The organism is Martinezella paranaensis (genome assembly GCF_014200235.1).
GTDB lineage: Bacteria > Pseudomonadota > Alphaproteobacteria > Rhizobiales > Rhizobiaceae > Rhizobium > Rhizobium paranaense.
The window spans coordinates 282554-338889 of the sequence record NZ_JACHBI010000007.1; the positions used below are offsets into that span (position 1 = coordinate 282554).

Sequence of the window (56336 nt, forward strand, 5' to 3'; positions counted from 1 at the left end):
GTCGATTTTGGCAGCCAGGTGACCCAGCTCATCGCACGGCGTGTGCGCGAAGCGGGCGTCTATTGCGAGATCGTCCCCTTCCAATCCGCCGAAGCCGGCTTCAAGCGGCTGCAGCCGAAAGCCGTGATCCTGTCCGGCAGCCCGGCCTCGACCGTGGATGAAGGCTCACCGCGGGCACCGCAGATCATCTTCGACAGCGGCATCCCGGTCTTCGGTATCTGCTACGGCCAGCAGACCATGTGCATGCAGCTCGGCGGCAAGGTGGAAAGCGGCCATCACCGCGAATTCGGCCGCGCCTTCCTGGAAGTCAACAAGGATTGCGCCCTCTTCGAAGGCCTGTGGTCGAATGGTTCGCGCCATCAGGTGTGGATGAGCCACGGCGATCGCGTCACCGCGCTGCCGGAAGGCTTCGAAGTCGTCGCCACCTCCTCGAACGCGCCCTATGCCTTCATCGCCAACGAGAAGCGCAAATATTACGGCGTGCAGTTCCATCCGGAAGTGGTGCATACACCTGACGGCGCCAAGCTGATCAGCAACTTCATCCACAATATTGCAGGGATCAAGGGCGACTGGTCGATGTCGGCCTATCGCGCCAAGGCGGTGCAAGCGATCCGTGAACAGGTCGGCGACAAGCGCGTCATCTGCGCGCTCTCCGGCGGCGTCGATTCCTCCGTCGCGGCACTGCTGATCCACGAGGCGGTCGGCGACCAGCTCACCTGCATCCTCGTTGACCACGGTTTGATGCGCAAGGATGAGGCCGCGAACGTCGTTGCGATGTTCCGCGAGCACTACAATCTGCATCTGTTGCATGTGGACGCTTCCGACCGTTTCATCGGCGAGCTCGAGGGCGTCAGCGACCCAGAAACCAAGCGCAAGATCATCGGCCGCCTCTTCATCGAAACCTTCGAGGAAGAAGCCAAGAAGCTCGGCGGCGCCGATTTCCTCGGCCAGGGCACGCTCTATCCCGATGTCATCGAGAGCGTTTCCTTCACCGGCGGCCCCTCGGTCACCATCAAGTCGCACCACAATGTCGGCGGCTTGCCGGAGCGCATGAAGATGCAGCTCGTCGAGCCGCTGCGCGAACTCTTCAAGGATGAAGTGCGCGTGCTCGGCAAGGAGCTCGGCCTGCCCGACAGCTTCATCGGCCGCCACCCCTTCCCCGGCCCCGGCCTCGCCATCCGCTGCCCCGGCGGCATCACCCGCGAGAAGCTGGAGATCCTGCGCGAAGCCGATGCCATCTATCTCGATGAAATCCGCAAGGCTGGCCTCTATGACGCCATCTGGCAGGCCTTCGCCGTGCTTCTGCCGGTTCAGACTGTCGGCGTCATGGGCGACGGCCGCACCTACGAATTCGTCTGCGCGCTCCGCGCAGTCACCTCCGTCGATGGCATGACCGCGGATTTCTATCACTACGACATGGAATTCCTCGGCCGCGCCGCAACCCGCATCATCAACGAAGTCCGCGGCATCAACCGCGTGGTCTACGACGTCACGTCGAAGCCGCCCGGCACGATCGAGTGGGAGTGAGGGGGAACGGCGGTGATCGCGCAGTCTAAGCGCCAATTTTCGCTGCCGTCCCTGTTTCATCCATTTGGGCGGCGCTTGAATGGTGCCTCCCAAAAAAGCGGGTATTATTGGTTGCTCACCGCCCTCCTTCGCGGCCTCGTCTAGGCTATCCGCCCGCGTGGTCGTTGCCACCGTGCGCGGCAATGAACATGGCGACGGCCGACCGGCAATAGGATTCGATCTCATTATCATCCTCCGCTCTCGCCTCATCGAAGCGTGCGATAATCAGGAGATCGGAGCCTTTGAAAAGCGCGGCAAACAAGCGGGCGGACCGGAGAGGATCGGGCACGTTCAGAGCCCCCTTCGCGTGCAATTGACGCAACAGGGCCTCGATTTGGGCGATGATATGGGCGGGGCCGGCTTCGTAATGGAGCTTGCTCAACGACTTTTGACTCGCGACGTCGGCCATGACCATGGCTTCGACACTGCGCACGTCCGGGCGCAACAGCGTGCGAAGCAGCGATGATCCCACCGCCATGAGCTGATCTTCGGCCGAACCGGCGACGCCTTCAAAAAGGGCCTGTGGTATTAACTGCTGGCAGCGGGCCGCAAACGCCGCGCCAAACAGCGCCTCCTTGTTCTCGAAGTGCCTGTAAATGCTGAGCTTGGATATCTTCGCTCGCTGGGCGACCTTGTCCAAGGTCGTCGCTTGAAAACCCAATTCCGCAAAGAGTTCGCCCGCGGCGTCGACGATCGTTTGGCCAAGCGCCTCGTTGGCGGGCCGGCCGCGCCGGCCCTGGCTATTTTCGGTCACGTACAATTCCAGTCCTTGACAGTATCCTAATTCCTGAATTATGATACCATATAGTATCCAAAATGTGCAAGCCATTGGGTAGGTTTCAATCATGTCCTCCAAATCCGGGCCGCCCGGCGATATTGAATGCGGCATCATCCGGTCGGTCAACACAGTGATGGGCGACTTTCTCGCCGATGCCGAAGCCCTGCTCGCTGCCCGTCTGGAGCGCGTATCGCTGGACGATATTGCGCGCCAGGTCCAACCCAACCACCTCCATCTACAACACGGAGCCCATGACCATGGATGACGTCATCATCATCGGCGGCAGCTTTGCCGGTCTCGCCGCCGCCCTGCAGCTCGGCCGTGCCCGCCGCAAGGTCACCGTTCTCGATACCGGCCTGCCGCGCAATCGTTTCGCCGGCCACTCGCATGGTCTGCTCGGCCACGATCACAAGCCGCCGCTGGACATCCTGGCCGAGGCGCGGCAGCAACTGGCGCGTTATCCCACGGTCAATTTGGTCAATGCCCGGGCCGACAGCGTGTCCGGCGGCATCGACGATTTCTCCGTCCTCATTGGCAATGGCGAAAGCCTTGGGGCGCGTCGCCTGATCCTGAGCTATGGCATCGTCGACCAGATGCCTGATGTGCCGGGCTTTGCCGAAGGCTGGGGCACGTCCATCGTGCCCTGTCCCTATTGCGACGGCTTTGAAGTCGCCGGCCAGCATTGGGGCCTCGTCTGGTCCGGCCGGCAGTCGCACAATCAGGCCAGACTGTTCCACGACTGGACCGACAGGTTGACGCTCTTTGCCGATGGTCACGACATCCCGCCCGATATCCGGGCCGATCTGGCGCGCCGCAACATACCTGTCGTCGATGGCCGGATCGCCGGGATCGCCCATCACGGGGGCCATAACGCCACCGTCAAGCTCGATACCGGCCCCGATGTCGCGGTCGACATCCTGTTTGCGCATCCGCGCAACAAGCCGTCCGCAAGCCTGCATGAATCACTGGGCCTCGCCACGGTCGATACGCCCCTCGGCATCGTCCTCAAGGTCGACGAGCGCCGCGAAACCAGCATGCCCGGCATCTACGCCGCCGGCGACCTCGCCAACCCCGGCATGCCCTCGGTCACCACGGCATCATGGCAAGGCGCGATGGCGGGCATCTCCGCCCAGCAGTCGATGCTGGTTTAAGAGCAGGGCTTCCCTTTTCCGGTTGCCGCAGGCGCGGTTGTCCTTCCAAGTCCGGCGCTAGGCGGCACCGGCGCCTTATCGCTGGCGGGCGCAGGATCGCTGGAGACGATGCCCGCTTTGGCATCGGATAGCTTAGAGCGCATCAGAACAAGGATATGTCATGGCACAGTACAATGCCGATCAGGTCGCCGATTGGAATGACCAAAACGGGGAGCGCTGGGTCGCGCACCAGGCCCGGCTCGACGCCATGCTGGCGGTGTTCGGCCAGGCCGCAATCGAAGCCGCCGCGCCCGCGGCGGGCGAGCGCGCGCTGGACGTCGGCTGCGGCGCGGGCGCGTCTAGTCTGGCACTGGCCGCCCGCGTCGGCCCGGGGGGCCAAGTGCTGGGTGTGGACATATCCGAACCGCTGATCGGCCGGGCACGCGCGCTTGCGCCACAGGATACGCCGGCCCTGTTCCAGGTGGCCGACACCGGCAGCGCCGAGCTGCCCGAAGGCACGTTCGACATCCTGTTCTCGCGTTTCGGGGTGATGTTCTTCGACGATCCGATAGGGGCGTTCGCGCATATGCGCCGCGCTCTCCAGCCGGGCGGGAGGGTCGCTTTCGTCTGCTGGCGCGGCGCGGCCGAGAACGATTGGATGCGCCTGCCGATGGGCGCGATCAAGGGCATCGTCCCGCCGACGGCGGCGCCCGATCCCGAAGCACCCGGCCCGTTCTCGTTCGGCGACCGGGGGCGGGTGGCGCGCATCCTGACGGCGGCCGGCTTCACCGATATCGCTATCGCGCCCTTCGATGCTTCCGTCCCGTTTGGCGAGGGCGCGACGCGGGACGCGGCGATCGACGACGCGGTGGAGATGACGCTCGAGGTCGGCCGCTGTCGCGCGCGCTCGCTAATCAGCCCGACGACATCCGCGCCCGCGTCTCGGCCGCGGTTCGTGCCGCCTTCGCGGACCTCCCCGGCGAGCGGTCGGTGATGATCGACGGCGCGGCATGGATCGTCACCGCGCGCAATCCCACAAGCTGACAGGGACTACCAGCGGAGACGCCCCGCTCGGTGGATGGGGCGTCTTTGGCTGGTCAGCCGTCTCGAAGGGGCAGTTGAGCAAAACGATTCCTAGGCTCAGGCCGGTTCGCAAAGGAGGTGACGGTACTTTCTTCGTTCGCTGTAAAACCCACGTGAGTTGCCCAAAATGGGTCCGGAAAGGCGATCGACTTCGATAGATACCGAAACCGCACAAAAAATTTCGGGCTATTTTTCCCTTTAAAATCAAGACCGTAATGTTTTGACGGCCTATGGGGCGGCTTCTTGCGCGGCAACGAATTAAAAACCTAGCTATATCAATGATCTAACTAGATTTAGAGCAATCGAGTGGGAGTGAGGGGTGTGGGCAGCGACGCGAAGAACTCGGCGGCGTAGCGAAGTGCGTCCTTGCGAACTTGATGGCGGTGCTCATCGTCGACCTCCGCCAGGGCATGGCCATGTTTCGTCAAGGACTTCGAGGCCATTATCGCTACCACCGAGACTTTCCTCCGCGCCGCCTCCGTCATCCTCCTCCCAAGGCGACCGACTCGGTCATGAGTTTTAAGTCGGACTCCGAGCTGTCTCCAATGACCCACGGGCAGGCATAATAGTCTTCGATGCGGTCGATAACACCGTCGGCGACATGGACACGAACCGGCCACGCGACCTGCCACTGGACGCCTCGCTGGAAGAGCACGAGTAGGATGGGCTCCCCGTCGATCTCCCCGAACTCCATGGTCCACGTTTCTGGATTTCGCTCGTATTCGAAGAAATAGGGAGAGCTTCTGAGCAGGCCGTCAAAGCAGTCGGCGACCCGCAACCGAGCATCGGCGCTGGTAAGGCCCCGCACGCCATCCCAGTCATGGCGGTTGAAGAGGTCAACATAGCGCTGCAAGAGTCGCGCGGTGTCGGGATCAAGCGGAGGACGGCTCGGTTCGCCGATAGGTCCAGCGGGCAAGTCGGCGAGCTTCGCCCGTCCACGGGAGAGCGCGGATTTAACGCCGCCAACCGTCGAGTCCACGAGTTCTGCGGTCTCTTCCAGCGAATAGTCGAATACATCCTTTAGGAGGACGCAGGCGCGCTCCTTGGGAGGCAGGCTGCCAACCAGCCGTTCGATGGCGCGACGTGCATCGGTCGTCGCCGGCTCCGCAGTGACGACCCCGATGTCGTCCGAATAGGCGCCCTCCGCGTGCTCGCGCGCTTCGCGGCGCCTTAGAAAATCTATGCAGCGATTGTGAGCGATGCGAAATAGCCAGGGTTTCAGCCTGTGGGCGTCATCGAGGGTCTCGATCTTCGTGTAGGCCTCGAATAGCACCTCCTGCATGAGATCCTCACCGTCGAGCCGTGAGCCGGTCATGCGGGCGCAGTAGCGATGCAGTTGGGCTCGGACGTCTGACACCGTCTGGAGGAAGGCTCGATACCGCGCGTCGAATAGGCCAGTCGGTCGCTCAGTCATGTTCTTCACCTGCCACATCTTGCATCATTAAGGACATGGGTGCCCGTCATGCGACTACCTGACTTTCACCGCGGGTTGACGCGGTTCCGGTCAGGCCGAGCTTCGGCCGGACCCACTGCGCAAACCGCTCGATCGCCTCATCGGCTTCAGGCGCACGACCAGCCATCATCTGGAACGAATGCAGCATCCCCGGAAACACGTCCAGGCGCACCTCGACGCCGGCGGCCTTCGCGCGGTCGGCGAGCACCCGGCTGTCGTCGAGCAGCGTTTCGTCTCCGCCCACTTGCAGATTGATCGGCGGCAGGCCCGTGAGATCGGCGAAGATCGGGCTCGCGAATGGATTTCGGGCATCGGCCTCTCCGAGAACCAGCGACGCCAGCATATCTACCGACGCCTTCTGGAAGAAGGCATCCTTCGCGCGGTTAGTTTCGTAGGAAGCCCCACTCGCCGATAGATCATGCCATCCGGAAATACTGAGGAGCGCAGCTGGCAGCGGACGTCCCGCATCGCGGAGTTTGATCGCCGCTGCAACGATCAGACCCGCGCCAGCAGAGTCGCCCGCGCCAATTGTATGATCCGTCGCGATGCCCTGCTCGGCCAGCCACTCGAACGCGTTCACGGCCTGCTCGATCTGGCGCGGGAACTTGCTCTGAAACGCGTAGTCGTAAGTGGCGAGCAGAGCGTAACAGCCAATCGCCTTGGTAAGGTGTCCGACCATCTTGCGATGGGTCCAGATCGATCCGCCAACATAGCCACCGCCGTGCAGGTAAAGCATGACCCGATCTTTGGCCGCCAGTTTTGGCTGAACCCACAGCGCGGTCTTATCGCCGAGGTTCGTCTCGACGTAATCGACGCCGCCCGGTTCTGTCGTCAAAACAGACCACTCGGAGGCGTCCTGCGGCGATTCTCGACCGCTACGCCAAGCCTCCGCGAGCGTTTCGTAGTGTATCTTGTTTGCCAAGCTCTGCTTGCTATTCATTGTCACGCTCCAATTCGTCAGGAGGGCGATGTTGCCCGTCAACAGCTAAGACGAACGATCGCGCCGAAAGGATACGTCGCCTATGCTTCCGCCGGAACTGCCGCAAATGAGTTTCATCTCGCCTGCCTAATGCAACGAGAGGATGACGAGTACGCAATTGTGCGGTATTGTGCGGCGCACAACCACGGCGGTGGCAAAGGCCGATGCCGGCAAAGGGGAGACAATGCAGCGAGACCCACTGCACATCGATCTTGCCCTTCAGGGTGGCGGTGCCCATGGGGCTTTTTCCTGGGGCGTTCTCGATCGGCTTCTGGAAGAGCCACGGCTGCGAATCGAGGGAATTTCCGGCACTTCGGCCGGAGCGATGAACGCGGCCGTCTTGGCGCACGGCTATACCGTCAATGGCGTGGCAGGCGCCCGCGAGGCCCTAACGGAATTCTGGCGCAAGGTATCGGGGGCGGCGCGCTTCAGTCCCTTCCAGCGCGGTCCCCTCGATGTCCTGCTGGGCCGCTGGTCGCTCGATCACTCGCCGATGTTCGTGGCGATGGACATGATGGCGCGTCTGTTCTCGCCCTACGACCTCAACCCTGCCAGTGCCAACCCGCTCTCCGCGATATTGGCGGAAAGCGTCGATTTCGACCGGCTCTCGGCCAGCCCGATCAAGTTGTTCGTCACGGCGACGAATGTCCGCACCGGCCGCGGTCGGGTCTTCCGTAACAGCGAATTGACACCGGACGTCCTGCTTGCCTCCGCATGCCTGCCGACGCTGTTTCAAGCGGTCGAGATCGATGGCGAAGCCTATTGGGACGGTGGCTACGCCGGCAATCCGACGATCACGCCGCTGGTTCGCGAATGCACGTCTCAAGATACGATCCTCGTGCAGATCAACCCGGTTGAAAGGCCGGGCACGCCCCGCTCCGCGCGCGAGATCCTCAATCGTATCAACGAAGTCTCCTTCAATGCGGTCCTCCTGAAGGAACTGAAAATGATCGCACTGCTTCGGAAGGTGGCTCAGGTGGGGGATGACGAGGGCGAGCGCTGGGCGTCGATGCGCATTCACCGGGTCGTCAGCGACATGATGTCCGGCCTCGGTTCTTCCTCGAAGCTCAATGCGGAATGGGAGTTCCTGACCATGCTGCATGACTGGGGACGCAAGTCCGCCGACGCCTTCCTCGATGCCCATGGCGACGATCTCGGCCGCCGCTCCTCGCTCGATCTCGATATCCTGCTGGAAGAGGGCTGACGGATGGGGCTGTTCGGCATTCTGATCGGCCTCGGGCTGCTGGTCTGGCTTGCCTTCCGGGGCTGGAGCGTGCTGCTGCTGGCGCCGCTCGGCGCCATCGTTGCAGCGCTCTTTGCCGGGGAACCGGTGCTGGCGCACTGGACGCAGACCTTCATGAGCAGCGCTGCGAGTTTCCTCGCCCAGTTCTTTCCGTTGTTCCTGCTTGGCGCACTTTTCGGCAAGTTGATGGAGGACAGCGGTTCGATAGCGGCAATCGCCGATTTTATGATGCGGCGACTGGGAAAGGGTCATGCCATCCTCGCCGTCGTCATTGCCGGAGCGCTGATCACCTATGGCGGGGTCAGCCTCTTCGTCGCCTTCTTCGTGCTGGCGCCGATGGCGCAGGAGTTGTTCCGGTCATCAGGCATTCCCAGGCGGCTGATGCCGGCTGCGATCGTGCTCGGAACGTCCACCTTCACTATGTCGGCTTTGCCGGGAACGCCATCGATTCAAAATGCCATCCCTATGCCGTTCTTCGGGACGACGCCGTTTGCAGCGCCCGGACTGGGCATCATTGCTTCTGCCATCATGCTTGCCTTTGGTCTATGGTGGCTGCGTCGCGCCGAGGCGGCCGCGCGAAGATCCGGCGAAGAGTTCGGCGAGGGCATGCCGGCGACATCAGACCATCTCACTTCCGACGACCGGCTGCGCGAACGCGCCACGGCCGGCAGGGAATTCGATCCGGCCGAGATCGCGCATGGCCGCCATGCCGAGACGACGCCGCCAATCTGGGTTGCGGCGCTGCCGCTTGTTATAGTTGTCCTTGTGAATCTCAGCATGACGCTGCTGATCCTGCCGGCGCTTGATCTCGGCTTCCTTTCGGAGGATCGATGGGGCGGGATCTCCCGCTCCTCGGTCAGCGGCGTATGGGCCGTTGTCACGGCGCTGGCCGCCGCGGTCGCAACTGTCGTCGCGCTGAATTTCCGGAGATTGCCGACCTTGCGCGAGACGATGGACGCGGGCGCCAACGCGTCCGTCCTTCCGGCGGTCGCCGTCGCCAGCCTGGTTGGCTTTGGAGCGGTCGTCGCGGCGATGCACGCCTTCGGGATCGTGCGCGACTGGGTGCTCGGCATCGGCGGGGGACCGCTCGTTTCGATCGCGGTGGCCACAAATATCCTGGCAGCGCTCACGGGTTCTGCTTCCGGCGGTCTCACGATCGCCCTCGATGCGCTTGGCAGCACCTACCTGATGCGAGCGCAGGAAACAGGCCTCGACCCGGCACTTTTGCACCGCGTCGCGGTCATCGGGGCTGGAACGCTGGATAGCCTGCCGCACAATGGCGCGGTCGTCACCCTGCTTGCCGTCTGCGGGTCAACCCACGGAGAAAGCTACCGCGACATCGTCATGGTCGGCATCATCGGCGCGATCCTGGCGCTCATTGCCGTCATCATGCTGGGGAGCATTCTCGGCTCGTTCTGACATATTCACGCGTTGGAGCGCGGCGCGTCTAACCTATGAACAATCGAATGGAATAGAGGGCGAACGGCAATCCCCGGGGTCGTTTTCCCGGAGAGGCCCGATCGCTGAACTAGCAAATCGGACCCTCCAAGGTAATGCCCTTACCTCATCGAGATGCTCATGCCGCTGATATCGGCGTTGACTTGCAAGCCGACCTGCCGGCCTGTGAGTTCGAGCTGGGCGCCCTTGTCATTGGTCATGACGATTATCTGGGCGCCTTTGCCGACCGCACCGCCACCGCCCGCTGCACCATACACTCCGGCCACATCATGGGCGCGGCGAATGTGGCGCACGGTACCACTGAAATAGGTCTTGGAAGCCCCGAAGGCGAGGCCGCCCGAGATGCCGCCGATCGAGATCGGATAGTGGCGACCGTGGAAGGTCAGCGTACCCTCGCCTCCGGAGCCACCGACGAAGAAGGCCGCCTTGTAAACGGCGAAGCGGATCGTCCCGCTGTCGGCATGGGCGGCGCTGGCAAAGCTAATTCCCGCGGCGGCGATGGCTGCAACCGCGACTGAACGAAAACCGGACGAAATCTTCATCATGATGAGATGTTCCTCAAGAGCGCCGCTTACCCAGCCGGCCGGGCACGACGTTAGCGTCGTATCAAAGTGACAAATAAACAGTCTTGCACGACATTTGTTCCAAAGCACGATAAAAACAATGCGTTAGAGCAGATCCAAATGATCGAGTGGGAATGAGGCACAACGGCCAAACCTTCCATCCGGGAAGGGATAATGGCCTGTCCAACCGCAACGCCGAGCCTAGCGCGGCGGCACCAAGCTTTCCCTCCGCCGCCTTTGCAAAAAGCGGCGAACGGCAGGGTCTATTTCCAGGGCAATCGCTTGGTCATAGGCTTCGCGAGCCGCCGCCATTTCTCCCATTCTCGTATGAAGTTCGGCGCGCGCCGCCCAATAGGGTTGATACTCGATAAGCCGGCTACCGGGCGCCAGCACCGGCAGCGCCGCGAGCCCTGCGGCAGGCCCGCGCGTCTGTGCCACGGCAATCGCGCGATTGATTGCCGCCACCGGCGAGCCGGTGATTGCGCAAAGGCCATCATAGAGACGCTCGATCGCCACCCAATCCGTCGCGCCTGTACGGCGTCGCACGACATGGGCCGATTGGATGGCCGCTTCCAATTGATAGCGGTCGAAAGCATCAAACGCGCTGGCGCGAATAAGCAGATCCTCGGCCTCGTCGATCAGGCCTTCGTCCCATAGGGCAGGATCTTGATCGGCCAACGGCACGAATTCGCCGGCCGCACTCCGCCGTGCGCCACGCCGCGCGTGGGAATAGAGCATCAACGCAAGCAGACCGAGCGCTTCGGCCTGCTCTGGCAAAAGTGCGACGATCAGCCGGCCCAGGCAAATGGCCTCCTCAGCCAGGTTGCGCAGGCTCGCATCGGCGCCGGCCGGATCGCTCCAGCCTTCCGCATAGGCTGCATAGACTGCCTCCAGAATCGCCCCCAGGCGGGCGCGCATGTCCGCCCTCTCGGGCACGCACAAGGGAATTTTGGCGCGTCGAATCTTGTTCTTCGCCCGCGCCAGCCGTTGGCCCATCGCCGCCGGCGAGACCAGGAAGGCGGAGCCGATTGTCTGGGCATCAAACCCCAAGATCGTCTGCAGGATCAGCGGCGCTCTGATGCCGGGCTCTACCGCCGGATGCGCGCAAGCGAACATCAAAGCCAGGCGCTCGTCTGGAATTTCCGGCGCAAGGCTCGCCGCTGCCTCCAACTCCTCCGCCATGAGCTTCAGATGCCCGGAGGCGACAGCGCTTACCCGTCTGCGCCTGATGGCGTCGATCATCTTGCGGCGGGCAACGGCAAGCAGCCAAGCTTCGGGGTTTAGCGGCGCGCCCTTGACCGGCCAATCGGCCAGAGCAGAAGCAAAGGCCTCCGACAGGGCGTCTTCGGCGCCGGCCACATCGCGTGTGCGCGCCGCGAGAATAGCGACCAGTTTGCCATAGCTTCGGCGCGCCACCGCTTCGGCGGCTTTGACGGCAGACTGGTCGTCTCCTTGCGACATGGCAGATCAATAGACCATCAGAGGGCGAACCTCCACGGTATCACGCCGAGCACCGGGACAACGCGCCGCCCAGGCGATGGCGCTATCGAGATCTGCCGCCTCGATGATGTAGTAGCCGCCCAACTGCTCCTTGCTTTCGATATAGGGGCCGTTGAGAACGGTGGGCTTGTCATCCGTTGCGCGCACCACGGTTGCCGCCGAGGAATCCTGCAATCCACTGCCCGCCACGAAGGCTCCGGCCTTTTTCAACACTTCTGTGTAAGCCGCATAGGCCGCGAATGTCTCGGCTTTCTGCTCCTTGCTTGCATTCTTATGTTCGGCTTCGTTCCAATACACCAACAGCATATATTGCATGACGCATTCCTTTCACTCGATACGCGCAGCCTTATGGCTCGCTGCGACAACGACGTTTGAACCGGGGAGATTTTGACAGGGTGCAGGAAGAAATTTTGGGCATCGGCGGCCTTACAACCTCGATATCGCTTTTGGCGGCAAAGGTGACATGTCTGCTTGTGGAGAGAAAGGCCTCTGTTCGCGCCGGAATTCCGATCATTTGAGCCGGATGTAAGCGCAGAGACATACGTTCGGTGTCAAAAAATTTGCAGGACAATGTCGGCTTCCGAAAACCCCATTCGTCGTTCCACTATCAGGCCGATGAGGCCGGCTCGAACAAGGAGACAGACAATGCGTGTGATGGTGCTCGTGAAGGCTACCGAGGAGAGTGAAAAGGGGTTTCTCCATACGGCATGGGAGACGGAGATGATGGAGGCGATGGGCAGATTCAATGACGAACTGCGCGATGCCGGCATCCTGCTAACGGCAGATGGCCTCAAACCCTCCTCTGACGGCAAGCGGGTTGCATTCGATGGTGCCGGCCGTACGGTCATCGACGGGCCTTTCGCCGAACCCCGCGAACTGGTCGCCGGCTTCTGGATCTGGGAGGTCAAGGACATGGACGAGGCCGTCGCCTGGGTAAAGCGCTGCCCCAATCCCATGTCGGGACCGAGCGAGATTGAAATCCGGCCGTTTTACGAGATGGCTGATTTGCAAAGATAATCCACCGCCAGAGGTGACTTGCGGAGCTTGACCTATTTTGATCGCATGCCCGATGCTTTTTGCTGAATAACCGCATAAGATGTGGCGGCTTACCTCACTGCAATTGTCACGGATGCCTGTCAACGGACTAGGAGGGCTGATACATGGCGAAGAAGCACACGGGTCAGTGCGCATGCGGCGCCGTCAAATTCCAGTTCAATACCGATCCTACCTTCGTCGCCGTCTGTCACTGCCTTGACTGCAAGAAGGCATCAGGCGGCGAGGCGGCCGCTTTCTTCGGCGTGCCTGAAGATGATTTTACGCTGATCAGCGGCGAGCCGAAGGCGTTTCACTACATCGCGCAGTCAGGAAAGGGCCTGGATCGCAACTTTTGCCCCGATTGCGGCGCCAGGGTATTCAGCAGCAAGCTGGAGAGCTTCCCGGGAATGATCTTCGCGACGATCGGCTGCCTGGATAGTTCCGAGGGCATTGAGCCGATGCTCGAGATGTTCACCAAGCGCCGCCTCGAATGGGTGAAGCCACTCGACCTTCCGCAGTTCGAGACTATGCCTGGCTGAGTCCAAGCGGCGATCAGGCTTAGATCGCCTTTCCGAACCGAGCGTCGGTACTCCGGTATCTGACATGCTCGATGAAGGCTCGGAGTTTGGGCAGGACCTGACGCCTACCCGGATGGTACAGAAAAACCCCCGGCGTCGTGACGGCGAAGGGGGTGAGCAGCGCTTGCAACCGGCCATCGGCAACAGCCGCTTCGGCGAGCGGACCGGGCACCTGCGCAAGTCCCGCACCCTGGATGGCAGCCCCCAGAACCGTGGGATAGTCATGCGCGATCAGCGGCCCCGAGACGATCGCCTCGACCGCCTTGCCACTATCGACAAAGGACCAGGGCGCGACCGATCCGTTCGAGCGGCGCATGCGCAGGCAGGCGTGGTCGCGCAGATCGTCGATGCGCTCCGGCCGCTTGCGCCGAGATAGGTAATCCGGGCTGCCAACGACTACAAACGGGAACGGCGGCGTCAGCCGCACCGCAACCATGTCGGCGGCGATGAACTCGCCCATCCGCACACCGGCATCAAACCCTTCGGCAGCCAGATCGACCAGCTTCTCGCTTACGGCGATTTCCACCTCGACTGCAGGATAGGCCTCGCAGAAGGAGGCGATCAGCGGCTCCAGCAGGATCGGCACGACCGAGCGCGGCACGGCAAGGCGCAATAATCCGGCCGGCCGCTCTCCAAGCTGACCGGCGACCTCGCTTGCGGCGACGAGCTCTTCGAAGGCAGGCTTTGCACGCGACAGGAACCGTTCGCCTGCCTCGGTGAGGCCGACACTGCGCGTGGTGCGCAGGAAGAGCGCTGCGCCGACGCGCGTCTCAAGTGCACGCACCACTTGGCTGATCGCTGAAGGAGTCACCCCCAGTTCTGCGGCGGCTCTGCGAAAACTGCGGTGCTCGGCGACGCTCAGGAACGCCTCCACACCATCGAGCGCACCTCGTCTCACTGTGAAATTCTGCTTCATGGCCCGTCAACATTATAGCGAATAGTCGCCAGGCGAAAGCGGTCGTACATCTGGCTTGCAAAGCGCCCGCGGCGTTCGAGGCCGCATGAATTAGAACCTCATAGGAGGCCCCATGTCGCCCGCATTCATCTTCCAGCTCCATCTTGTTCTGGGCTACGTTCCGTGGCTGCTGTGCTTCGGGGCGTATGTCTGGCCGAGGCTCAAAGCGATGAATCCGGTCGAAGCGCAGCGCGCCATCGCCACGCTGCACAGTTTCCGCTTCTTCGGGCTCGTCTTCATTGTTCCCGGCGTCGTCGGCCCCAATCTGCCCGCCGGCTTCGCCACACCGGCCGCTTATGGTGACTTCGCAACCGGCTTGCTCGCCATCCTGGCGCTCCTGACGGTAAGGACGCGCCCGCTCTTTTGGCTGTTCATCATCGCCTTCAACGTTGCGGGGGCAAGCGACATCATCATCGACTATTATCACGGCAGCCAGCTCGACCTTCCGGCATTGGCCGGGCAGCTTGGCGCCACCTACGCGATCCCGATCATCTACGTGCCGCTATTGATGATCACGCACGTCGCCGCGTTCTATTTGCTGCTGCGCCCTCAATCTCAGAGGATTCGGACTCTCGCCGTAGATGCAGCCGCATCTACGGACGCGTAATTCATCCGATCGACGATCAGAAGCCCAGGGATTGCTGCACAGGCTTCGGCGGCGCGAGCTGGACACCTTCCAGCTCCAGCATGCGAGCCTTGGCGGTCGAGCCGCCGGGCGCGGAGAAGCCGCCAATCTTGCCGCCGGCGGCCAGGACGCGGTGGCAGGGGATGATCAGCGCCACGGGGTTCTTGGCCATAGCCTGGCCGACGTCGCGCGCAGCTTCCGGACCGGCGCCGAGCTGTTTGGCGAGCGCGCCATAAGTGGTGGTGTGCCCCCAACCGACCTGCCGCGCGGCCGCGTAGATCTGCTTGAAGAAATCATCCTGCTCGGTGAGATCCAGTTTGACGGTAGAGAAATCGATCTCCTCCCCAGCGAAATAGCGCTTAACGGCGGCAACTACTTCGGCCACATCTGATGTCGGTGCGCCGGGCCTTGCATTTGGCAGACGGCGAAGCATAAGGCGCTCGGTCGCATCAGCGCTTTTCGTTGGGAGCTGGAAGCGCGTTATGCCGATATCGTTCCACGCAATCCCACAGAAACCGCCTGCGTTTTCGAAGATCAGATAGTGTTGCATCGTCTCGCTCATGGCAGAGTCTCCGTGTTTCCACTTGCCATGAAAATCGTGCTTCAGGCCCCCGAATTCAACCCGATTCTTGCGCAGGCTGAGCGTTGCCAACATTTCCCGGTTGAGGGAAGCGGTGCCGATGCTGCTATGGCAACATCAACCGCACCGCTTCCCATCCGGCTTGGGAGCTTATCAATATCCGCCGCCGGCCGGAGCGGAATTCTGTGTCATGCCGCCTCCCCCGGAATTGCCCGTGGTGGAGCAAGCGGAGAGGCCGAGGCCGATGAGGGTGATAAGTGCGGCTGAGACGATGGCTTTTATCAACATGTGAGGTCATTCCCTTGTTGAGAGCGGGCGCAAGGTGCCCTGACCTGCCGTGAACAATCGAGGGGCAGTTTTATTCGGTACACTTCGTAAATCGGGGATGCGCTGGATTATCTCGATCTTCCCAGCCAATTGCCGCCACTTAATTTTGTTCTCTATTTGTTCTTGATTTTGAGGCTATGCGGCCGTAGGATATCTGCGATCGGCAAGAACAGGACGAGGCAAAGCGACTTGGCTTTGAAGCGATCTCATGAAGAACAATGGACAGCTTTCGCTCAATCTTGGCGGGGGATCACGGGTCAGGAAATCCGAAGCCGACCCGATGCATTCCGATGCGCTATATTTCGCTATCCTGCCTGATCGGGAGGTTGCTTCTTCAAGCGCTGAACTGGCAGGCCATCTCCGTCGGCAATATGGCTTTTCGACAAAGCCGAGACGGTCGGATTTGTTTCATATCACGCTCTATCCGCTGGGATCCTACAACGGCAGGCCAGAGCCGCCGCACGAGGTTGCGTTTGCGGCGATGCAAGCGGCATCGACAGTCAGCAAAACATCATTCCAGGTCGTCTTCGATCGAGCCGTCAGCTTTGGCAACGGTGATAACCGGCCGCTTGTTTTGTGGCGCAAGGAGGGAAATGCGGAGCTGAAGGCGCTGTATCGGGAACTGGATGACGCAATGCGGCACATCGGATTTGCAAGTGATGGCAGAGAGAAATTTGAGCCGCATATGACATTGCTATATCGGGGCCATTTGATTCCCGAAGTCATATTGGACGAACCCGTCACCTGGACCGTTCGAGATTTTGTCCTGGTCCATAGCCTGCAGGGCGAAGGCGAGCACAAGCATCTCTGCTATTGGCCGCTGAACTAGCCCGGTTACCCAGGCATTCGGCTGACATCAGGCGCTTTGTGCCACCGGGCTGACAACAGTCGCCGCATCGTCGACACTGAAACTGCAGCGCTTGTCGAGATCGATCATTCCGGCCGCCGCCATGAGGTCACGAGCCTGATCATGGGCACGCGCGAATTGCACGCGGATGCCGGCGGTGCGCATGGCACTATCGAATTCCATCAAGGCGTCGAGTGCGGAACTGTCGAGATCGAAGCTTTCTTCCAGACTGAGCACCACGGCCTTCAACCCCGCTTCCGCGCGGCTGCGGGCTAGAATTTCGCCAAGGATCATATCGGCATTGCCGAAAAACAACGGCTCGCCGGGGCGCCAGATGGCAATGCCGGGTGTCTCAATCGCCTCCGGATGGCGGCTGAGATCGACAAAATTGTGGCTGCTCCCCAATCGCCCGAGGCGGGCGACATAGGGAGAGGCCAAGCGATGCATCATCGCGACGAGCGAGAGCACGATCGCCAGCAGCATGCCGTTGAGGACACCGAAGAGCAGCACGCCGCCTGCCGCACCCAGCGCGACATAGAAATCGCGATGCAGCCGTCGCAGGCGAAGGATCGGACCGGGATCGAGCGCATGCGTGAGGGCCGCAATCACCACGGCGGCAAGCACCGGCTCCGGCAGCCGCGCCACCAGCGACCCGGCACAGGCAATCAGAATGGCAAGGCCGATGGCGGCAAAGACAGCAGTGGCGCGCGTCTTCGCACCCGCTGCCTCGCTGGCGAAACCCGCGGAAAAACCGGCGCCGACGGGCATGCCCTGGACGATGGCGCTGGCGATATTGGCGAAACCCAGCGCACCCAGCTCGCGATTGACCTCCAGAGGATCGCCATAGCGCAGCGCCAAGGCACGCATCGTACCCCAGGATTCGGCGAAGAGAATGAGCACGAGAGGCACGGTGAACTGCACCAGCCGCGAATAAGCGGTCCAGCCGGCATCGGGCAGCGAAGGCCATTGCGGCAGGACCTCGATCGTCCCGACCAGTTCGACACCATGGCCGCTAAGATCAAAGACAGAGGAGGCGAGGATGCCGGCGGCAAGCACGAGGAAGGCGCCGGGAACGCCCGGGAGCCGCTTCAGCAATAGCAGCGCGGCCAATGCCACGATGCCGACGGCGACGCTTGCGAGGTTCCATCGCGGGATCGCCGCCAACAGCGCGCCGGCATAGTTGAAGATATTGGAGCCTTGTACGGGGACGCCGACGAGAATCGGTAGCTGATGCAGGATGATGGTAACCGCCAGTCCCAGGGCAAAGCCCCGCAACACCGGGCGCGAGATGAAGCCGGTGATGCCGCCGAGGCGGAAGGCGGCTGCGATGACAAAGAGAATGCCGGCCAGCGCGACGGCGATGGTGGCGAGGCCTGCCTTGACGGTGGCATCGCCGGGAACAACCGCCAGCGTCGCGGCAAGGATCGCGGCGGATGAGGATGTCGGCGAGACGATGGCAAAGCGGCTGCGTCCGAAAATGGCGTAGACCAGGCAACCGGCGATGCCGGCGAGGATCGCCCTATGCGGCGGCAGACCGGCGATACCGGCATAGGCGACCGCTTCCGGCAGCATCAGGCCTGCAATCGATATGCCCGCGATCACGTCGGCTTTGTTTATCGCGGGCCAGCCGCTCAGTTTCATCATCGATCACCGACCACAGGAATCGCCAATCTGACTAGGTGTAGAGTTTCGCTGGCAGGCTGCAACAGGAAAGTAAGCATGACGAACCGTTGGCTCATGCGGCCCCGTCAGCCTCTCTCAACGGACACGTTCTGCCGATCGTCTCGCTGACAAAATCCATCACCGCGCGGATGGCCGGCGAGCGGCGCAGATCGGGATAGGTAACAAGCCAGAGGTCGCGCGTGGGTGACGGGATCTCCGTCGGCAGCCGCGTGAGGGCGGCTTCGCTATCACCGAGGAAGGCAGGGAGTGCTACGACGCCGAGACCGGCGAGCGCGGCTTGCATCTGACCGAAGACGTCGCCGGCGCGGAAAACGATGGGGCGGCCCGCAAGCAGGCTACGAAGCCAGGTCTGCTGCGTCAAATGATCGAGCGCCGCGTCATAGCCGATGAAAACCCAGCTATCCCTAGGCGTCGCCGCGACTTCGGGGATAGCATAGAGCCCGAAGCGCATGACGCCGATGCGCCGCACGAGAAGATCGCTTTCCTCGGGGCGTGACATGCGCACGGCAATATCGGCCTCTCCATAATTAAGGGCGGAGCGGCGGGTGACGCCGGCGATCGTCAGCGTGATATCGGGATGTTCGGCGCGAAAGGCGACCGCTTTCGGCGCGATGAGGTGCGCGGCGATGGAGGGCGGCGCGCTGATCATGACGGCGGCGGAAAGCCCCGCAACCGCACTTTTCGAATAGCGCCTGATCGCCTCGACATTGTCCTCCATGCCGGCCACCAGCTCGGCAATCGCCCGGCCATCAGCCGTCAGCGGCGAGGTGCGCGGCCGACGGTCGATGAGCCGCAGATCAAGCGTGCGTTCCAGCGCGGCAATTCGCCGGCCGACCGTGGCGTGGTCGACGCCAAGCTCGCGCGCAGCCGCCGAAAGCGAGCCGGTGCGTGCCAGAGCGGCGAAGTGAAGAAGGTCCTGCCAGTCGATCATCTGTGCATTATTGCACAGATGCAGTGAGTTCATACCGAATTTATTCAGACGCGGCTTTGTGATCAAAAATGCGTCTGAAAGGAGACTGTTCTATGCCTCTAGCCATCGCGATAACCAGCCCCGGCAGCCCTGAGACCATGAAACTCGTTGATCTTGCCATCACCGAGCCAGGACCCGGCCAGGCCCGCATCCGCCAAAGCATCTCTGGCGTCAATTTCGTCGATATCTATATTCGGTCCGGGCTTTATCCCCGGCCGCCCGGCCAGACTGTTCTCGGCTTCGAGGGTGCCGGCGTCGTGGAAGCGATCGGCTCCGGTGTCGAGGGCCTGTCGGTTGGCGATCGCGTCGCCTATGTCGGCCATCCGCTCGGAAGTTATGCCGAAGTGCGCACTTTGCCGGCCTCCCGGCTGGTGCGTCTGCCCGACGATGTCAGCGAACGGCTCGCCGGCAGCACGATGTTGCGGGGGCTCACGGCCCATATGCTGCTCCATAAGGTCCACCCACTGCAGCCGGGCGAATGGGTTCTGGTGCATGCGGCAGCCGGCGGTGTCGGGCAGATCGTAGCGCGCTGGGCCAAGCGGCTCGGCGCTAACGTCATCGCCACCGTCGGTTCGGAAGCCAAGGCCGAATTTGCCTATGAAGCCGGCGCCGACGCCGTTCTTCTGCATACGTCCGAGGATTGGGTGGAAGAGACGCGCCGCATCGCCGATCGCCGGGGCGTGCATCTCGCCGTCGACGGCATCGGCGGCGCGATGCTGTCGCAGACACTCGCCACTGTCCGCCCCTTTGGCATGGTCGCCAGCCTCGGCCAGGCTGGCGGCCCGATTCCTCCGATCCAGATCGAGGAACTGACCGCGCCCCGCGCCATCGGTCTCGCTCGCCCGAGCGTGCTGACCTATGCCAACGATCCCGATCTCTACCGGCAGGGCGCCGAGGCGCTCATGGCGGAATTGCAGGCCGGCCTGATCAATCCGATCGGCGCGGAATATGCGCTGAAGGATGCCGCCAGGGCGCATGCCGACCTCGAAGCAGGGCGAACGACGGCAAGCGTGGTGTTGACGATGTGAAGCCAGGGCAAGGTGGCGCAATCGTCACCTTGCCTCCCTTCCCATGGCAAAAACGCTGACCAGAAGTGGTGCGATCCCCTCGTCCGCTAGGACGCCGAACACAATTGCTTGAACGGGTCATCATTTTTTGCTGCAGAGCAGCAATTTCATTGACCCGACCTCTCCTCGCCTGTTACCAAACTGATCGCGACGTCGCACGGTCGTTCGGCCGCTGCCGCCGCTCCTATCCGGTACGAACCCCGATCCGTATGGCAAACAGTAAGGACACCGCACGCCGGTGCCCGCAGGCGATATCTCGTGAACACTGCCTCCCAAACCATCCAGTCCTCCTCGACCTTATCCCTCCTTTCCATCGTTGCGCTGACCTTCTTCGGCTATGTCGCCATCGGGCTGCCGCTCGCCGTGTTGCCGACCTATGTTGATAGCGGCCTCGGATTCGGTGTCGTCTGGGCCGGCATCACCATCAGCGCGCAGTATGTGGCTACCATCATCAGCCGCGCGCAGGTCGGCCGGCTGTGCGACCGGTATGGGCCACGCCGTTCGGTTTTCCTCGGCTTCTTCGCCTACGGATTTTCCGGCGCCCTGACATTGGCATCGGCACTGGTGGCGGGTACTCCCGCTCTGAGCCTGGCGCTACTGCTGCTCGGCCGATTGGCGCTCGGCGTCGGTGAAAGCTTGGTCAGCACAGCGGCGATCACCTGGGCGATCGGGCTGATGGGATCGCGCGAAACCGTGCGCATCATCTCCTGGAACGGCATCGCCACCTATGGCGGCATCGCGCTTGCGGCCCCCTTTGGCGCTTGGCTGGAGGGGCAATACGGCTTCTTCGCCACGGGCGCCGTGACGATCGGCCTGGCAATTGCGGGCCTGATGCTGGCGCAGACGCGGCCAGCGGTGCCCGGCGTCAAGGAGAAGGGCATCGGCACCGGCCAGGTCTTCAGCCGTATCGCGCCTTTTGGCGTGGCGCTGGCGCTTGCCTCCAGCGGCTTCGGCGTCGTGATGGCCTTCGTCGCCTTGTTTTTCCATAGCCGCGATTGGGACGGGGCTTCGCTGGCGTTGAGCGCTTTCGGCCTGGCCTTCATCGGCGTTCGCCTGGGGTTGGCGCAAGCCGTCGCCCGCTTCGGCGGCTTGCCGCTGGCGCGAGTCTCGCTGGTGCTGGAGATCCTGGGACTCATGGCGCTCGCCTTTGCTCCCTCGCCCACCATTGCCATCATCGGTGCGGCGCTCGCCGGAGCTGGCTTTGCACCGATCTTTCCGGCGCTCGGCAATGAGGCGATGGCGCATGTCCCACCACAAAATCGTGGCGTGGCGCTGGGCCTCTATTCGGTTTTCCTGGATCTGGCGCTTGGGAGCACCGGCCCGATCGCCGGCCTGCTCGCCAATCGGTTCGGCTATACCGCACCCTTTCTCCTCGGTGCCGGCGCCGTTCTGCTCAGCCTTGCGCTGATCATGAGCCTGCGTAAAAACGGCGGCCTATAATACGGAAGCAACGACAAAGGCTCAGCAACCGGAGCCCTTGTCTTTCGGGAGGCGGTGGAACAAGTTCTGATCCACCCGCGCGCCATCTTCCCATAATTATTGCGCGTGGCGGCCGCGACTTGGTATCAGCCATCGCAAGCAGGAGAAAAACACATGGACATCACGCATATCACCATCGACGGCGATACGCCTGGGATCGCGTGGCGGTTGCCTGTGTTGCATTTTGCCGGCAGCAAACCGGATGCGCCGAAGATCTACATCCAGGCGGCGCTGCATGCCGGCGAACTGCCGGGCACGGCGCTGACCCATTTCCTCTGCGAGCGGCTCAGGCAGGCGGAGACGGAAGGCGCGGTTCTGAGCGATATCATCGTCGTGCCGCACGCCAATCCGATCGGCGCGGCGCAATCGCATTTCGGCGAAATGCAAGGTCGCTTCGATTTGGGCACGCGCACCAATTTCAACCGTGACTTTCCGCTGATCTCGGCGCGCGACCGTCACCTGCTGATCGAGAATCTGGAACGCTACCCCGCCGCCGACCGGCTGAAGCGGCAGCTCATCCACATGGCGCTGGGGGCCGATCTGGTCATCGATCTGCATTGCGATGATGAATCCCTGCAATATGCTTATATCGACGAAGCCTTCTGGCCGGAGGCAGCCGATCTGGCGGCGGCGCTGAACATGGACGCCGTACTGCTGTCGGATGGCGAAAGCTCTGCCTTCGAGGAAGCCGTGAGCTTCGCCTGGAAATACGAAGTGCCCGGCGAGAAGAAGGCGCACCTGCCGGGAAAATTGTCGGTGACCGTCGAATTGCGCGGCACCCGCGATGTTTATCCGGAGATGGCGAAAAGGGATGCCGAAGGGCTCTGGCGTTTCCTCGCTGCCCGTGGCGCCGTCCGTGATGATGGCGTGAACCTGTCCAGCTTTAGCGGACCGGCCGTGCCGCTCGACAATGTCGAGATCATCCGTGCGCCGCAGGCCGGCACCGTGCTTTTCCATCGCAATATCGGCGAACGTGTCGGTGAAGGAGACCTGCTGGCGACGATCCTTACCGCGCCCGGCATGCCCGATGGCACGATCGATGTCCACGCCCCGCAAGCCGGCCTCATCGTCACCCGGGTGTCCGACCGGCTCGTCCGCCGCCGCGGCGACCTGATGAAAATCGGCTGCGACAAGCCGAGCGAAGCTACCCGCAAGCCGGGAGCGCTGGAAGACTGAGGCATCTCAGAGGAATCGTCGAACCTTCGCCCCGACTTTCGCTCGTCTCCGCTTGCGTGTTATGCGATGGCACACAGCAAGGAACGGATTCGGCATGACGATCACCATTTACGGCATCAAGAATTGCGACACGATGAAGAAGGCGCGGACCTGGCTGGAAGGCCACGGCATCGCCTATGATTTCCACGACTACAAGGCTGTCGGCATCGACCGCGACCATCTGGAACGCTGGACCGCGCAGGCCGGTTGGGAAACCGTGCTCAACCGCGCCGGCACCACCTTCAAGGCGCTCCCCGAAGGAGACCGCACCGATCTCACCAAGGACAAAGCCATCGCTCTGATGCTGGCCCAGCCGTCGATGATCAAGCGCCCGGTGTTGGAAGCCGACGGCAAATTGCTGATCGGCTTCAAGCCGGAGATCTATGCGGGTGCCTTCGAGGTGGATGCATAAGGGCTGCGCCATGTCCAAAACCACCCGTGCCACGCAGATGCTGACTCAGGCCAAGGTTGCCTTCACCGTCCATACTTATGAGTACGATCCGAATGCCGAGCGTGTCGGCATGCAGGCGGCGGAAGCGTTGGGCGAGGAGCCGCGTCGGGTCTTGAAGACATTGATGGCCGAAGTGGACGGCAAGCCGGTTTGCGTGGTCGTTCCATCAGACCATGAGGTCAGCATGAAAAAGCTCGCGGCCGCCTTCGGCGGCAAATCGGCGGCCATGATGAAGCCCGCCGATGCCGAGCGACTGACGGGGTATCATGTCGGCGGCATTAGCCCTTTCGGCCAGAAGAAGACCGTGCCGACGGCGATCGAGGCACAGGCGATGACGGAAGCCTATGTCTACATCAACGGCGGTCAACGCGGCCTGCAAGTGCGCCTTAACCCGCAGGATGCGCTGAAGCTTTTGAAGGCGAAGGCCGCGCCGCTGATCGCTTGATCGCACCAAAGCGCATCGCGATCTCTGAGAGTCGCTCCGTGCGCTTAGGTATTTGATTTTGCGCATGTCGTGATCGCAAAACCGCTACGCACTTTTGCGCGACAGGCTTTAAAAAACAAAACAGCCTTCATTTCCGGCGCAAACGGGTCTAAGTCTGGGACCGTTGTTCCGATCCTCAGCACGCAGGTTTTGCCATGACGTTCGCCTCCCCCAACCATCATCCCGTCGATCCCGCCAAGCTGGAAAAGCTTGCCGAAGTGGCCGTGAAGGTCGGGCTGCAACTGCAGAAAAACCAGGATCTGGTCATCACCGCCCCGGTCGTGTCGATGCCGCTGGTGCGGCTGATCACCCGCGAGGCTTACAAGGCCGGCGCCGGTCTGGTCACCACGTTCTATTCCGACGAGGAGACCACACTCGCCCGCTACGAATACGGCCATGACGGCAGCTTCGACCGCGCTTCTAACTGGCTCTATGAAGGCATGGCCAAGGCCTATGCCAACAATGCCGCGCGGCTCGCGATCTCTGGCGACAATCCGATGCTGCTCTCCGGCCAGGAGCCGGCCAAGGTCGCGCGCGCCAACCGCGCCAACTCTGCCGCCTACAAGCCGGCGCTGGAAAAGATCTCCAATTTCGACATCAACTGGAACATCGTTTCCTATCCGAATCCCTCCTGGGCGAAGCTGGTCTTCCCGGACGATCCGGAAGCGATCGCCGTTGCCAAGCTCGCCAAGGCGATCTTCGCCGCCTCGCGCGTCGACGTGCCGGATCCGATCGGCGCCTGGGCCGAGCACAATGCCAATCTACATAAGCGTTCGACCTGGATGAACGGTCAGCGCTTCGCCGCCCTGCACTTCCAGGGTCCGGGCACCGATGTGAAGATCGGCCTTGCCGACGGCCACGAATGGCATGGCGGCGCCTCGGTCGCCAAGAACGGCGTCACCTGCAACCCGAACATCCCGACCGAGGAGGTATTCACCACGCCGCATGCGCTGCGTGTCGAAGGCTATGTCTCCTCGACCAAACCGCTTTCGCATCAGGGCACCTTGATCGACAACATCCGGGTTCGCTTCGAAGGCGGCCGTATTGTCGAGGCGAAAGCGTCGCGAGGCGAAGAAGTGCTGAACAAGGTGCTGGATACCGACGAAGGCGCACGGCGCCTCGGCGAAGTGGCATTGGTGCCGCATTCCTCGCCGATCTCGGCCAGCGGCATCCTGTTCTACAACACGCTGTTCGACGAAAACGCGTCCTGCCACATCGCGCTCGGCCAATGCTATTCCAAATGCTTCATCGACGGCGCGACCTTGAGCCAGGAGCAGATCAAGGCCCAGGGCGGCAATTCCAGCCTGATTCACATCGACTGGATGATCGGCTCCGACAAGGTCGATATCGACGGCATCAAGCTTGACGGCTCACGCATGCCGGTCATGCGCGGAGGCGAATGGGCTTAGGGTCATAGATACCCCCGTTTCGATGGAGCGGGGATCAAATATCCAGATCCACCCACACGGCGGCGTGGTCCGATGCGCCCTGCTTCTCCGCCGTCAGCTCCGGATAGACGTCCCAGCGCTTCGGGCGTGAGCCCGGCCACAGGCCCCTGCGGAAAACACCGCCACCTTGAACCCTGTCGAAGAGCGTCGGCGACAGGAAAAGATAGTCGATCTTGCTGGTGGTGTTGCAGAGGCCATAGGTGCCGGGATAACCACCATCATCGAAGTCCGGATGGGTGAAGGCATCCTTCAGGGTGCTCGTCGTCAACGGCTTCAGCGGCTGGCTGTCGGGAAAGTCGTTGAGGTCGCCGATCAAGGCAACATAGTTGACACCTTCCGTCAGCAGCGCCTCGTAGATTTCCCGTGCCCGTTTCGCCTGAGTCCTTCGGCGGGCATCCGACGCTTGCACGCCACCATAGCCTTTGCTTTTGAAATGATTGACCAGAACGACGAGCGTCGCGCCGGCGGGCGTCGTGACGCGATATTCGGCGCAATCCCGTGAGAAGACCAGCGATCCATCCGGCATGCGATCATCGACATGGCTGCGCATGAACCCGATCGGGAAATCTTTCCGCGTCATAAGACCGACATCGATACCGCGCTCGTCATTGCCATCGATCACCATGACATGCGCGAAAGGATCGCCGCCGACCGCCGGCACGATCAATGAATTGAAAGAGGACAGAGCCGGCCGGCTTTCGACTTCGACAATACCCAGCACATCGGCATTGACATCGTTCATGACGCGGGCCGTGTTGCGCATCGCCTCTTCATCCACCGGCTCTTCGCGCAACTCCAGCGAGCCGACCCAATCGGCGCGACCGTCGGCGGTCACGACGACGCCGCCGGTTTTCGGCCGCGTCAACAGCGCACCGCGATTGCGCCGCAGAAGAACGAAGGGACCGATATCGCTTTTCTCCAGGCCAAGTGCGACGATCAATTCCGTCATTCTGCGCCGATCGGCGTCGCTGTAGCTCACCTGGCCGAGTAGGCCCTCAAGTGCGGCGAACTTCTCAAGGATCGGACGGCCTTCCTCCCAGCTATCGAGATTCATCGCCTTGGCGCGATCGAACAGGTTTTCGACGTTGTAAGAGGCCAGCCTCATCGTATGGCCCTCCCAAAAAAACATGGTGTTAGAATAACATACCGTCGCCAAAACCGCATATCAGCCGAATTGATTGCGAATTAGGTACTGGGGATTAGTTAGCTCAAAGCGACAGTGCGGCCAGCGCATTCCTGATGCGAGCGAGATGAGCAAGACGCTTGTCTTCACCGATCCGATCCATGTCGTGCAGGGTCAACATGCGGAAATCGAGCCGCTTTGAGCAGAAGGCGGCGATGCCACGTTTCAAGAGGCGACGCACCGGATTGCCCATATAGAGGTGCACGACCCACCAGGGAGAACCGGTCGTCGTCAGCGCCCAGAACAGGCGGATATTGCTCAACTGCGGCACGATACGACCGCCGGCCGGATCGTGGCGGAAAGCGATGCCGGGCGCGAAGACCCGATCGAAGAAGCCCTTGAGGATGGCCGGAAAATTGAACCACCACTGGGGAAAGACCAGTATCAGCCCATCGGCGGCCCGTAGCCGGGCAATGATAGTCTCGACTGCCGACGTATCATAGGGTTGATCGAAATAGCCGCGCCGCTCGGTTTCGGACAGGCGCGGGTCGAAATCCTCGCGATAGAGATCGAGCAGATCCACCTGATGCCCACCGGCGACAAGCGCCTCCTCCGCCGTTTTCGCCACCGCGGCCGCAAAGCTATCCTCCAGCGGATGGGCAAGCACGAGGAGGATGCGCATCAGAACAGGCTTCCCTGCTTCGGCGGATCGGCAGGATCGGCCGGTTTCGCAACCCGCTTCTTCTGCGGCGGCGTATCTGCCGGCGGCACCGTCGGCGAAGGAGCGGCAGGGCCGTCTCCGGTGACGGCACCGACGCGGCCATCGGCGAATTCGATGGAGATTGCGGCGCCTGTGGTGAGTGCTGCGGCCAGCGAAACGGGCCGGTCGGCTTCGTCGCGCACGACGGCATAGCCGCGCTTCAACACATTTTTGTAGGATAGCGATTGCAGAATCCGCTCCTGGGCCACCAACTCGCCACGCGCCCGCACGAGCTGATGACGTATCGCGGTGTCGGCATGGCGGGAAAGATTGCCGAGATGATCGCGCGCACGACCAGTCTGCGTCGCCAACCGCGATGGCAGCGTGGCGAAAACGGCATCGGCTCGGCCGATACGGGCGCGGGCGCGGTCGATCATCCGCTCGACGGTGCGTTCGGCGCGGCTCATCCGCTCGCCCAGCATCTGCCGGCGCTCGACAATACGGTTCGACAGCACGTCGGGCCGCAGATGCGAGGCGGTGCGTTCGAAGGCACGGCGCTTGTTGAGCGTGTTCAGCTCAAGCCCGCGGCCCAGGCCGGCGGCGGCCTCATCGAAGCGGCGGCGCGGCAGGGCCAGAAGCTGGTCGAGCGAGGGTAGCGCCCGAAGCAGCGCGCGCACCGACTGCCGGCGTTGATCCATTTGCCGGCCGACACCACCCTGCAGGCGGGCGGCCAGGCTTGCGAGCTGCGCCTCGAGTTCAGCCTTGACCGGCACGGCCATTTCCGCAGCCCCTGTCGGCGTCGGAGCACGGATATCGGCGGCATAGTCGATCAGCGTCCAGTCGGTCTCGTGGCCGACAGCGGAGATCAACGGGATCTCGCTCGCCGCGGCTGCGCGGACGACCGCTTCGTCGTTGAAACTCCAGAGATCCTCCAGGCTGCCGCCGCCACGGGCGACGATCAGCACGTCGGGACGGGGAACGGGGCCTCCGGGCATAAATTCGTTGAAGCCGCGGATAGCATTCGCCACCTCATCGCCCGAGCCCTCCCCCTGCACCTTCACCGGCCAGACCAGCACATGCACGGGAAAGCGATCGGAGATGCGGTGCAGGATGTCGCGGATGACCGCGCCCGTCGGGGAAGTGACGACACCGATAACCTTGGGCAAAAAAGGAAGCCGGCGCTTGCGGTCGGCATCGAACAGACCCTCAGCGCTGAGCTTGCGCTTGCGCTCCTCCAACAGGGCCATCAGCGCACCGGCGCCCGCCGGCTCCAGCGTTTCGATGACGATCTGGTATTTCGAGGAGCCCGGGAAGGTCGTGACTTTGCCGGTGGCGATGACTTCCATTCCCTCCTCGGGGCGGAATTTCAGCTTGGAGAATGTGCCTTTCCAGATCACAGCGTCGATGCGAGCCCGGTCATCCTTCAGCGAAAAATAGGCATGACCGGAGGAATGCGGCCCGCGGTAGCCGGATATTTCGCCGCGCACCCGTACCTGATCGAAGGCGCTCTCGACCGTACGCTTAATCGATCCGGATAATTCCGAGACCGAATATTCCGCGAGATTGGTCGGCGAATCACTCTCAAAGAAGCTGCTCATACGGTCTTTTTATCCGAAGTCGCCGCAAATGCGGAGCCATATACCCCTTAAATCGGAATCGATTTGAGGAAAGGATTATGCGCAGATCTAAAGCGCTGATGCGTCTTTGCCCGTCCCAACAGGACGCATGGCACAATGAGCTTCATCATGCGTTAACCTTGTCCACAAAGCCTTTCTTAGCCATCCGCGTGCAATTCTGTGCAAACTTGTTTTTGGTAAAGAGGAGGTGGAGCGATGATATTCGTAACCGCCATGATCATCGGAATTGCGGCCGGCCTGCAGCGTTCGGCGATCGGCTCGATCCTGGGCGCGGCCCTGGTCAGCATCGCCTTCATGGCAGCCGTTGCCGCCTCCGCGGTTCCGCCGCCTCTGATGACCTTGTTCGTTGCGCTCGGCGGCTATAACCTCGGCTTCATCGGTTATCTCGTCACGCTTGACAGGCTTGAGCAGCGCCGGGCCTGATCCGGGCGTTCGTGGCACAAAGCTTTGGCTACAGCCCCCACTTCGGGCCATCTTCGGACAATGTAATCTCAACGGGGTCACCGTTCACCTCGACGGACGGACCGCCGAACGCGTTCCAGCGAAACAGATTGAGATGCCATCCACCGGGGATCAGCCTTGACCGATCGATGATGCCGTCGGCACCGGCTGCTCTCGCAGCATCGGCCGTGCGCCATGAGGGCGGCTCCTCGCCGGCAGCCAATGCAGGGCGCCAGGGTAGATTGGAGGCATTCCGATCGATGCCGAGCCGTTCACATGCCCGCTGATCATGCTGATCGAGCACGAACGCGTTGCTCACCATCAGCGGCACAACAACACGTCGCCGACCGTCTTCGCGCATATAACCTGAAATCGCCATGATCGCCCATTCCGGCGAAGCGCTCATATAGAGGGCTGGCTGACCGAGCCGGTGATACCGGCCTGCACTCGTCTGGTCCGGAGGATCGAGGACATGATCGAGGCGTTCGACAAGCACGGAACGGAAGAAGCACCCGCTCACCTCGCGAAAAATGCTCGACGATCCACTTGCTGGCGGCTGCTCTTCCATAAGGCCTCGTTGATCAGACAGCTAAAAAACACAGGCTATCGGGGCACCGTCAATCCGTCGGTGCGAACCGGAAGAACTGCACATCCGACTTCGCCGCCACTGGGATCGGCTGAAGATAGGCTGGCACATGCCCCTGGCTGAGTTGAGCATAGAGCCCATCCGGCTTCAGCTTGGAAACTTCTTCAACCTGCGGGTCGCTGGGGCAAAAGGCAAGCAAGGTTACATGGGCGCCGCGCAGGAAAGCTTCCGCCTCCTTCGGTTCCGCCAGGCCGATGTGCAACTCGGTCAGCATGCCACCCTGATCGCGATGATAGGGACCGGACAGCACGCGATGTGGCGTGAAGCGCAGGATGGGCGAACCCATGTTGGACGGCGCGGAAACGACACCTGGAGCGAGACCGGCGAGCGGCGCCAGCGCGTCTTTTGTGATGCATACCCCCGTCTCTTCCGCCTTGGCGACCGGCGCGGAGAAACTGTTTGCGATGCCGTTGTTGGCAAGTGCGCCGCCGACGGCCCAGACGGCGGGTGCCGAGAGCAGCGTGGCGGCGACATAAAAGAAGGCTGCGCCCATATCTTCCGTATCGGCGACGGAGATGCGGCGAAGTTCGGCAAGCAGTAGTGCGAGCGGCGGAATGGCGAGCAAATTGGAAAACTCGGCACCGCGCACCTGCACCAGCGCAATGATCCAATTGACGCCCACCAGAGCCAGAAGAACGAAATGCAACCGGGCGCGCTCGCCGCGCATCATGCGGAAGAGGCAGACGACGATCGCCATGAAGCCAGTGGCATAGAAGGCACCAAGCGTTTCCGGCTGATTACGGGACAAGGACAGGATCGACTGCGCCTCGGAGACGCTGTTCAACCATAGCTGAACCAGCAACGGGTCGAGATCGGCGAGCGGATTGCGCAGGCATTGCGGCGCGATCGCCAGTGTCGTGGCGAAGACGACAGCGCCATTGGCCGCCAGCATCGCCAGACGCCAGGGCCGCGACAGACGGCTGGCGAACAGTGTTGATAGCAGCAGGCCGGCGCCGCCGATGCTGATGATGCTGTAGAAGCCCAGCGAGAGATTGTCGCAGGTGACTGCGGAATAGAGATGCGGCGGCACCAGCGCCAAGAATGCAGCACTGACGGCGATCGTCAGCGTCAAGGCGAAGGCGCGGGCAGCGGGCGCGAAAATCTCGCCGTCCCAGGCCCAGAGCCCGGCGACCGCTACGCAGGCGACGGCGACGAACGGCGTCGTCTCCGCTCCGATGCCGAGGGCGATGGCAAGCGCGATGGCCGCGATGACGAAATTACGCGGCCTATAGGTCTCGTCGGCCAGCATGGCGACGGTGAGCGCGACCAGCCCGAGCTGCACATTGTCATGATCGATGGAACCCGGCTTGAAACGGCTCGACACCAAAATGAAGAGCGCCGTCAGACCGAGCGAGAAATGCATGCCTTCCGTGCCGGCGATGCGGCGCCCGGCGAGGCCCATGGAGAACATCAGCGGCAGCACGAGCATGAGCGGCCAAACTGTAAGCGCCGCTGCTTCCGCGCCTTCCGGTGTAAGAAACAGCCGAAAGAAGGCAATCAGGCCGGCGATCGGCAAATCGATGAAACGCGACCAGTGCATCAGCGTGCCGCCATCGAGGCCGAGGCGGTATTGCACCATGTCGAACCAGCCCTGGCCTCCCAGGAAATCGCGCACTTCGACGAGACGCATCATGTCGTCATTGTCGGGCCCGACATAGTCCGTGGCGTGACGATTGAGGATCAGCAGGGCGGCGATGATGATCAGGCTGTAGATCAGCGCGACGAGCCATAGCCGCGACCAGCGCGAAGGCGCCGTCTGCGTGGCCGCCAATGCCGATCCGCGCGATATTCCCACCGCCTGCACCATTTCGATGAAACCCCGTGTTTGAAGGACATGCAAGGGCGCCACGCTAACGGCTGCCAATCAAGAAAGGGTAAAGCCAGGCCGCGCTGCAGCCGATATCACGATAATGTTCCCGCGGAGATCACAACCTGCCATTTTTCACCCGCAGCCATAGGGTCTTATTAACGCGCAGCGGGATAAGTTCTCATCCAAATTATCCGTCGAGGCCTCAAGTGAACGTCATGCGTAAGAATTGGCCAGAAACCATGTGGAGTGAGAACCTGAACATCGCCGTTCTCCTGCCCTGCTACAATGAGGCCGCAACGATCGGCCAAGTCGTGCGCGGCTTTCGCGAGGCGCTGCCAAAGGCTCGCATCTACGTTTATGACAACAACTCCACCGACGGGACGGCGCTGCAAGCCATGCTTGCCGGCGCGACCGTCGTGCGCGAGCGCCGCCAGGGCAAGGGACATGTGGTGCGCCGCATGTTTGCCGATATCGACGCAGACATCTACCTCATGGCCGACGGTGACGGCACCTATGCGCCCGAGGATGCGGAGGAATTGATCCGCACGCTGCTGACCGAAGGTTCCGACATGGTGGTGGGCACGCGCCGTGGTGTGCACGACGATGCCGGCCGGCAGGGTCATGCCTTCGGCAACCGGATCTTCAACTGGCTTTACCGGACGATCTTCGGCACCGACTTCACCGATATTTTCTCCGGCTATCGCGCTTTCTCCCGGCGCTTCGTCAAGAGTTTCCCGGCCGTATCCGGCGGTTTCGAGATCGAAACGGAAATGTCGGTGCATGCCTCGCGGCTGAAGCTGCCCGTCAGCGAATTGGAACTCGATTACGGTCGCCGGCCTGAGGGTTCGCACTCCAAGCTTTCGACCTTCCGCGACGGCTGGAAGATCCTCTGGATGTTCGCGATGCTGATGAAGGAAACGCGACCCTTCGCCTTCTTCGGCATTTTGAGCGCCATTTTCATGGAGGCGAGCATCGGCTTCATGATCCCCGTCTTTGTCGAATATTTCGAAACCGGCCTGGTCGCCCGCATGCCCACCTGGGTGCTGTCCATGGCATTGATGATGATTTCCATCATGATGTTCACAGCCGGGCTGATCCTCGATTCCGTCGCCCGCGCCCGCGCCGAACAGCTTCGCATCCACTATATGAGCTTGGCCAAACCGGTATCCCGGCAGATTGGCGACGAGCAAACGGTCTATATCGCCGAACATGAAAAGCCGGCGAGCCGGCGGAAAAAGGCCAAGGCTGCATGAAGAAGCTTCTGCGCTTCCTGATCGCCGGCGGCGTTGGCTTCGTGGTCGATGCGGGCGTGCTGCATTTGCTGCTTTGGTTCACGCCCTTCGGCCCATTCGTCGGCCGCGCCCTTTCCATACCGAGTGCGCTGCTCGCGACCTGGTTTCTCAACCGCAATTTCACCTTCGGCCGTTCCAATCGCTCGCTTGCGGCTGAAGGCTTCCGCTATGGTTCGGTCGGTCTGACCTCGGCACTGCTGAACTACGCCCTGTTCAGCTCGCTGCTCGTCTCCATGCCGACGCTCCGGCCGATCATCGCGCTGATCCTGGCGTCGGCGGCCGCGACTGCGTTCAGCTTCTTCGGCTATTCACGCTTCGTCTTCCGCCACCGACAAAATCCTTGAGGAACCAACTCACACCGGTTCCCAGCCATCCTTCTCGCTGGCGCGATAGATGGCATCGATGACCTTCTGATTGAGCTTCGAACTTTCGAGCGTCACGACTTCCGCATCCTTACCCAATGCCGCCGAGGCAAAAGCTTCCGCCTCACGCTTGTACTGACGGCTGTCGGGGAAACGGAAGATCTGTGATTCCGAATGGTTGCGATTGGTCAGCTCCAGCTCTTCGGCGCCGTAGCGATCGGCATTGAAGGGGGATTTCACCTCGATGAAACCGTCCGTACCGTGGAAAACCATGACCTGGCGGGCAGCCATCTGCGTCGAGATATAGAAGGTCATTTCGAAATCGCCGAAATCAGCCTTGACGCTGGAGTAGATATCCGTGCTGAATTCCGGATCGCGCTCTGTGACCGCCTGGATGCGCAGGGGCTCGCGACCAGTGACGAAGCGGGTGCTGATCATCGGATAGACGCCGATATCGGGCAGGCCGCCGCCGCCGAGTTCCGGGATGTTGCGCATGTTGCCGGCATCGCGGTTGAAATAGGTGAAGGCGCCCTGAATATGACGCAACCGGCCGATGGCGCCGGCTGCCAGCAGCGAGCGCACTTTCTGCCAGACCGGCGTATAGGTGACCATATAGGCTTCCGTCACCAGCACCTTGTTGCGGTCGCGGGCAGCGATCAGGCTGTCGATCTCATCGGCCTTCAGCGCAATCGGCTTTTCGCAGAGGACATGCTTGCCGGCATCGGCCGCCTTGATCGTCCATTCGACATGCTGCGAGGTCGGCAGCGGAATATAGACGGCGTCGATCTTATCCGAGGCGAGCATTTCCTCGTAGGAGCCAAAAGCATGCGGCACGGAGAAGCGGTCCGCCATTTCGCGAGCGCGTGCAAGGTCACGGCTGGCGATCGCCGTCACCACGCAATTTTCCGCATCCTGAATGGCCGGCACGACCAGTTCGCGGCCGATCTTTGCGGTCGATAAGATTCCGAAACGCAGCATGACTTTTCCTCCTGGAGCACGATCCCGAAGCAAACAACCGCAGGGCAGAAAGCGCAGAGCGGCTTTCGGATAGGACCTTGTGAAAGTGATGGATGGAACGAAACGATGGGTCATCTCGCTCGCGATAGAACCGGAGGCAACTGTATTCGGCCCTTATCCAAGGTGCAATGCCATCGAGCAACCCCAAGCCAGAAACTCGCCATCGTTCTGAGAATTTCGATGGCCGGATTTGTCCTCATTTTGTCCGGCATGTGGCTTTTGTGGCTAGCGCTATGGATCTAGCTTCGGCTATCCTTCAATCACAGGAGATACGAAAATGTCCTATGCCGACACTGCTTTGCTGGTTATCGATGTTCAGGAATCCTTTCGCCAGCGCCCTTACTGGCAAGCGGACGACCTGCCGGATTTCGTAGACCGGCTGCAGGCTTTGATCGACGGCGCCAAGGCCCGTGGCATTCCGGTGGTCCAGATTTTTCATGTCGACGGCGACGATCATTTCAGCCTGGCAAGCGGCTATGTCCGCAAGCTCGAGGAGATTACGCTCGAGGCTGACGCGGTATTCCACAAATCCCGCCATTCCGCGCTCGTGGGGTCCGGTCTCGATGTCTGGCTGGTGGAAAACGGCATCCGCAAGCTCATCGTTTCCGGCATCCGCACCGAGCAATGCTGCGAAACGACGACGCGCCACGCCTCCGACCTCGGCTACGATGTCGACTACGTCACCGAGGCGACGCTGACCTTCCCGATGACGCATGCGTCGGGTACGGTGTTCAGCGCCGACGATATCAAGAAGCGCACCGAGCTGGTGCTATCGGGCCGTTTCGCCCGCATCGCCACCGTGGAAGATGCGCTTGCATCCGTGGCGATCAGGAGTGCTGCATGAACCAAGGCGACAGATACCTCCGGGTCATTCCCGTCTATGTCCTCCTGCCGCCCTACACGCTGCTGATGGATGTCGCGGGGCCGGTGGAGGTTCTGCGCCGCGCCAATATCGAACAGGAGGATATCCTGTTCGATTACCGCTTCATTGCCGCCCGCCCGACGCAGACGACCTCGATCGGCCTGACGGTCGCCGATCTCCTGCCGGTGCCCGATTGCATTCCCGAGGGCGCCCTGGTCGTCGTCTCCGGCAGCGTCACACCGCCATCCGACGCTGGCGACATAGAAGAGGAGAACGGGCTGCTCGCCACCTGGCTGAGGACATCGATCCGCCCGGGCGTCACCCTCATCACCATCTGCTCAGGCGCTGTGCTTGCCGCCCGCGCTGGCCTGCTCGAAGGATACGCCTGCACGACGCACGCAGCCTGTATCGAGGAGGTCCAGCACTATGCTCCCACTGCGCGGGTTCTCGACAACCGGCTCTATGTCGAGGACCGCGAGCGCTATTCCAGCGCCGGCATCTCAACCGGCACGGACCTGATGCTGCACATCGTCTCCAAGCTCACCTCGCCGGTGACGGCGCTGACGATCGCCCGCCACATGGTCGTCTACATGCGCCGCACGGGCGCTGACCCGCAGCTTTCGCCCTGGCTCAGCGGCCGCAATCATGTGCATCCCGCCATTCACCGCGTTCAGGATGCGATCATGGCCGATCCCGCCCATGGTTGGTCGCTCGCGGAGCTTGCCGGCATCGGTGCGATGAGCGCGCGGCATATTTCCCGGCTGTTTCAGGAGCATGCCGGGCTTTCGGTGACCGCCTATGTCAATCTGATGCGCGTCACGCTCGCCCGCGATGTGCTTGCCAATTCGCGGCTGGACATGGAGCGCGTGGCGGAAAAATCCGGTTTCGCCTCGCCGCGGCACATGCGGCGCGTCTGGTCGAAATATAATGAGCTGTCGCCCAGCCATTACCGACGGTCGGCGGCCGAATAAAATAATCGTTAGTGGCATTTCCAATGGTAGGACGATAACTTGCATCGACGTCCCCTCCCTTTCCGGCCTTTTCGATGCCGGTTTTTGCTCAGATAATTTGGAGAGCCACCATGGAAATGCGCAAGCTTGGACGAACCGATCTTTTCACCGCGCCGATCGTCTTCGGCGGCAATGTCTTCGGCTGGACGGCCGATGAGAAGACTTCCTACGCTCTGCTCGACGCCTTCTTCGGTGCCGGCTTCAACACGATCGATACAGCCGACGTCTATTCAAGCTGGGTTCCCGGCAACAAGGGCGGCGATTCCGAGGAAATCATCGGCAAGTGGCTGAAGCGGGGCCGCATCGCCCGCGACAAGGCCATCATCATCACCAAGGTCGGTTCGGAAATGGGTCCCGGCAAGAAGGGGCTGAAGGCGAATTACATCCTGCGGGCGGTCGAGGATTCGCTGAAGCGGCTGCAGACCGACTATATCGATCTCTATCTCTCGCACTGGCCGGACCCGGAAACGCCGCATGAGGAGACGCTCAGCGCCTATGCCAAGCTGAAAGAACAGGGCAAGATCCGCCATGCCGGCTGCTCCAACCTCAATGCGGAGCAGTTGCAAGCCTCGTTCGACGCCGCCGCCAAGGCCGGCCTGCCGCGTTACGACGTGCTGCAGCCGGAATATAATCTCTATGCGCGCGAAAGCTTTGAAGGCCCGCTTGCCGATCTCTGCGTGAAAGAGGAGATCGGCGTCATCACCTATTTCAGCCTCGCGGCCGGCTTCCTCACCGGCAAATACCGCAGCAAGGCCGATACCGAAGGCCGGGCGCGCGAAAACCGCGTCGCGTCTTACCTCAACGACAAGGGCTTCCGCGTTCTCGCCGCGCTCGATACAGTTGCCGCGGAAACCAAGTCGACGCCAGCCGATGTCGCACTTGCCTGGCTGCTGCGCAAACGCGGCGTCACAGCGCCGATCGCCAGCGCCACCAGCCTCAGCCAGCTCGACGCGCTGATCAATTCGGCGAAGCTTTCGCTTTCCGACGAAGCCATGAGCCTGCTCGACAAAGCCGGCGCATAAAACAGACGGGAATGAACCGATGACCGTGGTGATCCGCGATGCCAAGCCCGAAGACGAAATCCGCTGGCGCGAGCTCTGGGCCGACTATCTCGCCTTCTACCGTGTCGGCATCGCGCCTGATATCACCGACAAGACATGGCGCCGGGTCTTCGATCCGGCGTCCGCCATCTTCATGCGCATCGCCGAAGTCGATGGGGAGGTCAAGGGTTTCACGCTCTGCCTGACCCATGAAGGCACCTGGGTGCGTACGCCGGATTGCTATCTGGAAGATCTGTTCGTCGATCAAAGTACGCGCGGTCGTGGCGTCGGCCGGGCGCTGATGGACGATCTCGTCGCTCTCTGCAAAAAGAACGCCTGGGCGCGGCTCTATTGGCATACGGAAGAGAGCAACGCCACGGCCCGTAAGCTCTATGACAGCTACGTCGAGAGCGACGGGCACATTCGTTACCGCATCAGCTTTTAAGGCATGATCTCGAAAAGTGTGACGCGATTTTTGGATAAGATCATGCCCAGTCAAATAACTGGCTTCGGAAGCCCTTCGTAGAGGGCCGAATGATCGCCCTGCCAATTTGCCATGCCGCGCTTGGTCAGCATGCCGCGAGGCTGGGCAAAGCTCTGGATCGTCCGTTGCGGCCGCTCGTGCCATTGGATGTTGACGGCCCATAATTTCGGGAAGAAGCAGAGCGAGGCGTAGGGCAAGTGATCGTGGATCCACCAGGCAAGCTTCCGCCAATCGCCCTCTTCGCGACAATTATCGATCAGCCATGGCACGACGATGCAGACTGCCGCGCCCATGCAGCCATCGAGATCGCGCATATCCCAGATATGATGCGCGGCGGTGTGGGCATTCGTCGAGCAATTCAAGCCGTTCCTGTTGCCGAAGGCATTAACGGCAGGCGCGCGGTAGCCTGAGCGGATATGCAGCCGGCCGAAGGTCGCCTCCAGCGGTTCCAGCAACTCCTCGCAAAGCCGGCTGCCGGATTCGATCGCTAGCTCCGGGTCGTCGGGGATATTCGGAATGCGATAGAAATCGGCGATTTCCGAATGCAGGAAATCGCGGAAGAAGAAGTTCTTCGATAGCCTGACGCGGCCGAGCTCCTCCAGCCCCTTCATCGATCCCGGCTTCTTCATCGTCTCGTCCCTGTTCGTGCGGCTGGTGCTGACATTCTATCTCACACCACGAATCCGAATTCCGTCAGCAGCGGCAGACGGCCTCACTGCTCTCCTATGGCCCGGTATATTTGAAGAAATCGATGAAAGCCCTGAGTGCCGGGCGCATCTGACGACGACTGGAATAATAGATGCAGAAGCCAGGATAGGGTGCACACCAGTCCTCCAGCACGCGGATGAGCTTGCCCTCATCCAGTTCCTGTTGCACGCGGATATCGAACAGATAGGCGAGGCCGGCGCCATTGACTGCCGCCAGAACCGCGAGCCGATCCTCAATCACAATCAAGGGGCCATCGACGGCTACGATCAGCTCACGGCCGTCCTTCTCGAATTCCCAGCGATAGAGAGAGCCATCGGTAAATCGTCGCTTGATGCAGCGGTGATGGACGAGATCGCGCGGATGCAAAGGCTTCGGATTCTTCTCGAAATAGGCCGGAGAGCCGGCGATGACGGTGCGGATATCCGGCGAGACCTTCACCGCGATCATATCCCCCTCGATGCTCTCCTCCAGCCGAATGCCGGCGTCGAAGCCTTCCTTGACGATATCGCTGAAGCCGTCTTCGTTGGCGATCTCCAGCGTGATGTCGGGATAGGTATTCAGGAAATCGCCAAGCCGCGGGGCAAGCAGCAGGTCGGTCGCAAAACGCGGCGCGGTGATGCGAAGGTTGCCGGCCGGACGCCCACGGGCGGCAAGCGTGTCCTCCAATGCAATATCGATCTCCTCTAGTGCCGGCGCCAGACGCTCCAACAGCAGCTTGCCCTCCTCGGTCGGCGCCACGCTTCGGGTGGTGCGGGCAAGCAGCCGCACGCCAAGGCTTTCCTCCAGGCTCGAGACCGCATGGCTCACTGCGGAAGGTGCGATCGACAATTCCTTGCCAGCGGCACGGAAGCTTCGATGGGCGGCAACGGCGGCAAAGACCGCCAATTGGGAGAGCTGAGTTCTGTTCATTGATCTAATCAATAGAACAGCCCATTTGAGTTTGCATGCATTTTCATTCGTTATCGGCAGACATAATTTCTCTCTCGTCACGCGACCGACGAGAATGGTCGTCGCGGACCAGAATTAAGCTCAAAAGGATACGACTATGAAAACCCGTAAACTTGGCAAGGAACTTTCCGTCTCCGCTGTCGGCCTCGGCTGCATGGGCATGAGCTTCGCCTATGGCGCAACCGACGACAACGAATCCATCAAAACGCTGCATCGGGCCGTCGATCTCGGCGTCACCTTTTTCGATACCGCCGAAACATACGGACCCTTCACCAACGAGGTTCTGGTCGGCCGTGCGCTGAAGCCCGTCCGCGATCGCGTCGTCATCGCGACGAAGTTCGGCTTCAAGCTCGATCCGGAAAAATCCGGCCCGGCGGCGATGATCGGCGTCGACAGCCGGCCGGAGCATGTGAAAGAAGTGGCGGAAGCCTCGCTGAAGCGTCTCGGCACTGATGTTATCGACCTCTTCTACCAGCATCGCGTCGATCCGAACGTTCCGATCGAGGATACCGTCGGTGCCATGGCCGAGCTGGTGAAGGAGGGCAAGGTGCGTGCGCTCGGGCTTTCGGAAGCCGGTGCCGCCACCATCCGCCGCGCCCATGCCGTGCATCCGATTGCCGCCGTGCAGAGCGAGTACTCGCTGTGGAGCCGCGATCCGGAGGAAGAGGTGCTTGCCGCCTGCCGTGAACTCGGCATCGGCTTCGTGCCCTATAGCCCGCTCGGCCGTGGCTTCCTGACCGGTGCGATCCGCAATGTGAGCGATCTCGCAGCCGACGATTTCCGCCGCGCCGTGCCGCGTTTCCAGGGTGAGAACTTCGATGCCAACGCAGCCCTCGTCGCCAAGCTCGAAGCCCTCGCCAAGGACAAGAACGTCACGGCGGCGCAGCTCGCACTTGCCTGGGTGCTGCACCAGGGCGACGACATCGTACCGATCCCCGGCGCCCGCAAGCTGCACCATCTGGAGCAGAATGCCGCCGCTGCCGACATCACGCTCTCGGCTGGCGAACTTCAGGAATTGAGCAACGTCATCCCGCTCGATCTGGTGGCCGGCAAGCGCTATTCGGATACCTCGCTGGCAATGACGAACCTGTAGGAGCGTCAGCCACTCTCGCGCAACATCGACACCGGCGCCCGCCGGTGTCGATGAACACGTAACACATCTATTCGATGACAAACTGAACGCGATCCCCAGCAACCATCGTCATAAGGATGAAACAGACGCTCTGTAAAGCTCCGTACTGCGAAACTAGGCATCGCCCTTTTCTAAAATAAGCTTTTGATTTTGCTTCGCTTGTCCGTACAGAATGACATCTTCGGCACTTGCAGTCCGCTGTGAACCGGATGATTGGGTATTCCTATCGGACGCTCTGTCAAAAGCATTGAAAAGCGTAGACCAAAGTCGCAATTTTTGATCGAAGACATCGCACCAAACAGATCGGTATAGTCGAAATCGCGCGTTTGCATCTCGACGCTCGGTTGACAAATTAGCCCGAAGTTTGAAGAGTGCGGCCAATCGAAACGGGCAGCGTTGGGGGGACTTATGTCTAAGCGCGCGTTTATCGGACTTTCCGCTTTTCTTCTCGCCACCTTCGCCGCTTTGACGCCCGCGAGCGCCGCCGATGCCAAACGGCAAGTGGTCACTACGCCGGACGGCGATTACTTCGGCTTCGATCTGCGCACCGAGCAGAATGTCACGCTGGATCAATGCTCGACGTCCTGCGTCGGCGACAAGTCCTGCAAGGCCTTCACCTATAATCCCAAGGTGAAATGGTGCTTCCTGAAGTCCGATTTCAACCAGCTCAACAGCTTCCCCGGCGCTGTTGCCGGCAAGATCGTCGAAACCGCAGCAGTCAGCGAGCCGGATATCGGCGCCGCACCCGCTCTCCCCTTCCTTTCCGACAATTTCGTACAGAGCGCACGCGATGCGAAGAGCAGGCTCACGCTCGGCAATGAGTTGAAGGGACAAGGCGTCGAAAGCCTGACGGCGCTCGGCCGCATCGAGCTGACCTCCGGCAACGTCAACAACGCATTGAACGCCTTCCAGGGTGCGCTGTCGCTTGCGCCTGACAATGGCGCGCTCTGGGTCGAGATGGCGCGGGCCGCCAACACGATCACGAACGACACGACGGTCGCCACCCAGGCGGCCTATGCCGCCCTCAACGGCTATCAGCTTTCCCGCACGACGCGGAGCCGCGCCGACGCGCTCGCCGTGCTCGCGACCTCGCTGCAGAACGCGCAGAATTATCGCCAGGCGCTCAGCGCCTATAAGGCAAGCCTTGCTCTGGCCGGCTCGCCGACGATCCAGGCCGCCTATGAGGATCTGAGAGCACGCCAGGGCTTCCGTGTCACCGGCAACACGCTGGACAACGACAACGCCTCGCCCCGCGCCTGCCTGCAATTCTCGGAAAAACTGGTGAAGAGCGGCGTCGACTATACGCCCTTCGTGACCGTCAATGGCGCCGCCCCGAAGGGTGTCGATGCCAAGGACAACCAGATCTGCGTCGAAGGTCTCGAATTCGGCCAGCACTACAAGATTTCGTTGCGCCGCGGCCTGCCTTCCTCCGTCGATGAGGACCTTGCCGCACAGGTGGACATCGAAGTCTACGTCAAGGATCGCACCGCCTCGATCCGCTTCACCGGCGACAATTTCGTGCTGCCGTCGACGGCGCGTCGCGGCATTCCCCTGGTTTCGGTCAACACCACCACGGCCAACCTGAAGCTCTACCGCATCGGCGACCGCAATATCGCGCAATTGCTCAGCAATTCGCAGTTTTTGACGCAGATGGACAGCTATAGCGCACAGACCATTCAGGACACCAGCGGCGAACTGGTCTGGCAAGGCTCGATTGATATCCAGCAGGATCTCAACAAGGATGTCGTCACCAGCTTCCCGGTCGACGAGGCGTTGCCGAAGCGCAAGCCTGGCGTCTATGTCCTGACCGCCGTCGCACCGAACTCCGGCCGGGAATGGGATCCGCAGGCGACGCAATGGTTCGTCGTCTCCGATATCGGCGTCACGACCTATGCCGGCACGGATGGCTTGAACGTCTTCACCCGCTCGCTCGGCAGTGCCAAGCCGATCGCCGGCGTCGAGCTGCAACTGCTCGCCAAGAACAATGAAATCCTCGGTACTGCGAAGACCGATGCGAATGGCCGCGCCACCTTCAGTGCCGGCCTGATGCGCGGCACTGCGGGCATGACGCCGGCTGTCATTACGGCGCAGAACGGCGATCAGGATTACGTCTTCCTCGACATGACCCGCGCCGGCTTCGATCTCTCCGACCGCGGCGTTACCGGCCGCACGGCACCGGGTGCGATCGATCTGCTTACCTGGACCGAACGCGGCATCTACCGCGCCGGCGAAACGGTGCATGCCTCGGCCCTTGCCCGCGACGTCAGCTCCATGGCGGTCGAGAACCTGCCGCTCACCTTCGTCTTCCTGCGCCCCGACGGCGTTGAGGATCGCCGCATCGTTACCGATGGCGGCAAGCTCGGCGGCTACAATGTCGACCTGCCGCTACAGCAGACCTCGATGCGCGGCACCTGGACGATGAACATCTATACCGACCCGAAGGGCGCCTCCATTGGCTCGCAGACCTTCCTCGTCGACGATTTCGTGCCGGATCGCATCGAATTCGACATGAAGAGCGACGCCAAGGCGATCGAAGTCGGCCAGCCGACGCCGGTCAATATCGAAGGGCGCTATCTCTACGGCGCGCCGGCGGCGGGCCTTAGCCTCGAAGGCGAAGTGACGCTGAAGCCGACGCGCGAGAGCGACGATTATAAGGGCTACGAATTCGGCCTCGCCGACGAGGCCGCCGGGCAGGACGCCAGCGATAGCGATAGCGACAGCAGCAGCAGCGACAACAAGGCCGAGAGCTCGCAAGTGCCGCTCGAAGACCTGCAGGCGCTGGACGAGGACGGCAAGACGACCTTCGACGTTACCATCGCCGATACGCCCTCGACCACGCAGCTCCTCAACGCCAACATCACCGTCCGCATGCAGGAGGCCGGTGGCCGCGCCGTCGAGCGCTCGCTGACGCTGCCGGTCAAGGCGGACGGGCCGCGGATCGGCATCAAGCCGGAATTTGACGGCAATCTCGGCGAAAATTCGATCGGCAATTTCCACGTCATCGCCGTCAACCAGAACGGCCAGAAGCAGGCCATGCAGGGCCTGACCTGGAAGCTGCTCGCCGTCGAGCGCGACTACCAATGGTATCGTGACGGCAGTAGCTGGAAATACGAGCCTATCGCCTCGACCAAGCAAGTCGCCACTGGCACGATCAATACCACGACGGATGGTGCGGAAATCTCGGTTCCGGTCACCTGGGGCCGCTACCGGCTGGAGGTGGAGACCGCCGATACGAATGGTCCGCAATCCAGCGTCGAATTCGACGCCGGCTGGTACGTCGCCTCCACCTCGACGCAAACGCCGGATGCGCTGGAGATCGCGCTCGACAAGGATAGCTACCATGTCGGCGATACGGCCAAGCTGAAGGTAACGTCCCGCTATGCCGGCCAGTTGATGGTGACGGCCGGCTCCGAAACGCTGATCTCGGTGACCAATGCCGACGTCGGCGCCACCGGCGGCGAAGTCGACATTCCCGTCACCGCCGATTGGGGCGCAGGCACCTATGTGACCGCCACCCTCTTCCGCCCCGGCGATGCGCAGGAAAGCCGCATGCCGATGCGCGCGATCGGCATCAAATGGGCGACCGTCGATCCCGGCGAACGCAAGCTGCAGGTTAAGCTCGATGCGCCGCAGAAGACCCTGCCGCGCCAGCCGCTGAATATCGGCGTGCAGGTGGCGGGCGCAGGCGCCAACGAAGATGCCTATGTGACGATCGCCGCCGTCGACGTCGGCATTCTCAACCTGACGCGCTACCAACCGCCGGCTCCGGACGAATGGTATTACGGCCAGCGCCAGCTCGGCCTCGAAATCCGCGACCTCTACGGCCGCCTCATCGACGGTTCGCTCGGCGCCACCGGGCGGCTGCGCACCGGCGGCGATGGCGGACAGGCGGCCCTACAGGCCAGCCCGCCGACGGAAAAGCTGATCGCCTTCTTCTCTGGTCCGATCAAGCTCGATGCCAACGGCAAGGCCAATGTCAGCTTCGACATTCCGCAGTTCAACGGCACGGCGCGCCTGATGGCGGTTGCCTGGTCAAAGGCCGGGATCGGCCATGCCACGCAGGATGTGATCATCCGCGATCCGGTGGTGGTCACGGCCAGCCTGCCGAAATTCCTCGCTCCCGGGGATAAGGCCAATCTCCGGCTCGATATCGCCAATACCGACGCGCCTGCCGGCGACTACAAGCTGACGGTGGCTGGCAATTCAGCCGTGACCGTCGATGCCAGCGCCGCGCAGCAGACGATCAATCTGAAACAAGGCGGCAAATACGACATCACGCTGCCTCTGACCGGTGGACAACCGGGTGCCGGCGCAGTTGCGATCAACCTGTCCAATGCTTCGGGAATGTCGCTCGACCAGTCGGTCGACATTCCGGTCCGGCCGGCGCAATTGCCGGTGACCGAACGGCGGCTGATCACGCTCGCATCCGGCAAGAGCCTGACGGTCAATGCTGACCTGCTGGCCGACAGCGTGCTGCCGGGCGCTTCCGTTAGCGTCAATGTTAGCCGCTCCAGCGCCTTCGACGTACCGGCTTTGCTGATGAGCCTCAGCCATTATCCCTATGGCTGCGCCGAGCAGACGGCCAGCAGCTCGCTGCCGCTGCTCTATTTCAGCGAGATGGCGATCAAGAACGGTCTCGCCGACGACACTGAAATCCATAAGCGCATTCAGGACGCGATCTATCGCGAAATGTCCTATCAGTCGTCGACCGGCAGCTTCGGCCTCTGGGCTCCGGGTTCCGGCGATCTCTGGCTCGACGCCTATGTCACCGACTTCCTGACCCGTGCTCGCGAGCAGAAATACACGGTGCCGGATCAGGCCATGGTACAGGCGTTGGAGAACCTGCAGAATTCGCTGAGCATCAACACCAACGTCAAGGACCAGGGCAACGAGATCGCCTATGCGCTCTACGTTCTCGCCCGCAACAAGAAAGCATCGATCAGCGATCTTCGCTACTACGCCGACACCATGCTGAACGACTTCCCGACGCCACTCTCCAAGGCGCATCTGGCGGCGGCTCTGGCGCTTTATGGCGATGCGCAGCGCTCGCGCAATATCTTCGTCGATGCGCTGCAGATGTCGCAACAGGCGGCGGTTACGAAGGTCAGCTTCGCCCGTTCCGACTACGGTTCGTCATTGCGAGATGGTGCGGCCGTACTGGCACTTGCTGCCGAAAGCCGCCCGGTGCCGCCGATCATTCCGGAACTGGCAACCGTCGTCGCCAAGGAATGGCAGACAAAGACCTATACCAGCACCCAGGAACAGACCTGGATGCTGCTTGCCGCACGCGCCCTGCAGAATGGCGATGATGGCCTGACACTCGATGTCAACGGTGCTGCCCATAGCGGCGCTTACATGGCCCAGATGACCGGTGACGCCCTGATGGGTCATCCGCTGACCGTCACCAACACCACCCGCCAGCCGCTGTCAGCCTCCGTGACCACCGTCGCGGCGCCGGTGACGCCGCTGCCGGCCGGCGGCAACGGCTTCAACATTGAGCGCAAATATTACACGCTCGACGGCGAAGAAGCGAATGTCACCCAGGCGCAGCAGAACGAACGCTATGTGGTCGTGCTGCATATCACGGAAACCAACGACTGGCCGTCGCGCGTTCTCGTCACCGACCTCTTGCCGGCCGGCTTCGAGATCGACAATCCGAGCATCGTCAACAGCGCGCAGCTTTCGAACTTCGACTGGCTGAGCGATGTGCAGCCGGCTCATGTCGAGTTCCGCAACGATCGCTTCGTCGCCGCCTTCGACCAATCGTCCGACCGCGATCTGAGCTTCGCCTATGTCGTGCGCGCTGTTACCCCCGGCACTTACGACCATCCGGCCGCGAGCGTCGAGGACATGTACCGGCCGCAATTCTCGGCCCGCACGGCGATGGGTCGCATGGAGGTGCTGGCAGCACAGCAGTAAGAGCAGGCAATGAAGACGCGGTGGAAAATTGCGATCGGTGTCGGGGTGAGCGCCCTCTCGGTGGTGGCGCTTGCCTTTGGCCTTGCGGCTGCCGATCACGCCTTTCCGCCACCGCTCGACAAGGCCGGCATCGTTTCGCCTGAAGTGCTGGACGCCAATGGCGAGCTGCTCCGCGCCTTCGCCACGCCGGAGGGACGCTGGCGGCTGAAAACCGATGTTGCCGATGTCGATCCGCAATTCCTGCGCATGCTGGTCGCCTATGAAGACCGACGCTTCTACGATCACCACGGCGTCGACCCGGTGGCGCTCGGCCGCGCCTTTCTGCAGCTCGTCAGCCATGGCCGCATCGTCTCCGGCGGCTCGACGCTGTCCATGCAGGTGGCGCGGCTGATCGAGCCGCGCAGCGAACGGTCGGTGACGGCGAAGCTGCTGCAGATCGTCCGCGCCGTCCAGATCGAGCGACGGCTCAGCAAGGAGCAGATTCTCGATCTTTATCTGACGCATGCGCCCTATGGCGGCAATCTGGAGGGTGTACGAGCCGCAAGCCTCGCCTATTTCGGCAAGGAGCCGCGGCATCTGACGGTCGCGCAGGCAGCCTTGCTCGTCGCCCTGCCGCAATTGCCGGAAAAGCGCCGGCCCGACCGCAATCTCGCGAGCGCCGAGGCGGCCCGCCGTCGTGTGCTCGACCGCGCCGCTGTGTCGGCTGCCGTCGGCGATGGCGAGGCGGAGCGGGCAGCGCTCGTTCCCGTCCCGGCCAAGCGGCGGCAATTGCCAGCCTACGCTGCGCATCTGGCAGAAGCCGCGTTGCGCAAGGAACCCGGGATCGTCCAGCACCACACGACGCTGCGCCGGGATATTCAGCAGGGCCTGGAAGCCGTTGCCGATGAAGCGTCGAAGCGGCTGGGACCGAAGGTCTCGGTCGCCATGGTGATGGCGGATGCGCATACCGGCGAGATCGTCGGCGAAGTCGGCTCGGCCAATTATTTCGATTCCAGCCGCTCGGGCTGGATCGACATGACGCGCGTCCTGCGCTCGCCCGGCTCGACGCTGAAGCCCTTCATCTACGGCCTTGCCTTCGAAGAGGGATATGTCGCCCAGGAAACCATTATCGAAGACCGCCCTGCCGATTTCTATGGCTATCGTCCGCACAATTTCGACATGACCTACCAGGGCGATGTCAGCGTGCGCGAGGCGCTGCAACTGTCACTCAATGTGCCGGCCGTGCGCCTGCTCGATGCCGTCGGGCCGACGCGGCTGCTCGTGCGCTTCCGTCGCGCCGAAGTGAAGCCAGTGCTGCCGCCCAACGAGGCGCCGGGTCTTGCCATCGGCCTTGGCGGCGTCGGTATCACGCTCAAGGATCTGGTGCAGCTCTATGCCGGGCTCGCCAATCGCGGCAAGCCGATGCGGATCGGCGACGGCATCCAGGATAAGCCGGGACCTATCGAAGGCGAGCCGCTGATGGAACCGGTGGCAGCCTGGAACATCACCGATATTCTCTCCGACATCATCGCGCCGGCCGGCAGCAAGCAGCTCGGCATCGCCTATAAGACCGGCACCAGCTACGGCAACCGCGATGCCTGGTCCGTCGGCTATGACGGCGCGCATGTACTCGGCGTCTGGGTCGGTCGGCCGGACAACGGCGCAGTGCCGGGACTAGCGGGCTATGTCTCGGCCGCGCCCATTCTGTTTGAAGGATTTGCCAAATCCGGCGTCGCCATCGCGCCGTTTCCGCCGCCTCCCATGGGCGCGGTGCGCATTTCCGCCACCGAACTGCCAATCAGCCAGCGACGTTTTTCAGTCACCGCCGCCGGTCTGCTGTCGGCCTCGACCCGCGAACCGGCGCCGCAGATCGTCTATCCGCCGGAGGGCGCGCGCATCGACCTTGGCGCAAACAGTGGCGCCAACCCGCTGATGCCGCTGGCGCTGAAGCTGCAGGGCGGCCGCGCGCCGTTCCGTTGGCTCGCCAATGGCAAGCCGCTGCCCGACCTTTCCCGCCGCCGCACCAACCAATGGATTCCGGATGGCGCCGGCTATTCGACGCTGACCGTCATCGATGCCGCCGGCCGGGCCGCCAGCGTGCGGGTTTTCGTGGAATAGGACCCGATAAAATCATTGCGATACTGGGCGTTTTTGCCTGTCTGTGCGTTCATGCTATATTAACAGGCACTCAAATGAGGAACGGCGAGATGTCGGAAGAGCAAGCAATCCGCGCAGTTGTTCACCTCTATGTCGACGGCATGGCATTCGCGAATGAGCCGGCTTTGCGCAAAGCGCTGCATCCACGGGTCGCGATCATAGGCAATTATCAGGGCGCGGTGGAGTGGATGACGCGCGACGAATTCATCACCGCGATCGTCGAAGAAGGTAGCGCACCACCCGACACGGTGCCGTTGATGGAGATCGAGCTGATCGATATCGAAGGCGATGCCGCAAGCGTCAAAGTCGTCGACGAATTCGCCGGCATGCGCTTTTCCGACTATCTGTCTCTGCTGAAGATCGACGGACGATGGACCATCGTGAATAAGGTATATCATTTGCATCGGTGACAGAGCGCTGTCGGTATCTCAAAGCCACCCCTTCTATGCTGAGGTTCTGATACCCCCTCTGTCCCTTTCGGGACATCTCCCCCACAAGGGGGGAGATCGTTGGGGAGTATGCCGCCGCCCTCGTTTCAAAACAACAAACCTCTGTTTCCGCAGGTTCGGTAGTCGTTTGAAATGAGAGGATGCCACAAGTTACCAATCTCCCCCCTTGTGGGGGAGATGTCACGACAGTGACAAGGGGGTGCCGCCCCCACCGCAAACTCTGCAACAGCCGATCGCAGCTTAACCCCGCAAAACCCCACCCGTCGTTTTCGTCACATTGGCGACGATCTTCTGGGTCAGGGCTTCGAAATCCTCATCGGTCAGCGTGCGCTCGGCCGGCTGGATCTGGACTTCGATGGCGATCGACTTCTTGCCGTCGCCGAGCGAGGCGCCCTCGAAAATATCGAAGACATTGACGCCGGTGATCAGCTTGCGGTCGGCGCCGGTGGCGGCGCGAATGATGGCACCGGCTTCCACCGTCTTGTCGACCACGAAGGCATAGTCGCGCTTGACCGCCTGGAAGGAGGAGAGCTCCAGTGCCGGCTTGGTGCGCGTCGTCTTCTTCTTCGGCTCCGGCATGGCGTCGATATAGACCTCGAAGCCGGCGAGTGCGCCGGTGACATCGAGCGCTTCCAGCGTCTTCGGATGGAATTCGCCGAAATAGCCGAGCACGACTTTCGGACCCATCTTGATCGTGCCGGAACGGCCCGGATGATACCAGCCGGGGCCACCCTGCTCGATCTGGATATTGCCCATCGGCACGCCACAGGCTTCGATCACGGCCAGCGCGTCGGCCTTGGCATCGAAAACATCGACCGGCTTGCCGCCGCCCTTGGCAGCGTTCGACCACATGCGTCCGGCGCCGGTGAGCGTGGCGGTGCCGCGACGGATGCCGCCGGCGACACGCCGCTGGCCTTCCGGCCTGTCATTTTCATAGGTGCCGGAGACTTCGAAGAGAGCAACATCGCCGTAGCCCTTGTCGGCATTGCGCTGCGCGGCCGACAGAAGGCCCGGCAGCAGCGAAGGGCGCATGTCGGACATGTCGGCGGCGATCGGATTGGCAAGCTTCAGCTCGTTGGAACCGCCGCCAAAGAGCTTGGCCTGATCTTCCGAGATGAACGACCAGGTGACGGCCTCGAGCATGCCGCGCGATGCAAGCGCGCGCTTGGCGGTGCGGGTGCGGATCTGCAGCGTCGTCAAGATCTTGCCGTTGACGGCGTTGTGGCTCGCAAGCGGCGCCGGCTTGATATTGTCGACGCCGTGGATGCGCATGATCTCTTCCACGAGATCGGCCTTGCCATCGACATCCGGCCGCCATGGGGGCACGGCGACGGAGACACGCTCGCCGGAGCCGGAGACCGTGAAGCCGAGCTTCGTCAGGATCGACCTGCCCTCTTCCATGGAGACGTCAAGGCCGGTCAGACGCTTGACCTCGGAGAAGGGGAAATCGACGATCTTGGCGTCATAACCCTTATAACCTTCGATCTTGGCCTTCGCGGCCGTACCGCCGCAGCAGGCAAGCACTAGCTCGGTCGTGCGCTCGAGACCCGGAGCCATATATTCCGGATCGACGCCACGCTCGAAACGATAACGGGCATCGGAGATGATGCCGAGGCTGCGGCCGGTCTTGGCGATGTTCATCGGGTCCCAAAGCGCCGATTCGATCAGCACGTCGACCGTATTCTCATCGCAGCCGGAATGCTCGCCGCCCATGATGCCGCCGATCGACTCGACGCCATTATCATCGGAGATGACGACATTGCTGGGGTTGAGCTTGTATTCGCGCTCATCCAGCGCCAGCACGGTTTCGCCGTCCTTGGCACGGCGGACAACGAGATTGCCCTTGACCTTGGAGGCGTCGAAGACGTGCATCGGCCGGCCCTGGTCGAAGGTCATGTAATTGGTGATATCGACCAGCGCGCTGATCGGGCGGAGGCCAATGGCGAGCAGCCGCTGCTGCATCCACTTCGGGCTCGGGCCGTTCTTGACGCCGCGCACGAGGCGAAGCGCAAAGCCGGGGCAAAGACGCGCATCGTCCAGCTCGATCTTCAGCCCGGTCGACGTATCGCCGTCGACAGCGAAGGTTGGCGTCAGGCGCGGCTTCAGCGTGCCGAGGCCGGAAGCGGCAAGGTCGCGGGCGATGCCGTAAACGCCGGTGCAGTCCGGACGGTTCGGTGTGAGGTTGATCTCGATCATCGGATCATCGAGGCCGGCATAGGCGGCGAAGCTGGTACCAACAGGCGCATCTTCTGGCAGATCGATGATGCCGTCATGGCTGTCGGAGATTTCCAGCTCCTTTTCCGAGCACATCATGCCGTGGCTTTCGACGCCACGAATATTGCCGACCGCCAGCGTCACGTCGATGCCGGGAACATAGGTGCCGGGAGCGGCGAAGGCGCCAACGAGGCCGGCGCGCGCGTTCGGTGCGCCGCAAACGACCTGAACCGGTTTGCCGGAGCCATTGTCGACCATCAGCACCTTCAGGCGATCGGCCTGCGGATGCTTTTCAGCGGAAAGGACCTTGGCGATGACGAAGGGCTTGAACGCCGCCTTGTCGTCGACATCTTCGACCTCCAGCCCGATCATCGTCAGACGAGCGCAGATCTCATCGAGCGTGGCGTCTGTTTCCAGGTGCTCTTTCAGCCAGGAGAGTGTGAATTTCATTTGCTTTATCCCTTCCTTACACGCTCAAACCGCCGAACAGTGTCGGCATGTCGAGTGGGCGGAAGCCATAGTGGTTCATCCAGCGGACGTCGGCGTTGAAGAAGTCGCGCAGGTCGGGCATGCCGTATTTCAGCATGGCGATGCGGTCGAGGCCCATGCCCCAGGCAAAGCCCTGATATTCGTCCGGATCGAGGCCGCCGTAGCGCAGCACGTTCGGATGCACCATGCCGCAGCCGAGGATTTCCATCCAGTCGGTGCCTTCGCCGAACTTGACGATTGGACCGGAGCGGTCGCACTGGATATCGACCTCGAAGGACGGTTCCGTGAACGGGAAGAAGGATGGGCGGAACCGCATCGTCACATTGTCGACCTCGAAGAAGGTCTTGCAGAATTCTTCCAGCACCCAACGGATATTGGCGACATTCGCCGTCTTGTCGATGACAAGGCCTTCGACTTGGTGGAACATCGGCGAGTGCGTGGCGTCACTATCCTGGCGATAGGTCTTGCCGGGAATGATGATGCGGATCGGCGGCTTCTGCGCTTCCATGGTGCGAACCTGCACCGGCGAGGTGTGCGTGCGTAGCACCTTGCGCTCACCATTCTCGTCCGGCTGGAAGAAGAAGGTGTCGTGCATCTCGCGGGCGGGGTGCCCTTCCGGGAAGTTCAGCGCCGTGAAGTTATAATAGTCGGTCTCGACATCAGGACCTTCGGCAATCGAGAAGCCCATGTCGCCGAAGATGGCCGTGATTTCGTCAACGATCTGGCTGATCGGATGGATGCGGCCGCGTTCGGCCGGCGAAGAACGCACCGGCAGGCTGACGTCCAGCGTCTCCGCCTTCAGCTTGGCATCAATCGCGGCATCGCGCAGCGCGCCCTTGCGGGCGTTGATGGCGTCGGTCACCGAATTCTTCAGCGCATTGATTGCCGCGCCCCGCGTCTGCCGCTCTTCCGGCGACATGCTGCCTAGCGTCTTCAACAGTTCTGAAACCGAGCCCTTCTTGCCGAGAGCGGACACCCTGACGGCTTCGATCGCCTGCTCGTCCGTGGCAGCGGCCACGTCGGCCATGAGTTGGGTTTCAAGAGTATCGAGTTCCGTCATCTTGTCCTGCCTTGCGGAGGGCGGGCTCACCGCGCCGCTATTCCGCAGAATAATTGGTGAACACATACATCAGATAGCTGGTGGCAACGATGAAGCGCTGCAGATCACTACCCATGTGCACGCGGCCAATCAACCGGGCAAATGACAAAAACCCGCCAAGAAAGCGGCTCATGTGCCGAAGTTCGGCCGCCGCCTCCGGCGGCGCACGCTTTGACCAGGCCACATAAGCCGATCGCGCCTGCTGCAAACACAAAACCCGCACCGGTTTTACCGGCGCGGGTTTGCAATGAATACACGAACTACGTGCGAAGCGGTGTTAGCTTACAACAGCTTCGAATTCGTTCTTCGTGCCGGCGTCCTTGAGGTACTCCAGGGCCTTCTTGGAGGCGACAACGAGCGCGCCGAAAGCTTCCGGCTCATGGATCGCCATGTCGGAGAGAACCTTGCGGTCGACTTCGATGCCAGCCTTGTTCAGACCGTCGATGAAGCGGCCATAGGTCAGGCCGAATTCGCGGACGGCAGCGTTGATGCGCTGGATCCAGAGAGCGCGGAAATTGCGCTTGTTAACCTTGCGGTCGCGGTAAGCGTACTGCTTGGAACGGTCGACAGCGGCCTTGGCGGTACGGATGGTGTTCTTGCGGCGGCCGTAGAAGCCCTTGGCCTGCTTCAGAACCTTCTTGTGCTTGGCGTGGGCGGTAACGCCTCTTTTTACGCGTGCCATTTCATGATCTCCTATAGTCTATAGCGTTACGAATAGTCTTAGAGACCGTTCGGCAAGTAGTTCTTGACAACCTTACGGCCATCCGGTTCTGCGAGAACCATGGTGCCGCGGGCGTCGCGAATGAACTTGTTGGTACGCTTGATCATGCCGTGGCGCTTGCCAGCAGCGGCTGCCTTGACCTTGCCGGACGCGGTGATCTTGAACCGCTTCTTGGCAGACGACTTCGTCTTCATCTTGGGCATTTTGCTACTCCTTCGATGCTTCCTGGCGCGCTTTGCTAAAAGCCCTTCCCACAGATCCGGCCAGGCCGGGCTGCAACAAGGTGCCGGAGCGTTTGTTGTTGAACGGCGGATCCGGTGACGAACCGCTCCGCCAGCATTCTGAACTGCCACGGCATGCCCTGCCGGTCAGTTCGGACGCGCGCTTATAACCGCAGTCGCCCATAAGTGCAACGGGCACGGCGGGGATTCTTTTGCAGATCGATGACAGGCGTCAACCTGGCACCACAAAAGGAAAAAGCCGCCCAATCGGACGGCTCCGGCCTCTACCTCACTCGCGCCTCACTTCGGCGCAAGCACCATCATCATCTGGCGGCCTTCGAGCTTGGGCTCGGCCTCTACCTTGGCGATCTCGAGCGTATCTTCCTTGACCTGCTGGAGAAGCTTCATGCCGAGTTCCTGGTGGGCCATTTCACGGCCGCGGAACTTCAAGGTCACCTTCACCTTGTCGCCTTCTTCGAAGAAACGGCCGATCGCCTTCATCTTCACCTCATAGTCATGGGTGTCGATGTTGGGACGCATCTTGATTTCTTTGACTTCGACGATCTTCTGCTTCTTGCGCGCCTCGGCGGCCTTCTTCTGATTGGCATATTTCAGCTTGCCCAGATCGAGGATCTTGCACACAGGCGGTTCAGCATTGGGGGAAATCTCTACCAGATCGAGACCGGCCTCCTCTGCCATTCTCAACGCCTGGTCGGTCGGGACGATGCCCATATTCTGGCCGTCAGCCGTGATGAGCTGAACTTTGGGAATGCGAATTTCCCTGTTGGAACGCGGCCCGTCCTTTACGGGCGCGTCGGCTTTAAAGGGTCTGCGAATGGTCGTACTCTCCACGAATTGTTTCGGATTTGCTGCAGCCTCTCGCTCCCGTCGGCGCAACTGACGGAAATGTCGTAAAAGCTGTGGCGAAGTCAATAGCATGCCGCCAGGAAAAAATCACCTCCCGCGTACCATAACTGTGCTGCGCAGCCGCAAGATGCGCAAAGGACACAGCAACTTCGCAAAATAACGCATAAGCCTTCTTCAGAAACGGGAAGGATTTTTGCGGTTACCCGCGCGCGAATCTGCTTTATAGAGCACAAAATTCCGGGAGTTTCCGATGTCCGAAGCCTTAGCCAATCTTGAACCGACCTTTGTTTCCGTGGGCAGCGTCGGCGATCAACGGCAGATTGCCGTGCAATTGCGCGCCGCCAGGAAGGGTGCAAAAGGCGCGACGTTTATGTGGCTCTCCGGCTATCGTTCCGACATGAGCGGTACCAAGGCGCTGGAGCTCGACGCTCTGGCCGAACGGCTGGGCCACGGCTGCATCCGGTTCGATTATTCGGGCCACGGCCAATCCGGCGGCGTCTTCACCGAAGGAACAATCTCGCGTTGGCTGGAAGAGGCGCTTGCCGTCATCGACTACGCCAAGCCGAAGCACGTCGTCCTCGTCGGCTCGTCCATGGGCGGCTGGATCGCGCTGAGGCTCATCCAGGAACTGCGCAAGCGCAAGAAGGCGCCGATTATCCAGGGCCTTGTGCTGATTGCTCCCGCCCCGGACTTCACCATCGACCTCATCGAGCCGAACCTTTCCGACATCGAACGGAGATCGCTTGCCGAACGCGGCTATTTCGAGGAGCCTTCGGAATATAGTCCCGAGCCGAATATCTTTACCCGCGCACTCATCGAGGATGGCCGCGCCAACCGCGTCTTGACCGGCATCATCGAAACTGGCTGCCCGGTTCATATCCTGCAGGGCATGCAGGATGAGGATGTGCCTTTTGCGCATTCGTTAAAATTGGTCGAACATTTGCCGGCGGACGACGTCGTGTTAACACTTGTGCGCGATGGCGATCATCGGCTGTCCCGGCCACAGGATATCGAGCGCATATTGACCGCCGCCGAGACGCTGGCGCTCCACAATCATCCATAAAAACATATAGATAGCCTTTGAGAGAACCTGCGGATGGCCCCGCCCGCGGGGTAGAATTCGTGTGCGTCCGCTAATCAAAAGAGGCATTGAATTATGGCAGCTAGCCTCTTGATTGTGCTGAAATTAACCATAAAGGCTGGTTCCGCTGTTAACACTTAAGTAACGATTGACTTGGCGCGCCCCCTTACATTAACAATTTGTTAACAAATGCAGGGACGATACAAGGAAAAGTGGGCGTGCGTATTAAGGGCGTATTCGTAGCCTTCGCAGCTATAGTTGCGATGTCGTCGTCGGCCATGCCGGCCCCCCAGAACACCGCTTCGATGACCATCGGCGGCGTCACGTCGCAGCCGATTGGGCACTACGAATTTTGCGAGCGCCATACCGACGAATGCGGCCCGACACGCAATGCCGGCCCGGTCGATATGAACGCCTCCACCTGGGCGCTG

General features: G+C 61.6%; 53 protein-coding genes and 1 pseudogene (2 of these 54 running past the window's edge). 29 read left to right on the forward strand and 25 right to left on the reverse strand.

The window, feature by feature from the left end; genetic code table 11:
* Nucleotides 1-1527 carry the 3' portion of a glutamine-hydrolyzing GMP synthase gene (gene guaA, locus GGD50_RS19030; protein ID WP_107106724.1) on the forward strand. Its footprint begins 36 nt before the window's first position, so the window shows 1527 of its 1563 coding nt (coding positions 37-1563); the start codon falls outside the window, past its left edge; it ends in the stop codon at nt 1525-1527.
* Between the two features lie 145 nt (nt 1528-1672).
* Here guaA and GGD50_RS19035 read toward each other — a convergent pair whose 3' ends face one another.
* On the reverse strand, nt 1673-2320 hold the full coding sequence (locus GGD50_RS19035; protein WP_107107028.1) for a TetR/AcrR family transcriptional regulator: 648 nt from the start codon (nt 2318-2320) through the stop codon (nt 1673-1675).
* Between the two features lie 91 nt (nt 2321-2411).
* Between GGD50_RS19035 and GGD50_RS19040 the strand changes: the two genes are divergently transcribed.
* The 3 genes and pseudogenes from GGD50_RS19040 to GGD50_RS19050 all read left to right on the forward strand — a co-directional run bounded on the left by GGD50_RS19040 (nt 2412) and on the right by GGD50_RS19050 (nt 4518).
* A complete protein-coding gene (locus GGD50_RS19040) occupies nt 2412-2609 on the forward strand; it encodes a hypothetical protein (protein ID WP_181315990.1) in 198 nt (65 codons plus the stop codon).
* On the forward strand, nt 2602-3495 hold the full coding sequence (locus GGD50_RS19045; protein ID WP_107106723.1) for an NAD(P)/FAD-dependent oxidoreductase: 894 nt from the start codon (nt 2602-2604) through the stop codon (nt 3493-3495). Before GGD50_RS19040 ends, GGD50_RS19045 begins: the two co-directional genes overlap by 8 nt.
* A gap of 160 nt (nt 3496-3655) precedes the next feature.
* Nucleotides 3656-4518: pseudogene (locus tag GGD50_RS19050) on the forward strand (class I SAM-dependent methyltransferase).
* A 520-nt stretch (nt 4519-5038) separates the two neighbouring features.
* On the opposite strand, the gene GGD50_RS19055 reads toward GGD50_RS19050, so the two are convergent.
* Complete coding sequence (locus GGD50_RS19055; protein WP_107107027.1) at nt 5039-5971, reverse strand: RNA polymerase sigma factor; 933 nt, start codon at nt 5969-5971, stop codon at nt 5039-5041.
* A 46-nt stretch (nt 5972-6017) separates the two neighbouring features.
* Entirely contained in the window at nt 6018-6950 is a 933-nt protein-coding gene (locus tag GGD50_RS19060; protein WP_107106721.1) for an alpha/beta hydrolase, read from the reverse strand.
* 223 nt (nt 6951-7173) lie between these two features.
* Here GGD50_RS19060 and GGD50_RS19065 point away from each other — a divergent pair, with 223 nt between their 5' ends.
* Together GGD50_RS19065 and GGD50_RS19070 are read left to right on the forward strand one after the other, a co-directional pair.
* A complete protein-coding gene (locus GGD50_RS19065; RefSeq protein ID WP_107106720.1) occupies nt 7174-8193 on the forward strand; it encodes a patatin-like phospholipase family protein in 1020 nt (339 codons plus the stop codon).
* A gap of 3 nt (nt 8194-8196) precedes the next feature.
* Nucleotides 8197-9651 carry a GntP family permease gene (locus GGD50_RS19070; RefSeq protein WP_107106719.1) on the forward strand — a complete coding sequence of 485 codons (1455 nt, stop codon included), beginning with the start codon at nt 8197-8199 and terminating at the stop codon, nt 9649-9651.
* A 140-nt stretch (nt 9652-9791) separates the two neighbouring features.
* On the opposite strand, the gene GGD50_RS19075 is transcribed toward GGD50_RS19070, so the two are convergent.
* From GGD50_RS19075 to GGD50_RS19085, 3 genes are all read right to left on the reverse strand, one after another.
* Complete coding sequence (locus GGD50_RS19075) at nt 9792-10232, reverse strand: lipid-binding SYLF domain-containing protein (RefSeq protein ID WP_107107026.1); 441 nt, start codon at nt 10230-10232, stop codon at nt 9792-9794.
* Nucleotides 10233-10454: 222 nt separating this feature from the next.
* Nucleotides 10455-11714 carry an RNA polymerase sigma factor gene (locus tag GGD50_RS19080; RefSeq protein ID WP_107106718.1) on the reverse strand — a complete coding sequence of 420 codons (1260 nt, stop codon included), beginning with the start codon at nt 11712-11714 and terminating at the stop codon, nt 10455-10457.
* Between the two features lie 6 nt (nt 11715-11720).
* Nucleotides 11721-12068, reverse strand: coding sequence for a YciI family protein (locus GGD50_RS19085; protein WP_107106717.1), 348 nt, complete (start codon nt 12066-12068; stop codon nt 11721-11723).
* A gap of 330 nt (nt 12069-12398) precedes the next feature.
* Here GGD50_RS19085 and GGD50_RS19090 point away from each other — a divergent pair, with 330 nt between their 5' ends.
* Both GGD50_RS19090 and GGD50_RS19095 read left to right on the forward strand, forming a co-directional pair.
* Entirely contained in the window at nt 12399-12770 is a 372-nt protein-coding gene (locus GGD50_RS19090) for a YciI family protein (RefSeq protein WP_107106716.1), read from the forward strand.
* 143 nt (nt 12771-12913) lie between these two features.
* Nucleotides 12914-13327 carry a GFA family protein gene (locus tag GGD50_RS19095; protein WP_107106715.1) on the forward strand — a complete coding sequence of 138 codons (414 nt, stop codon included), beginning with the start codon at nt 12914-12916 and terminating at the stop codon, nt 13325-13327.
* 19 nt (nt 13328-13346) lie between these two features.
* Here GGD50_RS19095 and GGD50_RS19100 read toward each other — a convergent pair whose 3' ends face one another.
* Nucleotides 13347-14282, reverse strand: a complete 936-nt coding sequence (locus GGD50_RS19100) for a LysR family transcriptional regulator (RefSeq protein WP_107106714.1) — start codon at nt 14280-14282, stop codon at nt 13347-13349.
* Between the two features lie 112 nt (nt 14283-14394).
* Between GGD50_RS19100 and GGD50_RS19105 the strand changes: the two genes are divergently transcribed.
* Nucleotides 14395-14928, forward strand: coding sequence for a hypothetical protein (locus GGD50_RS19105; protein WP_107106713.1), 534 nt, complete (start codon nt 14395-14397; stop codon nt 14926-14928).
* A 16-nt stretch (nt 14929-14944) separates the two neighbouring features.
* On the opposite strand, the gene GGD50_RS19110 is transcribed toward GGD50_RS19105, so the two are convergent.
* Both GGD50_RS19110 and GGD50_RS33240 read right to left on the reverse strand, forming a co-directional pair.
* Nucleotides 14945-15508: a methylated-DNA--[protein]-cysteine S-methyltransferase gene (locus GGD50_RS19110; RefSeq protein WP_107107025.1), complete on the reverse strand. Its 564-nt coding sequence runs from the start codon at nt 15506-15508 to the stop codon at nt 14945-14947.
* A gap of 171 nt (nt 15509-15679) precedes the next feature.
* On the reverse strand, nt 15680-15814 hold the full coding sequence (locus GGD50_RS33240) for a hypothetical protein (protein WP_280951155.1): 135 nt from the start codon (nt 15812-15814) through the stop codon (nt 15680-15682).
* Between the two features lie 247 nt (nt 15815-16061).
* On the opposite strand from GGD50_RS33240, the gene GGD50_RS19115 reads away from it, so the two are divergent.
* Nucleotides 16062-16682 carry a 2'-5' RNA ligase family protein gene (locus tag GGD50_RS19115; RefSeq protein WP_107106712.1) on the forward strand — a complete coding sequence of 207 codons (621 nt, stop codon included), beginning with the start codon at nt 16062-16064 and terminating at the stop codon, nt 16680-16682.
* Between the two features lie 27 nt (nt 16683-16709).
* Here the strand turns inward: GGD50_RS19115 and GGD50_RS19120 are convergent, their stop codons facing one another.
* Both GGD50_RS19120 and GGD50_RS19125 read right to left on the reverse strand, forming a co-directional pair.
* On the reverse strand, nt 16710-18344 hold the full coding sequence (locus tag GGD50_RS19120; RefSeq protein ID WP_107106711.1) for a SulP family inorganic anion transporter: 1635 nt from the start codon (nt 18342-18344) through the stop codon (nt 16710-16712).
* 91 nt (nt 18345-18435) lie between these two features.
* A complete protein-coding gene (locus GGD50_RS19125; RefSeq protein ID WP_245407404.1) occupies nt 18436-19347 on the reverse strand; it encodes a LysR family transcriptional regulator in 912 nt (303 codons plus the stop codon).
* A 59-nt stretch (nt 19348-19406) separates the two neighbouring features.
* On the opposite strand from GGD50_RS19125, the gene GGD50_RS19130 reads away from it, so the two are divergent.
* The 6 genes from GGD50_RS19130 to GGD50_RS19155 all read left to right on the forward strand — a co-directional run bounded on the left by GGD50_RS19130 (nt 19407) and on the right by GGD50_RS19155 (nt 25458).
* Nucleotides 19407-20381: a quinone oxidoreductase family protein gene (locus tag GGD50_RS19130; RefSeq protein WP_107106710.1), complete on the forward strand. Its 975-nt coding sequence runs from the start codon at nt 19407-19409 to the stop codon at nt 20379-20381.
* A gap of 297 nt (nt 20382-20678) precedes the next feature.
* Entirely contained in the window at nt 20679-21860 is a 1182-nt protein-coding gene (locus GGD50_RS19135) for an MFS transporter (protein ID WP_107106709.1), read from the forward strand.
* A 153-nt stretch (nt 21861-22013) separates the two neighbouring features.
* On the forward strand, nt 22014-23075 hold the full coding sequence (locus GGD50_RS19140; RefSeq protein ID WP_107106708.1) for a M14 family zinc carboxypeptidase: 1062 nt from the start codon (nt 22014-22016) through the stop codon (nt 23073-23075).
* Nucleotides 23076-23169: 94 nt separating this feature from the next.
* Nucleotides 23170-23526, forward strand: a complete 357-nt coding sequence (locus GGD50_RS19145; RefSeq protein WP_107106707.1) for an ArsC family reductase — start codon at nt 23170-23172, stop codon at nt 23524-23526.
* A 10-nt stretch (nt 23527-23536) separates the two neighbouring features.
* A complete protein-coding gene (gene ybaK / locus GGD50_RS19150; protein WP_107107023.1) occupies nt 23537-24010 on the forward strand; it encodes a Cys-tRNA(Pro) deacylase in 474 nt (157 codons plus the stop codon).
* A 194-nt stretch (nt 24011-24204) separates the two neighbouring features.
* On the forward strand, nt 24205-25458 hold the full coding sequence (locus GGD50_RS19155; RefSeq protein ID WP_107106706.1) for an aminopeptidase: 1254 nt from the start codon (nt 24205-24207) through the stop codon (nt 25456-25458).
* A gap of 34 nt (nt 25459-25492) precedes the next feature.
* Here the strand turns inward: GGD50_RS19155 and GGD50_RS19160 are convergent, their stop codons facing one another.
* The 3 genes from GGD50_RS19160 to xseA form a co-directional block, all read right to left on the reverse strand.
* Entirely contained in the window at nt 25493-26602 is a 1110-nt protein-coding gene (locus GGD50_RS19160; RefSeq protein WP_107107022.1) for an endonuclease/exonuclease/phosphatase family protein, read from the reverse strand.
* A gap of 103 nt (nt 26603-26705) precedes the next feature.
* Nucleotides 26706-27302, reverse strand: coding sequence for an NAD(P)H-dependent oxidoreductase (locus GGD50_RS19165; protein ID WP_107106705.1), 597 nt, complete (start codon nt 27300-27302; stop codon nt 26706-26708).
* A complete protein-coding gene (xseA, locus tag GGD50_RS19170) occupies nt 27302-28918 on the reverse strand; it encodes an exodeoxyribonuclease VII large subunit (protein ID WP_107106704.1) in 1617 nt (538 codons plus the stop codon). Before xseA ends, GGD50_RS19165 begins: the two co-directional genes overlap by 1 nt.
* Nucleotides 28919-29152: 234 nt before the next feature.
* Here xseA and GGD50_RS19175 point away from each other — a divergent pair, with 234 nt between their 5' ends.
* Complete coding sequence (locus tag GGD50_RS19175) at nt 29153-29380, forward strand: homogentisate export protein (protein ID WP_107106703.1); 228 nt, start codon at nt 29153-29155, stop codon at nt 29378-29380.
* A 28-nt stretch (nt 29381-29408) separates the two neighbouring features.
* On the opposite strand, the gene GGD50_RS19180 is transcribed toward GGD50_RS19175, so the two are convergent.
* Together GGD50_RS19180 and GGD50_RS19185 are read right to left on the reverse strand one after the other, a co-directional pair.
* Entirely contained in the window at nt 29409-29966 is a 558-nt protein-coding gene (locus GGD50_RS19180; RefSeq protein ID WP_107106702.1) for an RES domain-containing protein, read from the reverse strand.
* A 49-nt stretch (nt 29967-30015) separates the two neighbouring features.
* Nucleotides 30016-31851: a hypothetical protein gene (locus tag GGD50_RS19185; RefSeq protein ID WP_107106701.1), complete on the reverse strand. Its 1836-nt coding sequence runs from the start codon at nt 31849-31851 to the stop codon at nt 30016-30018.
* A gap of 242 nt (nt 31852-32093) precedes the next feature.
* On the opposite strand from GGD50_RS19185, the gene GGD50_RS19190 reads away from it, so the two are divergent.
* Entirely contained in the window at nt 32094-33107 is a 1014-nt protein-coding gene (locus GGD50_RS19190) for a glycosyltransferase (RefSeq protein WP_107106700.1), read from the forward strand.
* Entirely contained in the window at nt 33104-33490 is a 387-nt protein-coding gene (locus tag GGD50_RS19195; RefSeq protein ID WP_107106699.1) for a GtrA family protein, read from the forward strand. Before GGD50_RS19190 ends, GGD50_RS19195 begins: the two co-directional genes overlap by 4 nt.
* 9 nt (nt 33491-33499) lie before the next feature.
* Here the strand turns inward: GGD50_RS19195 and GGD50_RS19200 are convergent, their stop codons facing one another.
* On the reverse strand, nt 33500-34486 hold the full coding sequence (locus GGD50_RS19200) for a Gfo/Idh/MocA family protein (protein WP_107106698.1): 987 nt from the start codon (nt 34484-34486) through the stop codon (nt 33500-33502).
* 316 nt (nt 34487-34802) lie between these two features.
* On the opposite strand from GGD50_RS19200, the gene GGD50_RS19205 reads away from it, so the two are divergent.
* From GGD50_RS19205 to GGD50_RS19220, 4 genes are all read left to right on the forward strand, one after another.
* Complete coding sequence (locus tag GGD50_RS19205; RefSeq protein ID WP_107106697.1) at nt 34803-35369, forward strand: isochorismatase family protein; 567 nt, start codon at nt 34803-34805, stop codon at nt 35367-35369.
* A complete protein-coding gene (locus GGD50_RS19210) occupies nt 35366-36358 on the forward strand; it encodes a GlxA family transcriptional regulator (RefSeq protein WP_107106696.1) in 993 nt (330 codons plus the stop codon). Before GGD50_RS19205 ends, GGD50_RS19210 begins: the two co-directional genes overlap by 4 nt.
* 110 nt (nt 36359-36468) lie before the next feature.
* Nucleotides 36469-37419: an aldo/keto reductase gene (locus GGD50_RS19215; RefSeq protein ID WP_107106695.1), complete on the forward strand. Its 951-nt coding sequence runs from the start codon at nt 36469-36471 to the stop codon at nt 37417-37419.
* Nucleotides 37420-37438: 19 nt separating this feature from the next.
* Nucleotides 37439-37882: a GNAT family N-acetyltransferase gene (locus GGD50_RS19220; protein WP_107106694.1), complete on the forward strand. Its 444-nt coding sequence runs from the start codon at nt 37439-37441 to the stop codon at nt 37880-37882.
* A gap of 50 nt (nt 37883-37932) precedes the next feature.
* On the opposite strand, the gene GGD50_RS19225 is transcribed toward GGD50_RS19220, so the two are convergent.
* Together GGD50_RS19225 and GGD50_RS19230 are read right to left on the reverse strand one after the other, a co-directional pair.
* On the reverse strand, nt 37933-38550 hold the full coding sequence (locus GGD50_RS19225; RefSeq protein ID WP_107106693.1) for a hypothetical protein: 618 nt from the start codon (nt 38548-38550) through the stop codon (nt 37933-37935).
* A gap of 94 nt (nt 38551-38644) precedes the next feature.
* A complete protein-coding gene (locus GGD50_RS19230) occupies nt 38645-39538 on the reverse strand; it encodes a LysR family transcriptional regulator (RefSeq protein ID WP_107106692.1) in 894 nt (297 codons plus the stop codon).
* A gap of 136 nt (nt 39539-39674) precedes the next feature.
* Here GGD50_RS19230 and GGD50_RS19235 point away from each other — a divergent pair, with 136 nt between their 5' ends.
* The 4 genes from GGD50_RS19235 (at nt 39675) to GGD50_RS19250 (ending at nt 49174) form a co-directional block, all read left to right on the forward strand.
* The gene (locus GGD50_RS19235) at nt 39675-40670 is read left to right on the forward strand and encodes an aldo/keto reductase (protein WP_107106691.1); all 996 of its coding nucleotides are present in this window, start codon (nt 39675-39677) and stop codon (nt 40668-40670) included.
* Nucleotides 40671-41117: 447 nt separating this feature from the next.
* Complete coding sequence (locus GGD50_RS19240; protein ID WP_107106690.1) at nt 41118-46628, forward strand: alpha-2-macroglobulin family protein; 5511 nt, start codon at nt 41118-41120, stop codon at nt 46626-46628.
* Nucleotides 46629-46637: 9 nt separating this feature from the next.
* Entirely contained in the window at nt 46638-48725 is a 2088-nt protein-coding gene (gene pbpC, locus GGD50_RS19245) for a penicillin-binding protein 1C (RefSeq protein ID WP_107106689.1), read from the forward strand.
* Between the two features lie 89 nt (nt 48726-48814).
* Nucleotides 48815-49174 (forward strand): nuclear transport factor 2 family protein, encoded by a 360-nt coding sequence (locus GGD50_RS19250; protein WP_028750888.1) that lies wholly within the window; start codon nt 48815-48817, stop codon nt 49172-49174.
* A 279-nt stretch (nt 49175-49453) separates the two neighbouring features.
* On the opposite strand, the gene pheT is transcribed toward GGD50_RS19250, so the two are convergent.
* From pheT to infC, 6 genes are all read right to left on the reverse strand, one after another.
* Complete coding sequence (gene pheT, locus GGD50_RS19255) at nt 49454-51877, reverse strand: phenylalanine--tRNA ligase subunit beta (RefSeq protein ID WP_107106688.1); 2424 nt, start codon at nt 51875-51877, stop codon at nt 49454-49456.
* A gap of 16 nt (nt 51878-51893) precedes the next feature.
* A complete protein-coding gene (pheS, locus tag GGD50_RS19260; protein WP_107106687.1) occupies nt 51894-52976 on the reverse strand; it encodes a phenylalanine--tRNA ligase subunit alpha in 1083 nt (360 codons plus the stop codon).
* 37 nt (nt 52977-53013) lie between these two features.
* Entirely contained in the window at nt 53014-53223 is a 210-nt protein-coding gene (locus tag GGD50_RS19265) for a hypothetical protein (RefSeq protein ID WP_107106686.1), read from the reverse strand.
* A 69-nt stretch (nt 53224-53292) separates the two neighbouring features.
* Complete coding sequence (gene rplT, locus GGD50_RS19270; RefSeq protein ID WP_107106685.1) at nt 53293-53697, reverse strand: 50S ribosomal protein L20; 405 nt, start codon at nt 53695-53697, stop codon at nt 53293-53295.
* A gap of 38 nt (nt 53698-53735) precedes the next feature.
* The gene (gene rpmI, locus GGD50_RS19275) at nt 53736-53939 is read right to left on the reverse strand and encodes a 50S ribosomal protein L35 (protein ID WP_028750884.1); all 204 of its coding nucleotides are present in this window, start codon (nt 53937-53939) and stop codon (nt 53736-53738) included.
* Nucleotides 53940-54257: 318 nt separating this feature from the next.
* Nucleotides 54258-54794 (reverse strand): translation initiation factor IF-3, encoded by a 537-nt coding sequence (gene infC, locus GGD50_RS19280; protein WP_181315998.1) that lies wholly within the window; start codon nt 54792-54794, stop codon nt 54258-54260.
* Between the two features lie 280 nt (nt 54795-55074).
* Between infC and GGD50_RS19285 the strand changes: the two genes are divergently transcribed.
* Together GGD50_RS19285 and GGD50_RS19290 are read left to right on the forward strand one after the other, a co-directional pair.
* On the forward strand, nt 55075-55887 hold the full coding sequence (locus tag GGD50_RS19285) for an alpha/beta hydrolase (RefSeq protein ID WP_107106683.1): 813 nt from the start codon (nt 55075-55077) through the stop codon (nt 55885-55887).
* Between the two features lie 236 nt (nt 55888-56123).
* Nucleotides 56124-56336, forward strand: partial view of a transglutaminase-like cysteine peptidase gene (locus tag GGD50_RS19290; protein ID WP_107106682.1) — the 5' portion only. It continues 387 nt past the right edge of the window; the window shows 213 of its 600 coding nt (coding positions 1-213); it begins with the start codon at nt 56124-56126; the stop codon falls past the right edge of the window.

Excerpts from the sequence above, each read along its gene's own strand:
- GGD50_RS19040 (WP_181315990.1), top strand. The coding sequence starts at position 2,412 with ATGTCCTCCAAATCCGGGCCGCCCGGCGATATTGAATGCGGCATCATC.
- GGD50_RS19045 (WP_107106723.1), top strand. The coding sequence starts at position 2,602 with ATGGATGACGTCATCATCATCGGCGGCAGCTTTGCCGGTCTCGCCGCC.
- GGD50_RS19055 (WP_107107027.1), bottom strand. The coding sequence starts at position 5,971 with ATGACTGAGCGACCGACTGGCCTATTCGACGCGCGGTATCGAGCCTTC.
- GGD50_RS19060 (WP_107106721.1), bottom strand. The coding sequence starts at position 6,950 with ATGAATAGCAAGCAGAGCTTGGCAAACAAGATACACTACGAAACGCTC.
- GGD50_RS19065 (WP_107106720.1), top strand. The coding sequence starts at position 7,174 with ATGCAGCGAGACCCACTGCACATCGATCTTGCCCTTCAGGGTGGCGGT.
- GGD50_RS19070 (WP_107106719.1), top strand. The coding sequence starts at position 8,197 with ATGGGGCTGTTCGGCATTCTGATCGGCCTCGGGCTGCTGGTCTGGCTT.
- GGD50_RS19075 (WP_107107026.1), bottom strand. The coding sequence starts at position 10,232 with ATGAAGATTTCGTCCGGTTTTCGTTCAGTCGCGGTTGCAGCCATCGCC.
- GGD50_RS19080 (WP_107106718.1), bottom strand. The coding sequence starts at position 11,714 with ATGTCGCAAGGAGACGACCAGTCTGCCGTCAAAGCCGCCGAAGCGGTG.
- GGD50_RS19085 (WP_107106717.1), bottom strand. The coding sequence starts at position 12,068 with ATGCAATATATGCTGTTGGTGTATTGGAACGAAGCCGAACATAAGAAT.
- GGD50_RS19090 (WP_107106716.1), top strand. The coding sequence starts at position 12,399 with ATGCGTGTGATGGTGCTCGTGAAGGCTACCGAGGAGAGTGAAAAGGGG.
- GGD50_RS19095 (WP_107106715.1), top strand. The coding sequence starts at position 12,914 with ATGGCGAAGAAGCACACGGGTCAGTGCGCATGCGGCGCCGTCAAATTC.
- GGD50_RS19100 (WP_107106714.1), bottom strand. The coding sequence starts at position 14,282 with ATGAAGCAGAATTTCACAGTGAGACGAGGTGCGCTCGATGGTGTGGAG.
- GGD50_RS19105 (WP_107106713.1), top strand. The coding sequence starts at position 14,395 with ATGTCGCCCGCATTCATCTTCCAGCTCCATCTTGTTCTGGGCTACGTT.
- GGD50_RS19110 (WP_107107025.1), bottom strand. The coding sequence starts at position 15,508 with ATGAGCGAGACGATGCAACACTATCTGATCTTCGAAAACGCAGGCGGT.
- GGD50_RS33240 (WP_280951155.1), bottom strand. The coding sequence starts at position 15,814 with ATGTTGATAAAAGCCATCGTCTCAGCCGCACTTATCACCCTCATCGGC.
- GGD50_RS19115 (WP_107106712.1), top strand. The coding sequence starts at position 16,062 with ATGAAGAACAATGGACAGCTTTCGCTCAATCTTGGCGGGGGATCACGG.
- GGD50_RS19120 (WP_107106711.1), bottom strand. The coding sequence starts at position 18,344 with ATGATGAAACTGAGCGGCTGGCCCGCGATAAACAAAGCCGACGTGATC.
- GGD50_RS19125 (WP_245407404.1), bottom strand. The coding sequence starts at position 19,347 with ATGAACTCACTGCATCTGTGCAATAATGCACAGATGATCGACTGGCAG.
- GGD50_RS19130 (WP_107106710.1), top strand. The coding sequence starts at position 19,407 with ATGCCTCTAGCCATCGCGATAACCAGCCCCGGCAGCCCTGAGACCATG.
- GGD50_RS19140 (WP_107106708.1), top strand. The coding sequence starts at position 22,014 with ATGGACATCACGCATATCACCATCGACGGCGATACGCCTGGGATCGCG.
- GGD50_RS19145 (WP_107106707.1), top strand. The coding sequence starts at position 23,170 with ATGACGATCACCATTTACGGCATCAAGAATTGCGACACGATGAAGAAG.
- ybaK (WP_107107023.1), top strand. The coding sequence starts at position 23,537 with ATGTCCAAAACCACCCGTGCCACGCAGATGCTGACTCAGGCCAAGGTT.
- GGD50_RS19155 (WP_107106706.1), top strand. The coding sequence starts at position 24,205 with ATGACGTTCGCCTCCCCCAACCATCATCCCGTCGATCCCGCCAAGCTG.
- GGD50_RS19160 (WP_107107022.1), bottom strand. The coding sequence starts at position 26,602 with ATGAGGCTGGCCTCTTACAACGTCGAAAACCTGTTCGATCGCGCCAAG.
- GGD50_RS19165 (WP_107106705.1), bottom strand. The coding sequence starts at position 27,302 with ATGCGCATCCTCCTCGTGCTTGCCCATCCGCTGGAGGATAGCTTTGCG.
- xseA (WP_107106704.1), bottom strand. The coding sequence starts at position 28,918 with ATGAGCAGCTTCTTTGAGAGTGATTCGCCGACCAATCTCGCGGAATAT.
- GGD50_RS19175 (WP_107106703.1), top strand. The coding sequence starts at position 29,153 with ATGATATTCGTAACCGCCATGATCATCGGAATTGCGGCCGGCCTGCAG.
- GGD50_RS19180 (WP_107106702.1), bottom strand. The coding sequence starts at position 29,966 with ATGGAAGAGCAGCCGCCAGCAAGTGGATCGTCGAGCATTTTTCGCGAG.
- GGD50_RS19185 (WP_107106701.1), bottom strand. The coding sequence starts at position 31,851 with ATGGTGCAGGCGGTGGGAATATCGCGCGGATCGGCATTGGCGGCCACG.
- GGD50_RS19190 (WP_107106700.1), top strand. The coding sequence starts at position 32,094 with ATGTGGAGTGAGAACCTGAACATCGCCGTTCTCCTGCCCTGCTACAAT.
- GGD50_RS19195 (WP_107106699.1), top strand. The coding sequence starts at position 33,104 with ATGAAGAAGCTTCTGCGCTTCCTGATCGCCGGCGGCGTTGGCTTCGTG.
- GGD50_RS19200 (WP_107106698.1), bottom strand. The coding sequence starts at position 34,486 with ATGCTGCGTTTCGGAATCTTATCGACCGCAAAGATCGGCCGCGAACTG.
- GGD50_RS19205 (WP_107106697.1), top strand. The coding sequence starts at position 34,803 with ATGTCCTATGCCGACACTGCTTTGCTGGTTATCGATGTTCAGGAATCC.
- GGD50_RS19210 (WP_107106696.1), top strand. The coding sequence starts at position 35,366 with ATGAACCAAGGCGACAGATACCTCCGGGTCATTCCCGTCTATGTCCTC.
- GGD50_RS19215 (WP_107106695.1), top strand. The coding sequence starts at position 36,469 with ATGGAAATGCGCAAGCTTGGACGAACCGATCTTTTCACCGCGCCGATC.
- GGD50_RS19220 (WP_107106694.1), top strand. The coding sequence starts at position 37,439 with ATGACCGTGGTGATCCGCGATGCCAAGCCCGAAGACGAAATCCGCTGG.
- GGD50_RS19225 (WP_107106693.1), bottom strand. The coding sequence starts at position 38,550 with ATGAAGAAGCCGGGATCGATGAAGGGGCTGGAGGAGCTCGGCCGCGTC.
- GGD50_RS19230 (WP_107106692.1), bottom strand. The coding sequence starts at position 39,538 with ATGAACAGAACTCAGCTCTCCCAATTGGCGGTCTTTGCCGCCGTTGCC.
- GGD50_RS19235 (WP_107106691.1), top strand. The coding sequence starts at position 39,675 with ATGAAAACCCGTAAACTTGGCAAGGAACTTTCCGTCTCCGCTGTCGGC.
- GGD50_RS19240 (WP_107106690.1), top strand. The coding sequence starts at position 41,118 with ATGTCTAAGCGCGCGTTTATCGGACTTTCCGCTTTTCTTCTCGCCACC.
- pbpC (WP_107106689.1), top strand. The coding sequence starts at position 46,638 with ATGAAGACGCGGTGGAAAATTGCGATCGGTGTCGGGGTGAGCGCCCTC.
- GGD50_RS19250 (WP_028750888.1), top strand. The coding sequence starts at position 48,815 with ATGTCGGAAGAGCAAGCAATCCGCGCAGTTGTTCACCTCTATGTCGAC.
- pheT (WP_107106688.1), bottom strand. The coding sequence starts at position 51,877 with ATGAAATTCACACTCTCCTGGCTGAAAGAGCACCTGGAAACAGACGCC.
- pheS (WP_107106687.1), bottom strand. The coding sequence starts at position 52,976 with ATGACGGAACTCGATACTCTTGAAACCCAACTCATGGCCGACGTGGCC.
- rplT (WP_107106685.1), bottom strand. The coding sequence starts at position 53,697 with ATGGCACGCGTAAAAAGAGGCGTTACCGCCCACGCCAAGCACAAGAAG.
- rpmI (WP_028750884.1), bottom strand. The coding sequence starts at position 53,939 with ATGCCCAAGATGAAGACGAAGTCGTCTGCCAAGAAGCGGTTCAAGATC.
- GGD50_RS19285 (WP_107106683.1), top strand. The coding sequence starts at position 55,075 with ATGTCCGAAGCCTTAGCCAATCTTGAACCGACCTTTGTTTCCGTGGGC.